The sequence below is a fragment of the Sporosarcina sp. HYO08 genome (genome assembly GCF_001563475.1).
In the GTDB taxonomy this organism is placed as follows: domain Bacteria; phylum Bacillota; class Bacilli; order Bacillales_A; family Planococcaceae; genus Sporosarcina.
In genome coordinates this window covers 1-51,059 of record NZ_LPUT01000004.1, presented here as the reverse complement: position 1 = coordinate 51,059, position 51,059 = coordinate 1, and the positions used below count along the sequence as shown (strand labels likewise).

At 42.3% G+C, this 51,059-nt stretch carries 53 protein-coding genes, 1 tRNA gene and 2 rRNA genes; 52 read left to right on the top strand and 4 right to left on the bottom strand.

Features of this window, described 5'->3' with window-relative positions; genetic code table 11:
- The 12 genes from AU377_RS03800 to rsmI form a co-directional block, all read left to right on the top strand.
- Positions 1–128: ribosomal RNA gene (locus AU377_RS03800) — 23S ribosomal RNA — on the top strand; the annotation flags it as partial.
- A 72-nt stretch (positions 129–200) separates the two neighbouring features.
- A 5S ribosomal RNA gene (gene rrf, locus AU377_RS03795) occupies positions 201–316 on the top strand.
- Between the two features lie 205 nt (positions 317–521).
- Complete coding sequence (locus AU377_RS03790) at positions 522–1,955, top strand: aminotransferase class I/II-fold pyridoxal phosphate-dependent enzyme (RefSeq protein ID WP_067404443.1); 1,434 nt, start codon at positions 522–524, stop codon at positions 1,953–1,955.
- 1 nt (position 1,956) lies between these two features.
- Positions 1,957–2,589 (top strand): dTMP kinase, encoded by a 633-nt coding sequence (tmk, locus tag AU377_RS03785; protein WP_067404440.1) that lies wholly within the window; start codon positions 1,957–1,959, stop codon positions 2,587–2,589.
- A 50-nt stretch (positions 2,590–2,639) separates the two neighbouring features.
- On the top strand, positions 2,640–2,969 hold the full coding sequence (locus AU377_RS03780; protein WP_067404437.1) for a cyclic-di-AMP receptor: 330 nt from the start codon (positions 2,640–2,642) through the stop codon (positions 2,967–2,969).
- Between the two features lie 11 nt (positions 2,970–2,980).
- Complete coding sequence (locus AU377_RS03775) at positions 2,981–3,421, top strand: YaaR family protein (protein WP_067404434.1); 441 nt, start codon at positions 2,981–2,983, stop codon at positions 3,419–3,421.
- Positions 3,422–3,479: 58 nt separating this feature from the next.
- A complete protein-coding gene (holB, locus tag AU377_RS03770; RefSeq protein ID WP_067404431.1) occupies positions 3,480–4,487 on the top strand; it encodes a DNA polymerase III subunit delta' in 1,008 nt (335 codons plus the stop codon).
- Positions 4,480–5,304, top strand: coding sequence for a stage 0 sporulation family protein (locus AU377_RS03765; RefSeq protein ID WP_067404428.1), 825 nt, complete (start codon positions 4,480–4,482; stop codon positions 5,302–5,304). Before holB ends, AU377_RS03765 begins: the two co-directional genes overlap by 8 nt.
- Positions 5,305–5,318: 14 nt before the next feature.
- Positions 5,319–5,690: a DNA replication initiation control protein YabA gene (yabA, locus tag AU377_RS03760; protein WP_067404425.1), complete on the top strand. Its 372-nt coding sequence runs from the start codon at positions 5,319–5,321 to the stop codon at positions 5,688–5,690.
- A 279-nt stretch (positions 5,691–5,969) separates the two neighbouring features.
- Positions 5,970–6,719, top strand: a complete 750-nt coding sequence (locus AU377_RS03755; protein WP_067404423.1) for a tRNA1(Val) (adenine(37)-N6)-methyltransferase — start codon at positions 5,970–5,972, stop codon at positions 6,717–6,719.
- Entirely contained in the window at positions 6,703–6,990 is a 288-nt protein-coding gene (locus tag AU377_RS03750) for a GIY-YIG nuclease family protein (RefSeq protein WP_067404420.1), read from the top strand. Before AU377_RS03755 ends, AU377_RS03750 begins: the two co-directional genes overlap by 17 nt.
- Positions 6,968–7,846, top strand: coding sequence for a 16S rRNA (cytidine(1402)-2'-O)-methyltransferase (gene rsmI / locus AU377_RS03745; protein ID WP_067404418.1), 879 nt, complete (start codon positions 6,968–6,970; stop codon positions 7,844–7,846). The genes AU377_RS03750 and rsmI overlap by 23 nt, the downstream gene beginning before the upstream one ends.
- 39 nt (positions 7,847–7,885) lie before the next feature.
- On the opposite strand, the gene AU377_RS03740 is transcribed toward rsmI, so the two are convergent.
- Positions 7,886–8,164, bottom strand: a complete 279-nt coding sequence (locus AU377_RS03740) for an AbrB/MazE/SpoVT family DNA-binding domain-containing protein (RefSeq protein WP_067404415.1) — start codon at positions 8,162–8,164, stop codon at positions 7,886–7,888.
- 265 nt (positions 8,165–8,429) lie between these two features.
- On the opposite strand from AU377_RS03740, the gene metG reads away from it, so the two are divergent.
- The 15 genes from metG (at position 8,430) to pth (ending at position 21,801) form a co-directional block, all read left to right on the top strand.
- Entirely contained in the window at positions 8,430–10,397 is a 1,968-nt protein-coding gene (gene metG, locus AU377_RS03735) for a methionine--tRNA ligase (protein WP_067404412.1), read from the top strand.
- A gap of 180 nt (positions 10,398–10,577) precedes the next feature.
- Entirely contained in the window at positions 10,578–11,348 is a 771-nt protein-coding gene (locus AU377_RS03730; protein WP_067404409.1) for a TatD family hydrolase, read from the top strand.
- Positions 11,349–11,469: 121 nt separating this feature from the next.
- Entirely contained in the window at positions 11,470–12,711 is a 1,242-nt protein-coding gene (locus AU377_RS03725) for a G5 and 3D domain-containing protein (RefSeq protein ID WP_067404406.1), read from the top strand.
- A gap of 136 nt (positions 12,712–12,847) precedes the next feature.
- Positions 12,848–13,408: a ribonuclease M5 gene (gene rnmV, locus AU377_RS03720; protein WP_067404403.1), complete on the top strand. Its 561-nt coding sequence runs from the start codon at positions 12,848–12,850 to the stop codon at positions 13,406–13,408.
- A complete protein-coding gene (gene rsmA / locus AU377_RS03715) occupies positions 13,401–14,285 on the top strand; it encodes a 16S rRNA (adenine(1518)-N(6)/adenine(1519)-N(6))-dimethyltransferase RsmA (protein WP_067404400.1) in 885 nt (294 codons plus the stop codon). Before rnmV ends, rsmA begins: the two co-directional genes overlap by 8 nt.
- Before the next feature lie 151 nt (positions 14,286–14,436).
- Complete coding sequence (gene veg / locus AU377_RS03710) at positions 14,437–14,703, top strand: biofilm formation stimulator Veg (RefSeq protein WP_067404396.1); 267 nt, start codon at positions 14,437–14,439, stop codon at positions 14,701–14,703.
- Positions 14,704–14,843: 140 nt separating this feature from the next.
- A complete protein-coding gene (locus AU377_RS03705) occupies positions 14,844–15,029 on the top strand; it encodes a small, acid-soluble spore protein, alpha/beta type (RefSeq protein ID WP_067404393.1) in 186 nt (61 codons plus the stop codon).
- A gap of 207 nt (positions 15,030–15,236) precedes the next feature.
- Positions 15,237–16,100, top strand: coding sequence for a 4-(cytidine 5'-diphospho)-2-C-methyl-D-erythritol kinase (gene ispE, locus AU377_RS03700; protein WP_067404390.1), 864 nt, complete (start codon positions 15,237–15,239; stop codon positions 16,098–16,100).
- A gap of 56 nt (positions 16,101–16,156) precedes the next feature.
- A complete protein-coding gene (gene purR, locus AU377_RS03695; RefSeq protein WP_067404387.1) occupies positions 16,157–16,990 on the top strand; it encodes a pur operon repressor in 834 nt (277 codons plus the stop codon).
- Positions 16,987–17,361 (top strand): RidA family protein, encoded by a 375-nt coding sequence (locus AU377_RS03690; RefSeq protein WP_067404384.1) that lies wholly within the window; start codon positions 16,987–16,989, stop codon positions 17,359–17,361. The genes purR and AU377_RS03690 overlap by 4 nt, the downstream gene beginning before the upstream one ends.
- Positions 17,362–17,563: 202 nt before the next feature.
- The gene (spoVG, locus tag AU377_RS03685; protein WP_067404381.1) at positions 17,564–17,848 is read left to right on the top strand and encodes a septation regulator SpoVG; all 285 of its coding nucleotides are present in this window, start codon (positions 17,564–17,566) and stop codon (positions 17,846–17,848) included.
- A 214-nt stretch (positions 17,849–18,062) separates the two neighbouring features.
- Complete coding sequence (gene glmU / locus AU377_RS03680) at positions 18,063–19,433, top strand: bifunctional UDP-N-acetylglucosamine diphosphorylase/glucosamine-1-phosphate N-acetyltransferase GlmU (protein ID WP_067404378.1); 1,371 nt, start codon at positions 18,063–18,065, stop codon at positions 19,431–19,433.
- Positions 19,434–19,446: 13 nt separating this feature from the next.
- Complete coding sequence (locus AU377_RS03675) at positions 19,447–20,403, top strand: ribose-phosphate diphosphokinase (RefSeq protein ID WP_067404376.1); 957 nt, start codon at positions 19,447–19,449, stop codon at positions 20,401–20,403.
- Positions 20,404–20,522: 119 nt separating this feature from the next.
- Positions 20,523–21,140 (top strand): 50S ribosomal protein L25/general stress protein Ctc, encoded by a 618-nt coding sequence (locus AU377_RS03670; RefSeq protein ID WP_067404373.1) that lies wholly within the window; start codon positions 20,523–20,525, stop codon positions 21,138–21,140.
- A gap of 103 nt (positions 21,141–21,243) precedes the next feature.
- Entirely contained in the window at positions 21,244–21,801 is a 558-nt protein-coding gene (gene pth / locus AU377_RS03665) for an aminoacyl-tRNA hydrolase (protein WP_067404370.1), read from the top strand.
- A 69-nt stretch (positions 21,802–21,870) separates the two neighbouring features.
- Here the strand turns inward: pth and AU377_RS15835 are convergent, their stop codons facing one another.
- The gene (locus AU377_RS15835) at positions 21,871–21,993 is read right to left on the bottom strand and encodes a hypothetical protein (RefSeq protein WP_256381692.1); all 123 of its coding nucleotides are present in this window, start codon (positions 21,991–21,993) and stop codon (positions 21,871–21,873) included.
- A gap of 319 nt (positions 21,994–22,312) precedes the next feature.
- On the opposite strand from AU377_RS15835, the gene AU377_RS03660 reads away from it, so the two are divergent.
- The 3 genes from AU377_RS03660 to spoVT all read left to right on the top strand — a co-directional run bounded on the left by AU377_RS03660 (position 22,313) and on the right by spoVT (position 26,972).
- The gene (locus tag AU377_RS03660; protein WP_067404368.1) at positions 22,313–22,543 is read left to right on the top strand and encodes an anti-sigma-F factor Fin; all 231 of its coding nucleotides are present in this window, start codon (positions 22,313–22,315) and stop codon (positions 22,541–22,543) included.
- Positions 22,544–22,779: 236 nt separating this feature from the next.
- Positions 22,780–26,316: a transcription-repair coupling factor gene (gene mfd, locus AU377_RS03655; RefSeq protein WP_067404454.1), complete on the top strand. Its 3,537-nt coding sequence runs from the start codon at positions 22,780–22,782 to the stop codon at positions 26,314–26,316.
- A 119-nt stretch (positions 26,317–26,435) separates the two neighbouring features.
- The gene (gene spoVT, locus AU377_RS03650) at positions 26,436–26,972 is read left to right on the top strand and encodes a stage V sporulation protein T (RefSeq protein ID WP_067404451.1); all 537 of its coding nucleotides are present in this window, start codon (positions 26,436–26,438) and stop codon (positions 26,970–26,972) included.
- Positions 26,973–27,160: 188 nt separating this feature from the next.
- Here the strand turns inward: spoVT and AU377_RS03645 are convergent, their stop codons facing one another.
- Complete coding sequence (locus tag AU377_RS03645) at positions 27,161–27,379, bottom strand: Spo0E family sporulation regulatory protein-aspartic acid phosphatase (RefSeq protein ID WP_368664420.1); 219 nt, start codon at positions 27,377–27,379, stop codon at positions 27,161–27,163.
- A gap of 205 nt (positions 27,380–27,584) precedes the next feature.
- Here AU377_RS03645 and AU377_RS03640 point away from each other — a divergent pair, with 205 nt between their 5' ends.
- The 7 genes from AU377_RS03640 to AU377_RS03610 all read left to right on the top strand — a co-directional run bounded on the left by AU377_RS03640 (position 27,585) and on the right by AU377_RS03610 (position 32,801).
- Positions 27,585–29,174, top strand: a complete 1,590-nt coding sequence (locus tag AU377_RS03640; RefSeq protein WP_067404366.1) for a polysaccharide biosynthesis protein — start codon at positions 27,585–27,587, stop codon at positions 29,172–29,174.
- A 5-nt stretch (positions 29,175–29,179) separates the two neighbouring features.
- The gene (gene mazG, locus AU377_RS03635; RefSeq protein ID WP_067404364.1) at positions 29,180–30,637 is read left to right on the top strand and encodes a nucleoside triphosphate pyrophosphohydrolase; all 1,458 of its coding nucleotides are present in this window, start codon (positions 29,180–29,182) and stop codon (positions 30,635–30,637) included.
- Positions 30,634–30,918 (top strand): RNA-binding S4 domain-containing protein, encoded by a 285-nt coding sequence (locus AU377_RS03630; protein ID WP_067404360.1) that lies wholly within the window; start codon positions 30,634–30,636, stop codon positions 30,916–30,918. The genes mazG and AU377_RS03630 overlap by 4 nt, the downstream gene beginning before the upstream one ends.
- A 105-nt stretch (positions 30,919–31,023) precedes the next feature.
- Positions 31,024–31,320 carry a sporulation protein YabP gene (yabP, locus tag AU377_RS03625; RefSeq protein WP_067404358.1) on the top strand — a complete coding sequence of 99 codons (297 nt, stop codon included), beginning with the start codon at positions 31,024–31,026 and terminating at the stop codon, positions 31,318–31,320.
- Complete coding sequence (gene yabQ / locus AU377_RS03620; RefSeq protein ID WP_156450370.1) at positions 31,317–31,790, top strand: spore cortex biosynthesis protein YabQ; 474 nt, start codon at positions 31,317–31,319, stop codon at positions 31,788–31,790. Before yabP ends, yabQ begins: the two co-directional genes overlap by 4 nt.
- 35 nt (positions 31,791–31,825) lie before the next feature.
- Entirely contained in the window at positions 31,826–32,242 is a 417-nt protein-coding gene (locus AU377_RS03615) for a septum formation initiator family protein (protein WP_067404352.1), read from the top strand.
- Between the two features lie 133 nt (positions 32,243–32,375).
- Complete coding sequence (locus AU377_RS03610) at positions 32,376–32,801, top strand: S1 domain-containing RNA-binding protein (protein ID WP_067404348.1); 426 nt, start codon at positions 32,376–32,378, stop codon at positions 32,799–32,801.
- 278 nt (positions 32,802–33,079) lie between these two features.
- On the opposite strand, the gene AU377_RS03605 is transcribed toward AU377_RS03610, so the two are convergent.
- Positions 33,080–33,153 (bottom strand) — tRNA-Met (locus AU377_RS03605).
- A gap of 207 nt (positions 33,154–33,360) precedes the next feature.
- Between AU377_RS03605 and AU377_RS03600 the strand changes: the two genes are divergently transcribed.
- From AU377_RS03600 to lysS, 15 genes are all read left to right on the top strand, one after another.
- Positions 33,361–35,781, top strand: a complete 2,421-nt coding sequence (locus AU377_RS03600; protein WP_067404345.1) for a SpoIIE family protein phosphatase — start codon at positions 33,361–33,363, stop codon at positions 35,779–35,781.
- A 28-nt stretch (positions 35,782–35,809) separates the two neighbouring features.
- Positions 35,810–37,219 carry a tRNA lysidine(34) synthetase TilS gene (gene tilS / locus AU377_RS03595; RefSeq protein WP_172794017.1) on the top strand — a complete coding sequence of 470 codons (1,410 nt, stop codon included), beginning with the start codon at positions 35,810–35,812 and terminating at the stop codon, positions 37,217–37,219.
- 43 nt (positions 37,220–37,262) lie between these two features.
- Positions 37,263–37,805, top strand: coding sequence for a hypoxanthine phosphoribosyltransferase (hpt, locus tag AU377_RS03590; RefSeq protein ID WP_067404340.1), 543 nt, complete (start codon positions 37,263–37,265; stop codon positions 37,803–37,805).
- Between the two features lie 118 nt (positions 37,806–37,923).
- Entirely contained in the window at positions 37,924–39,903 is a 1,980-nt protein-coding gene (ftsH, locus tag AU377_RS03585; protein ID WP_067404337.1) for an ATP-dependent zinc metalloprotease FtsH, read from the top strand.
- A gap of 98 nt (positions 39,904–40,001) precedes the next feature.
- Positions 40,002–40,766, top strand: a complete 765-nt coding sequence (locus AU377_RS03580; RefSeq protein ID WP_172794016.1) for a type III pantothenate kinase — start codon at positions 40,002–40,004, stop codon at positions 40,764–40,766.
- Between the two features lie 13 nt (positions 40,767–40,779).
- Positions 40,780–41,667, top strand: a complete 888-nt coding sequence (hslO, locus tag AU377_RS03575; protein ID WP_067404331.1) for an Hsp33 family molecular chaperone HslO — start codon at positions 40,780–40,782, stop codon at positions 41,665–41,667.
- Positions 41,645–42,574, top strand: a complete 930-nt coding sequence (locus tag AU377_RS03570) for a peptidyl-prolyl cis-trans isomerase (protein ID WP_067404328.1) — start codon at positions 41,645–41,647, stop codon at positions 42,572–42,574. Before hslO ends, AU377_RS03570 begins: the two co-directional genes overlap by 23 nt.
- Positions 42,575–42,773: 199 nt before the next feature.
- Complete coding sequence (gene cysK, locus AU377_RS03565) at positions 42,774–43,697, top strand: cysteine synthase A (protein WP_067404324.1); 924 nt, start codon at positions 42,774–42,776, stop codon at positions 43,695–43,697.
- Between the two features lie 116 nt (positions 43,698–43,813).
- The gene (locus tag AU377_RS03560; RefSeq protein WP_368664419.1) at positions 43,814–45,232 is read left to right on the top strand and encodes an anthranilate synthase component I family protein; all 1,419 of its coding nucleotides are present in this window, start codon (positions 43,814–43,816) and stop codon (positions 45,230–45,232) included.
- Between the two features lie 22 nt (positions 45,233–45,254).
- Positions 45,255–46,097: an aminodeoxychorismate lyase gene (gene pabC / locus AU377_RS03555; RefSeq protein WP_253724372.1), complete on the top strand. Its 843-nt coding sequence runs from the start codon at positions 45,255–45,257 to the stop codon at positions 46,095–46,097.
- Entirely contained in the window at positions 46,098–46,949 is an 852-nt protein-coding gene (folP, locus tag AU377_RS03550; RefSeq protein ID WP_067404318.1) for a dihydropteroate synthase, read from the top strand. It begins immediately after the preceding gene.
- Positions 46,950–46,960: 11 nt separating this feature from the next.
- Complete coding sequence (folB, locus tag AU377_RS03545) at positions 46,961–47,329, top strand: dihydroneopterin aldolase (protein WP_067404315.1); 369 nt, start codon at positions 46,961–46,963, stop codon at positions 47,327–47,329.
- Entirely contained in the window at positions 47,326–47,847 is a 522-nt protein-coding gene (gene folK / locus AU377_RS03540) for a 2-amino-4-hydroxy-6-hydroxymethyldihydropteridine diphosphokinase (RefSeq protein WP_067404312.1), read from the top strand. The genes folB and folK overlap by 4 nt, the downstream gene beginning before the upstream one ends.
- A gap of 51 nt (positions 47,848–47,898) precedes the next feature.
- Entirely contained in the window at positions 47,899–48,927 is a 1,029-nt protein-coding gene (dusB, locus tag AU377_RS03535) for a tRNA dihydrouridine synthase DusB (protein WP_067404310.1), read from the top strand.
- 134 nt (positions 48,928–49,061) lie between these two features.
- A complete protein-coding gene (gene lysS / locus AU377_RS03530) occupies positions 49,062–50,561 on the top strand; it encodes a lysine--tRNA ligase (protein ID WP_172794015.1) in 1,500 nt (499 codons plus the stop codon).
- Positions 50,562–51,059: the final 498 nt, after the last annotated feature.

Below are 51,059 nucleotides of genomic sequence, written 5' to 3'. Positions count from 1 at the left end.
CTCAAGATGAGATTTCCCATTACATTTGTAAGTAAGATCCCTCAAAGATGATGAGGTGGATAGGTCTGGGGTGGAAGCACGGCGACGTGTGGAGCTGACAGATACTAATCGATCGAGGACTTAACCTTATTTAAAAAGACATGATTACGATTATGCATCCAATGTTTGTTTTATTCAGTTTTGAGCGAACAAGCTCATAGTCTGGTGCCGATGGCGAAGAGGTCACACCCGTTCCCATACCGAACACGGAAGTTAAGCTCTTCAGCGCCGATGGTAGTTGGGGGCTTCCCCCTGCAAGAGTAGGACGTCGCCAGGCGCAAGGTCATTACCAATAGGTAATGGCTTTTTTGTGTTTAAAAATGAATACATTCTTAAGGTAGCGCTTCTTTGATTCATTTGCAGAAAATGTATGACAAACATATAGAACGGGAATTTTAGAATGTTGTTGGGTTATGGCGGCGCCCGTGGCATCAAAATTATTTCCCTTTATAATAGATTTAGGAAAAGGAAGTGGTTTTAGAATGCAACGATTTAAACGTCCACTTATTGAGGCGATGATTCAATTAAAAGAAACAAATTCAATTTCATTTCACGTGCCGGGACATAAAAATGGAATGATTTCTAATTTACCGCTGGATTTTCAATTGGCGCTTCGCTATGACTTTACCGAGCTGGAAGGATTGGACGATTTACATGAACCGGCGGGCGTCATTGCGGAGGCGGAGCAAAAACTTGCTGACCTCTACGGGGCTGAGCAAAGTTTTTTCCTCGTTAACGGTTCTACGGTCGGGAATTTGGCGATGATCTATGCGACATGCCAAAAGGGAGATACTGTCATTGTTCAGCGCAATGCGCATAAATCGATTTTCCATGCGCTAGAACTAACGGGTGCCGATCCTGTTTTTGTTTCGCCTGCTTGGGATTCCAAGAAGATGGCAGCTAGTATGGTAGCATCCACTGATATTCAACAGGCAATTGAAGAGTATCCAACCGCAAAGGCTGTTATATTAACTTATCCGACTTACTATGGACAAACGGGCACCGATTTACAAAAAATCATTAAACTAGCGCATGCAGCTAATATTCCTGTTCTTGTTGATGAAGCGCATGGTGCGCATTTTGTTGTCGGCACAGCTTTCCCGACTTCAGCATTAGCGTTGGGTGCTGATGTTGTTGTGCATTCAGCCCACAAAACATTGCCTGCGATGACACAAGCATCTTTTTTACATATCCGCTCCAAGCTCATTTCGGCGGAGAAAATTATGCATTATTTACAAATGCTGCAATCGAGCAGCCCATCGTATTTGTTAATGGCATCGCTCGATGATGCGAGAGCGTATGCCGAAGCTTATACTATAGAAGACCAGCAATACTTTATGAAGGAACGTATGCGTTTTATTGAGCAGCTACAAGGAGTTTCAAAGCTTGAAGTCGTTGAATCGGATGATCCGTTGAAGCTCCTTCTAAGGATAGAAGGGTACTCGGGTTTTAATTTACAAAAACAACTAGAGAAGACCGGCGTTTTTACAGAATTAGCGGATCCTTATCAAGTCTTGCTTGTATTGCCGCTTTTGAAATTAAATGCCGAAAACCGTTTCCATGAAGCGGGCGAAAAAATAAAGTTAGCCGTAGCTGCTATAACGAGAAACGAACGAACACAATTTGAAGTACTGCCATCGATCGATCAAGGCATATCACGCCTCACAATTGGTTTTTCACAGCTGCATGATATGGAGAAGGAATGGATTCACTATGAATCAGCTGTCGGACGTATTGCCGCCGGTTCGATCATTCCGTATCCACCGGGGATTCCGCTTGTTATTGCGGGAGAACAGGTAACAGTTGCACATGTACAAGCATTGCGCCAATACTTGCAAATGCGTGCGAAATTTCAAGGGGCTATCGAAGTGGATCAATCGAAAATTTTCGTGGTAAAAGAAAGAACGGAGGAATAGGATGAAGAAGAAAGGGATTTTTATCACTTTTGAAGGGCCGGATGGTTCTGGTAAAACGACAGTCATTGCTGAAATTTACAAGCGGTTGCAGGAAGAAGGTAAATCGGTTCTTCTAACGAGGGAACCAGGGGGAATTCGGATTGCTGAAAAAATCCGGGAAATTATTTTGAACAATGAATATCGTGAAATGGATGCGAAGACAGAAGCGCTTCTTTACGCGGCGGCCAGAAGACAGCATCTTGTAGAAAAAGTATTGCCGGCGATCGAGGAAGGCAACAATGTCCTTTGTGATCGTTTTATCGACAGCTCGCTCGCATACCAAGGCCATGCGAGAAAGCTTGGGATTGATGAGGTTCTTTCCATCAATGAGTTTGCGATTGGGAATATGATGCCCGATGCGACACTGTTTTTCGATGTTAAGCCTGAAGTTGGATTAGCACGCATTGAAAAAAATAATGAACGGGAGCAAAATCGCTTAGATAATGAAAAGATCCAGTTTCATCACAATGTTTATGAAGGTTATCAAGTGGTGAACGAAAGATATAAAGATCGGATTAGACATATCGATGCATCCCTTCCACTGTCTGAAGTGTCAGAAAATGTTTGGAGAATGATCTGCACTTTACTCAATTAATTTATAAATCCATGTTATAATGATGGGAAAGGGGAAAAGGAGAGATTACCGTGAAATTGATAGTGGCAGTTGTACAGGATCAGGATAGTAACCGATTGTCGGCAGCCTTGACGAAAAACGACTTCCGAGCGACAAAGCTTGCGAGTACGGGAGGCTTTTTAAGATCGGGCAACACGACGTTTTTAATCGGAACCGATGATAGCCTTGTACCAAAAGCACTTGAACTTATTCGTGAAAATTGCCGTTCACGGGACCAAATGGTTGCGCCTGTTTCTCCAATGGGCGGAAACGCTGATTCGTATATACCTTATCCAGTGGAAGTTGAAGTAGGCGGAGCAACCGTATTTGTGCTGCCAATAGAACACTTCCATCACTTCTGAGGACGGGGAGCATGAAAGTAAATAGTGATGCCCGGGTTGGACTTAGTCATTTACGCCACGAAGCATCGCAACCCATACAAGGTGGGGCAAAGTTTGGGCAAATGGTCATCAAACAACAACAGCGTCTTCAAAATGAACAGCTTACACGGCTATTTGGTAATATTTCAGCCGCTGGGGAACGACTGGCAAGGTCAAGGAACTTACGTGAGATGGCTAAGTACAAAATGCTCGTTCGCAGCTTTTTGAAAGAAGCGGTTGAATTGGGATTAGAGTTGAAACAATCCCATACGTGGAATCATTATGGAGAAGGGCGCCGATTGAATATTGTGCAAGCGGTAGATAAAAAGCTTGTTGAATTGGCTGATGAATTATTGAGCGATGAAAAAACCTCGATTGATTTATTGGCGAAAATTGGCGAGATTAAAGGGCTTTTAATTAATTTATATAGATGACCCGTGTCTTCTTTGAATAAGGAACACGGGTTTTTTGAAACAAAGGGGGCGTCGCGGTGTGAACAATGAAGACAGTGCCCAATTGGAAAAAAATCAGCAAGCAGTGTATAAGCGATTATCCTCCTCGTTTAAAAACAATCGGATTGGGCACGCCTACTTATTTGATGGGAGCCGAGGAACGGGAAAAATGGCTGCGGCTTTGTTTTTTGCAAAATTGCTTCTTTGTGAAAAACCTAACAATAATGTTCCATGTGAAACATGTCCTTCTTGCAGGCGTGTCCGATCCGGCAATCATCCGAACGTGACAATCATTGAGCCGGATGGACAAGATATTAAAAGAGGACAAATGTCTGATTTAATATTCAAAATGACAAAGAAGGGCTATGAATCGGGCAGGAAAATTTACATCGTTTCAAGCGCGGAGCGTATGAACGTATCGGCAGCTAATACTTTGTTAAAGTTTCTAGAAGAGCCTGAAGGTGAGGTAACGGCAATTTTATTAACCGACGCCTATCAAGCGATTTTACCGACGATTCAATCCCGCTGTCAAAGAATTTCATTTCTTCCACCATCCCGCGAGATGTTGATCGATGCACTAGTGAAAAAAGAGTTAACGGATGCCATGGCCGCAACGGTTTCTATGGTAACGGCAGACTTGGATGAAGCGTATCGATTGGCAAGTGATGAACAATTTGTACACATGCGAAAAACAGTGTTAAAATTAGTCGAGGCACTCGACCGCCACGTTCATGAAGCATTATTATTCATCCATTCAGATTGGATCCCTTTGTTTAAGGAAAAGGAAGACTTTGAACGTGGTTTGGATTTGCTGCTATACGCGTACCGAGATATCGTTTCGGTCAAAGCAGCATTACAGTCAATGCCGACTTACCCAGATCAGCAACAATTTTTCAACAATCTTTCAATAAAGATGCCATACAACCAGCTTTCGCTGATGATGGAAGCGATCTTGCAGGCAAAAAAATATTTGCATAGCAATATGAACCGGACGCTTTTAATGGAACAATTGGTGCTAAATATGCAGGAGGGGTTAAGGGTTGTATAAAGTTGTAGGTGTCCGCTTTAAAAAAGCGGGTAAAATATATTATTTTGACCCACTGGATTATGATTTAAATATAGGCGAATATGTAATCGTGGAAACGGCCCGGGGAATTGAGTACGGAAAAGTTTCTAGGCGTATTCAGGAAGTCGATGAAAATGACATTGTTCTTCCATTGAAAAAAATTATTCGTCCAGCTACTACGGAAGACTTCGAAATCGTCGAAGAGAATCAGTTAGAGGCTACACAAGCGTTTGATACATGTATAGCGAAAATAGAAGAGCATGCTTTAGACATGAAGCTTGTAGATGTGGAATACACATTTGATCGAAATAAAATTGTTTTTTACTTTACGGCGGAAGGTCGTGTAGATTTTCGTAATCTCGTCAAAGACTTAGCTTCCATTTTCCGGACACGCATCGAGCTTAGGCAAATCGGTGTTCGGGATGAGGCGAAAATGCTTGGCGGTATTGGACCTTGCGGCAGAATGCTTTGCTGTTCTACATTTCTCGGGGATTTTGAACCAGTATCTATTAAAATGGCGAAAGATCAAAACTTGTCATTGAATCCCTCTAAAATTTCAGGGCTTTGCGGGCGCCTTATGTGCTGCTTGAAGTATGAGAATGATGAGTATGAAGAAGCAAAAGCATTGATGCCAGATGTTGGTACGGTCGTCCAGACACCTGAAGGACCTGGAAAAGTCGTCGGGCTAAATTTACTGGAACGGATCCTCCAAATTACATTATTAGATTCCAACCAGGTACTGGAGTATTCATGGGAAGAAATCGAACAGTCCGATAAAATTGCTCAATTGACAAAATGATGGGGTGAAATCATTTGAAAGAAGGGAATTTTCTCGACAGAATTATGGAGTTTGAGCAACAGCTTGAATCCATGCATAAGCAATTCCGAGGATTAATGGGATTTGTTGCGCAGATGACAGAAGAGAATCATTCACTTCAACTTGAAAACCATCATCTGCGGAAGCGACTCGAAGAAATGGATGAACAGACGGAAGCAAAATCGAAATCGACGGGAAAACAACGTGGTCAGAAAAAATTGCATAAAGTCGATATTGGTGAAGGTGTAGATAATTTGGCGCGCCTTTACAATGAGGGGTTCCATGTGTGCAATGTCCATTTTGGTAGTAGCCGCAAAGGGGAAGATTGCCTATTCTGTCTTTCTTTTTTAAATAAGCAAAATGGTTAACTTGAATTAGCGAAAGCTTGTTACTTTAAGTCAAGTCTTCGGTGAATGGAAAGGATTTTGAAAGGAATTAAGGAAGGCGGTCTAAGGATGCAACATCCTGTTGCAACAACCGGCATCGTGTGCTGGCCCCAACGACGGCATACCCGCATCCTGCGGGTCCAATTTAAAATCCGAACGCAACTACTCGGGGGCGTAATTGATAGTGTGCCGATTCCTATTTATAGGTATCGGCTTTCTTTATGATCTAAATTCAATCAAATGGAAGAAAGGAATTGTTTTATGGTGGAATTGTTGAAAGGTGATGAACGGCTCGATTATTTATTGGCCGAAGATTTAAGGATTATTCAAAGTCCATCTGTTTTTTCATTTTCCCTGGATGCGGTGTTGTTAGCGAAATTTGCCTACGTTCCAGTCCGATCGGGGAAAATCGTAGATTTATGCGCGGGAAATGGAGCCATTCCCCTATTTTTAAGCGCACGAACAAAAGCAAATATTATTGGCGTGGAATTGCAAGAGCGGCTTGCAAATATGGCAGAAAGGAGTGTTCGTTACAATCGGCTTGAAAACCATATTCAGATTGTACAGGGTGACGTGAAAGGTATTGCTTCGACATTGGGATATGAAAAATACGACACGGTCACTTGTAACCCGCCTTATTTTCCCGCGCATGAAGCAAGTGATAAAAATTTACTGGAGCACGTTGCGATTGCTAGGCATGAAATAAAGCTAACATTGGAAGAAGCCGTTCGTGCTGCAAGCGAATTATTAAAGCAAGGCGGGAAAGCAGCATTTGTCCATCGCCCGGGACGTCTACTCGATATCGTCACCGCAATGCGTGCCAATCGTTTGGAGCCGAAAAGAATCCGCTTTGTTTATCCGAAAGAAGGAAAAGAAGCGAATACTTTATTAATAGAAGGAACGAAAGATGGGAAACCTGATTTAAAAATCCTTCCTCCGTTATACGTCTACGACTCGAATGGAGAATATACGGAAGAAGTGAGGAAACTTTTATATGGAAAAGAACGCTGAACATGTTTTTTATGTGCTGGAATGCAATGACGGCTCTTTTTATGCAGGGTATACGAATAACTTGGAAAAGCGTGTACGGGTCCATAACGAGGGGAAAGGTGCACGGTATACGCGAGCGAAACTGCCTGTTCGTTGTATTTACAAGGAGCAGTTTGAAACGAAGCGAGAGGCAATGCAGGCAGAATATCGATTTAAGCAGCTGAGCAGGGCATTAAAAGAACAGTATGTAGAAAGGGGGAGAAGTACAGATGAAGTCTCAAAAAAGTGCTGACATGTCGAGCAGTAAGCTATATCTTGTTGGCACACCAATAGGAAATCTAGATGATATGACGTATCGTGCGATTCAAACTTTACAGGAAGTACAAGTGATCGCAGCGGAAGATACACGAAATACGATTCGCCTTTGTAATCATTTTAATATTAAAACACCGCTCATTAGTTATCACGAACATAACATAGAAAGCGGTGGAGAAAAAATTTTGTCTTTACTTGCAGAAGGAAAGAATGTGGCGCTTGTTAGCGATGCTGGCATGCCGTGTATATCTGATCCAGGCGCAGATCTTGTCGCAAAAGCAATAGAGGCCGGGGTTGACGTTGTACCGATTCCAGGGGCGAATGCGGCAATTAGTGCAATCGTTGCTTCAGGATTGTCACCGCAACCATTTCTATTTTTCGGTTTTCTTTCGCGGCAGAAAAAGGAAAGGGATGCACAGCTAGCACAATTAAGACAACGTGAAGAAACGATTATTTTATATGAAGCGCCCCATCGATTAAAAACAACACTGCATGCCCTTTTAGAAAATTTCAGCGGTGAATGTCGAATTGTTTTGGCACGCGAATTGACAAAGCGTTTTGAAGAATTTTTGCGCGGCACGCTTGAAGAAGCCATCAATTGGGTAGAATCAAGTGAAATAAGAGGCGAATTTTGTATCGTTTTGGAAGGCGGCAGAAAAGAACTAGTAGAAACAGAAGTATGGTGGACAGATGTGGATGTCAAACGCCATGTGGAAATCGTCATGGAAGAAAAAAATGTCCGATCAAAAGAAGCGATTCGTGAAGTGGCAGTAACACGTGGAATGAGCCGGCGCGACGTTTATAAAGCATTTCATGTGGAGGAAAATAACTAATATCCAGTTCGAAAAAACACCCTGGATATTAGTTGTATTTTATTTTTTAAAATGCTCTTTAATTTCTTTGACAAGCCGATCTGCGCCTTTAGAACTTAAAATTAACTTGCCGTCCATTAAGCTTACATTATCGTTGGATACTTCACCCGTCATTGAACAAGTCATACTTGGTATATGCTTTTTCAATATAATTTTATCATCATCCACATAAATTTCGAGTGAATCTTTTTGTTCAATACCTAATGTTCTGCGTAATTCAATTGGAATGACAACACGTCCTAACTCGTCAACCTTTCTAACAATACCCGTAGATTTCACGGCAAATTCTCCTTTCAGTAAGAAGTGGGATTAAAAGTAGTTTCTTAGATAACAAAACTATTGAAGCAAAAGTAGTATTTTAAATATATCATAAAAGCTAGATTGCTGTCGATATGAGTTTTCCAAAAAGTGTTTCTATTGGTGAAAAACACCTTCTTCAGGAAAATTCCCTTTTTTCTAGTGTGTTAAACTTATATTCACATTTGTATCGACTGAAGGCTTTCGATAGAATAGAACGTATATTGATGATAATGGAGGCGTTTTTGTGGCTGAACAAAAAAATACTTTTTATATTACGACCCCGATTTATTACCCAAGCGGCAAATTCCATATCGGGACTGCTTATACAACCATTGCATCGGATGCAATGGCAAGATATAAACGACTGCGTGGCTACGATGTTCGTTTTTTGACTGGAATGGACGAGCATGGGCAAAAAATTCAAGAAAAGGCTGAAGAAGCGGGGTTGCCGCCGCAGAAATATGTCGATGACATTGCGGAAACATCGAAGAAAGTTTGGGAGCTAATGGACATTTCCTATGATGATTTTATCCGTACAACAGAAGAACGTCATAAAGTACTTGTCGATAAAATCTTCCAAAAGTTTTTAGACAACGGTGATATTTACAAAGGGGAATACGAAGGCTGGTACTGTATTCCTTGTGAAACATACTATACAGATGCACAGCTCGAAGAAGGCAACTGTCCGGACTGTGGACGATCTGTTGAGAAGGTAAAGGAAGAATCGTATTTCTTTAATATGAAAAAATATGCCGATCGTCTTTTACAGTATTACGAAGAAAACCCAACCTTCATTGAACCGGAATCCCGAAAAAATGAAATGATTAATAATTTCATTAAACCAGGTCTAGAAGATTTATCGGTATCCCGTATGTCCTTTGACTGGGGCATTAAAGTGCCTGGAGATCCGAAGCATGTGATCTACGTATGGGTAGATGCGTTAACGAATTATATTACAGCACTTGGTTACGATTCAGACGATGATTCGTTATTCCGTAAATATTGGCCGGCGGATGTTCATGTGGTTGGAAAGGATATTGTTCGTTTCCATACCATTTACTGGCCAATTTTCTTAATGGCATTAGACCTTCCGCTGCCGAAAAAAGTATTTGCACACGGGTTTATAATGATGAGAGACGGAAAAATGTCAAAATCAAAAGGAAATGTCGTTTATCCGGAAATGCTCGTTGAACGTTATGGACTCGATGCTGCGCGTTATTTCTTGCTGCGTGAATTGCCATTTGGACAAGACGGTGTCTTCTCACCGGAAGCATTTGTCGAACGGACAAACTATGATTTGGCAAATGACCTTGGAAACTTATTGAATCGGACTGTTTCCATGATCAATAAATATTTTGACGGTGAAATTCCAACGTCTGATCTTGTACCGACACAATATGACGAAGCGTTACAAAACTTTATGCGCGAAACGGTCGAAAAATATGAAACAGCAATGGAAAAAATGCAGTTCAGTGTCGTTTTGTCTGAACTATGGGCGCTCGTTTCCCGGACGAATAAATATATCGATGAAACATCCCCATGGGTGTTGGCGAAAGATGAAGCGTTGAAAGGGCAATTGGCCTCAGTCATGGCGCATCTTGCGTCGTCTCTGAGACATATCGCTATATTGCTGCAGCCGTTTTTAACAGAAGCACCGAAGAAAATGATGGAGCAGCTAGGATTGGATGAAAAATTATTGGCTTGGGATACATTAGGTCAATTGGATGTTATTCCGGCACAGACAACTGTCATTAAAAAAGGTGTTCCGATCTTCCCGCGTCTTGACCCCGAAGTAGAAGTGGTCTATATACGCGACCAAATGGCCCTAACAGCGCCAGCGGAAAATAAAGAGGAAGAGGCGAAAGAAGAAGCACCTGTCGAGGAAATAGCAGAAATTACGTTCGACCAATTCATGAATGTTGACCTACGTGTAGCAACTGTAACGGCATGTGAAAAAATGCCAAAAGCCGATAAGTTGCTGAAGCTTCAAGTGGATCTAGGGTTTGAGCAGCGTCAGGTTGTTTCAGGTATTGCGGAGCATTATGATCCTGAATCATTGATTGGTGAAAAAGTCATTATTGTGGCCAACTTAAAACCAGTAAAACTGCGCGGAGAACTTTCACAAGGGATGATTTTGGCGGGTAATTCAAACGGCGTTTTAAAAGTAACTACGGTTGATCCGGCATTGGAAAATGGTACAAAAATCAAATGATTACTTGTATTAATTTTTAATTCTTTTGACAAAAAAGCACATAAAAAGCGGCGTCTCGTGCAGAAACGCCGTTTTTCTTGTTCTTTGCAATTAAATCAGGCATGTCATGATATTGTAAACAAACTGTAATAAAATTAATTGTTCCATCGAATAGAATGGAACCATTGCGAGGCGAAAAAAATGTTCATAGACACACATGTTCACTTAAATGCAGACCAATATGAAAATGACGTAGAAGAAGTTATTCAACGTGCACTTGACGCATCTGTTGAAAAAATGGTTGTGATTGGTTTTGATCGAAAGACGATTGAAAAAGCAATTATCTTGGCCGAACAATATCCGTTTATTTACGCGGTTGTTGGATGGCATCCAGTCGATGCAATTGATTGTACGGAAGAAGACTTAGCCTGGATTGAATCACTGGCGGCTCATCCAAAAGTTGTCGGAATTGGTGAAGTTGGGCTGGATTACTACTGGGACAAATCGCCAAAAGAAGTACAGCAGCAATTGTTTCGAAAACAAATTCGTCTGGCTCAAAAAGTTAATTTACCGATCATTATCCATAATCGGGATGCGACGGCTGATGTTGTGCAAATTTTAAAAGAAGAAGAAGCCGAAATAACAGGCGGCATTATGCATTGTTTTAGCGGAAGTGTTGAAACAGCGAAAGAATGCATACACATGAATTTCATGATCTCATTGGGCGGGCCGGTGACGTTTAAAAATGCCAAGATTCCGAAGCAAGTGGCAAAAGAAGTTGCCCTCGACCATTTGTTAATTGAAACAGATGCGCCGTATCTTACACCGCACCCATACCGAGGAAAGCGAAATGAGCCGGCGTATGTCACATTGGTAGCCGAAGAAATTGCGAGATTAAAGGGTTTATCCGTTGAAGAAGTTGCAAAGCGAACGACGGAAAATGCGTTGAAAATCTTTAACATTTCACTGTGAAAAAAGAATAGATTTCCAAACTCCGGAAATCTATTTCTTTATAAAACTAAAAAACAAAGGGGTTGACACGCCGAGAGACAGCCTTTATAATTTGCCGAGTGATAAAGGAGGAGTATTTTTCATGTCAAATCGTATCATGGAAATCCTGTTCTTTAGGTCATTGAGGAGCAAACAAATAGCGGTGGGGGTACTTTCTCTTACACTATTTGTTGCGGTTATTTCACTAGCTCTCTTTGAGAATGCTAAAAAATCGGTCACGCTTGACGTGAACGGTGAACAAATGGAAATTCGAACACACGCACATACAGTTGGTCAACTTCTTTCTCATCAGGAAATACAAGTTGCACAACATGATTTAGTAGAGCCCTCAGTGAATACACCGATCGAGGATGGTTTATCGGTCAAGTGGGAACAGGCAAAGCAGGTTAAGTTAACAGTGGATGACGAGAAATCATCTATTTGGACGACGGGGAAGACAGTAGGGGAAGTGCTGGCAGCAGCGGGCATTGAAATTACCCAGGATGACGCGGTTGAACCAAGTATTAACGAGCAACTTGCAAACAACACCGGCATTACCGTTCAAAAAGCGTTTGAAGTGACGCTTAATGACGGCGGAAATGAAAGAAAGGTCTGGTCAACTTCGACTACGGTCGCTGACTTTTTAAAGAAAGAAAACATTCAATTGGATGAAGATGATCGACTTGATGGAAAAGGGGATACGAAATTACAGCCCAATTCTATCGTGAAAGTCGTAAGAGTGGAAAAGGTCACCGATGTAGTGGAAGAGCCAGCGAACTTTATCGTTGAAACACGCAATGATCCTCATTTGCTTAAAGGGCGAGAAAAAGTCGTACAAGCTGGCAAAAAAGGAAAGGTTTCACGAAAGTTCGAAGTTATCAAAGAAAATGGAAAAGAAGTTTCCCGTAAGTTAATCGAGGAAAAAACAATCACCCCGCCACAAACGAAAATCGTTGCAGTCGGTTCTAAAGTTGTCGTTGCAGCTGCCCCTACTTCTGCAAAGGGTAAAGGAGGCGTTGGCGTTTCAAGAAGCAATGCCGCAACACCTGCGGGCGGAAAAGAATTTTATGTAACAGCAACTGCCTATACGGCATACTGTAATGGCTGCTCTGGAAAAACGGCGACAGGTATTAATTTACGCGCGAATCCAAACGCCAAAGTAATCGCTGTAGATCCAAAAGTCATTCCGCTTGGCTCAAAAGTTTGGGTCGAGGGATATGGATATGCGATCGCCGGAGATACGGGCGGAGCTATTAAAGGAATGAAAATCGACCTTCACGTGCCGACAAAATCGACTGCGTATAATTTTGGCAGACGCCAAGTGAAAATTAAAGTGATTGACTAACGGCGGAAAAATAGATTAATCCGTAGGGCATTTTTCAAGCCCTACGGATATTTTTATGTTTGAAGCCTCAATTGTGTACATCATATTGAATGCGAAGTAAAATGAAGGACAGAATGGAATGGGAAAGAGGAATTTTGTGAACATCAAAGAAATCATAATTGTTGAAGGAAAATCCGATACAATCGCAGTTAAACGTGCGACAGGTGCTGATACGATTGAAACGAATGGCTCTGCCATCGATGAAGGGACACTTCGGCGAATTCGCCATGCGCAGGAGACACGGGGCGTCATCGTTTTTACAGACCCAGATTATCCTGGCAGAAGAATTCGTGCCATCATCGAAGAACACATCCCAGGTGTCAAGCACGCCTTTCTAAAAAAAGAATTAACAATTGCCAAAAATGGACAGGGTCTTGGTATTGAACACGCAAAGGATGCTGATATAAGGGAAGCGTTGCAATCGGTTTATACAGTGGATGAAAAACCGCTGATCCCGATCTCTTTGACGGATTTAATGGAGGCGCGTCTTATTGGCACCCCAGAGGCTAAAAAAAGACGTGATCTATTAAGTGAATACCTTCAAATTGGCCAAGTGAATGGAAAAGGTTTAAAAAAGCGACTGGAAATGTTCAGAATTAGCCCGGAGCGTTTACAGGAAGCATTGAAAGTTGTTGATGAGGTGGAGAAAAATGACTAAAGATATTGCGACACCCGTTCGGACAAAAGAAATTCTGGAAAAGCATGGCTTTTCATTTAAAAAAAGTTTAGGACAAAACTTTCTAATTGACCCAAATATTTTACGGAATATCGTTTCCCACGCGAATTTATCGGAAAAGACGGCTGTCATTGAAATTGGCCCTGGGATTGGTGCGTTAACAGAGCATCTTGCACGAAATGCAGGAAAAGTGGTTGCATTTGAAATTGATGGTAGATTGCTACCTGTTTTGGAGGATACGTTATCTCCTTATGACAATGTAACAATTATCCACCAAGACATTCTCGAAGTAGATTTGGGTGCTGTGATTCAAGAGCAGTTTGCGGATTATGAAGAAATTGTCGTCGTAGCCAATTTGCCGTACTACGTCACAACGCCTATCATCCTAAAATTTTTACACAGTAAAGTACCCATTTCGGCGATGGTCATTATGATGCAAAAAGAAGTGGCTGACCGTATTACAGCGCATCCAGGAACGAAGGCATATGGTTCACTCTCTATTGCAATTCAATATTATATGGATGCAGAGGTGGCGATGATTGTTCCAAAAACGGTCTTTATGCCGCAGCCAAATGTTGAATCTGCTGTGATCCGATTAACAAGAAAAGAGGAAGTTCCCGCAGAAGTAATCGACGAGGATTTCTTGTTTGAAGTATCTAAAGGTTCATTTGCGCAGCGCAGAAAAACAATTTTAAACAATTTGCAAACGGTATTGCCAGATGGGAAAGCAAAAAAGGATCTAATCTTAACAGCTCTTGAACATTGTGAAATAGACCCAAGAAGAAGGGGAGAGTCTCTTTCAATCGAAGAGTTTGCTAAGTTATCCAATGCCCTATACAATGATTTCTTTCGACAGTAAGCGCAACAATGCATAGAAATTTGTCGATAAAAAATTGGAATTCTATTAAGAAATATATTGACAAGAGTAGTAACATCTTGTTAAAATATTTCTTTTAATTGACAGAACTTTTCTAAAGTGTTATACTTACATGTAGTGAGGTGTAAGTAACATGCCAAAAACATTAGCGGATATCAAGAAGTCGTTAGATTCCCATCTCGGGAAACGTTTGCACATTCGTGCAAATGGCGGTCGCAAGAAGACAATTGAAAGGTCAGGCGTTTTGCGTGAAACCTATCGTGCTGTATTTGTCGTCGAGTTAGATCAGGACGAAAATGCGTTCGAAAGGGTGTCTTACAGCTATGCAGACATCTTAACCGAAGCGGTTGAGATTACAATTTTAGACGGTGCAGATCAAACTTCATTCGTCGTAAAATAATTACAGCAATCATGAATGATTTCATTATTTTTTTTTGAAAAACACCTTTGTATCCATTCTTTTTAGAATGAAATACAAAGGTGTTTTTTTATTTTTTCTGCACATACTGACATCGTCAGTCTAAAAGGAGGAAAAACCGAATGGCGAAAAGACGTGGTATAATGTCTGAGCACTTGAAGGAAGAAATTGCGAAAGAGCTTGGCTTTTACGATGTTGTACAGCGAGAAGGTTGGGGAGGTATCAAGGCACGTGACGCAGGTAATATGGTGAAACGCGCAATTGAAATGGCAGAACGAGGTGTTTCTGAAGATAAACGTTCGCTATAAGAACCCTACAATCCAATAATGACTGACAAAAGAAAAAGCTGCATTGGATTACATCCAATGCAGCTTTTTTGCATACATGAAAGGACGATACACCCGGCTATTTCGGTTTGTGCCAGGCACCCAGACAATTTAGACAAGCGCAATACTTTCCCGCTATGTTAAGATAGAGTGTAATTGCAATTGTAAGTGGGAATGGAGTGAGCCGGCGTGCTGTATGAGAAAGCACCAGCAAAAATTAATTTAACGCTTGACGTATTGCATAAGCGTTCGGACGGCTTTCATGAAGTCGAAATGATAATGACAACAGTGGATTTGGCAGATCGTGTTTGGATTCGACCTAGTCATCGGGGGATTACAATTCGGACATCTGAGCGCTTCGTTCCAAATGACAGAAAAAACTTAGCTTATCAAGCGGCAGAGCTGCTTCAAAAACGCTTCGGGGTTACGAGTGGTGTGGAAATTATTCTTGAAAAAAGTATTCCGGTTGCTGCCGGACTTGCCGGGGGCAGCTCTGATGCTGCCGCGACATTGCGCGGTCTGAATCGTCTTTGGAATTTACAGCTACCCGATGAAGACTTAGCTTCTTTAGGTTCTGAAATAGGCTCAGATGTATCCTTTTGTGTGCATGGCGGCACAGCTCTTGCAACAGGGCGCGGTGAGAAGATTGAAAGCTTGCCAGCACCTCCTAATTGTTGGGTTATCCTTGCGAAGCCTGCCATTTCCGTCTCAACGGCAGATATTTATCGTCATGTAGATTTGTCGAACATTGCGCATCCTTCTACACAAAATATGATTGATGCTTTACATACAGGTGATTATCAAAAAATGTGTCAATCTGTTGGAAATGCTTTAGAACCGATAACGATGAAGCTGTATCCACAAGTGTCAATCTTAAAAGAGCAGATGAAAAAGTTTGGGGCGGATGCAGTTTTAATGAGTGGCAGTGGACCGACTGTTTTTGGCATTGTCAAACATGAATCAAGGGTACCGAGAATTTACAATGGATTAAAAGGATTTTGCCGTGAAGTATATGCGGTTCGCATGATTGGTAGTCGTCATTTTCTTGCGTAAATACGTATGAATATGATAATGTACGAGTAAAATATTCGGGTTTAGGAGCTGGTGTCATGAAATGGAAAAGGAGCGAAAGGCTCGTTGATATGACTTGCCATCTATTGGAAAATCCACATAAACTCATTCCATTGACCTTTTTTTCCGAGCGATATCAAGCTGCCAAGTCATCCATTAGTGAAGACTTGACGATCGTCAAAGAGACGTTTGAAGAAAAAAATACAGGCAAGCTTATTACAGTTTCTGGAGCAGCAGGCGGTGTAAAATTCATTCCTAAAGTTGCTGAAAATGAGGTAAGGGATGTAATGAAAAGCTTAATGGCAGAACTAGGCCATTCTGACCGCCTGTTGCCGGGCGGTTATTTGTTCATGACGGATCTTTTAGGTGATCCGCGCCTTATGGATCGTGTTGGAAAAGTCTTTGCATCCGCATTTGCAGAAATAGAAATTGACGCCATTATGACAGTTGCGACGAAAGGAATACCAATTGCGCATGCAATTGCGCGTCATTTAAATGTTCCTGTCGTCGTTGTTCGCCGTGATAGTAAAGTAACAGAAGGACCAACAGTTAGTATTAATTATGTTTCAGGGTCAACGCGCCGAATCCAAACTATGGTATTATCAAAAAGAAGCATGAAAAATGGACAGAAAGTTCTGATCACGGATGATTTTATGAGAGCTGGCGGAACAATGATTGGCATGAAAAATCTTCTTGAAGAATTTAATTGCGAATTAGCCGGCGTAGCAGTCCTTGTTGAATCAGATTATCCGCATGGTGTTCTAGTTGAAGACTATCTATCCCTTATTAAGCTTCAAGCGGTAAATGAAAAAGACCGCACGATTGAATTAGCAGAAGGAAATTATTTTCAGAAAGGCGGAACTGAAACATGAACTTTGTAGCAACGAAAAATGCACCAGAAGCACTCGGACCATACGCACAAGCAGTAAAAGTAAATGGGCTCGTCTACACATCCGGTCAAATTCCAATGACGCCTGCGGGAGAACTTGTGGAAGGATCAATTGAAGAGCAAACGAATCAAGTATTTGCCAACTTGAAGGCCGTTCTTGGAGAAGCGGGTTCTTCGCTTGAAAAGGTCGTTAAAGCGACAGTATTCATTAAAGATATGAACGATTTTGCGAAATTGAATGAAGTCTATGCTCAAAACTTCGGCTCGCACACGCCAGCGCGTTCTTGTGTTGAAGTTGCACGTCTGCCAAAAGACGTAAAAGTTGAAATTGAAGTGATTGCAGTAGCAGAGTAATAGTGAAGTCCTGCCCGGGGAAACCGGTGCAGGTTTTTTATTTTCTACTGGAATATGGGCTTAACAGCGCCCCTTGCTATAGCCTTTTCAACTTCCAACTACCCGAATTATTAATTATTTATGAATAATCAGAAGGATTCCCTGCTCTTTTGTAGAATACAGTCTCCAGGCACTGTTTAAAAGATAAAGGAGTGGTAAAGGGATGGAAGTGACTGATGTTAGACTGCGTAGGGTAGATACTGATGGGAGAATGCGAGCAATTGCATCCATCACAATTGATAATGAATTTGTCGTCCATGACATTCGTGTCATTGATGGCAATGATGGGTTGTTCGTAGCAATGCCTAGCAAACGAACGCCTGACGGGGAGTTTCGGGATGTAGCGCATCCAATCAACTCGAACGCCCGTATGAAAATCCAAGGGGCCATTCTGGAAGCTTATCAATTGTCTGTTGATGAGGATATGCTTGAAGGGGTTAGCCTTTGAATTGAAGTTAAAAAGTTATACACCTAAAGAAGAAGCTGCCTGTTTGTGGAAAAATAGGCAGCTTTTTGTGTCGTAAAGTTAAAACTGTATATCTTAAGAGATCTAATTGGGCTTGTCAAGGGGGGGAAGTTGAAAAAAAGTGTATTTTCCGTTATAGTCGTTAATGAAAACATTTGGGAGAAGTCAATTCTCTAGTATCGATGGGGGCAAAAAAATGACAAATACATATGCCATTGTTCTCGCTGCAGGACAAGGCACGCGGATGAAGTCAGATCTTTATAAGGTGCTACACCCTGTCTGTGGGAAGCCAATGGTCGAGCATGTCATTGATCATATTCGCAGCCTTAATGCTAACCGCATAGTGACGATCGTTGGTTATGGTGCGGAAGCGGTCGAGGAAGTGCTTGGAGAAAAAAGTGAATATGCACTTCAAAAAGAACAGCTAGGCACTGCACATGCCGTTCAGCAAGCCGAGCAGCTCATCGGTGATCTTGAGGGAACGACAATAGTCGTATGTGGTGACACACCTTTGATCCGTCCTGAAACGATGGAGGCACTCATTGCACATCACGATAAGACCAGTGCAAAAGCAACCATTTTAACGGCCTATGCAGATGATCCTACAGGTTATGGCCGTATTATTCGTGGTGAAGATGGTCAAGTGCTGCGTAACGTAGAGCAAAAAGATGCGACAGAGGAAGAGCAAAAAGTAACTGAAATTAATACAGGAACGTATTGCTTCAATAACCGTGCTCTTTTTGAGACATTGAAAAAAGTAAAAAACGACAACGCACAAGGTGAATATTATCTTCCGGATGTTGTAGGTATATTACAGTCAGAAAATGAACGCGTATCGGCCTATGTAACGGAAGACTTTAGTGAAACGCTTGGCGTCAATGATCGCGTCGTTTTATCCGAGGCAGAAAGTGTCATGCGCCGCCGCATCGCTGAAAAACATATGCGTAATGGTGTTACGATCATTCATCCAGACGCTACTTATATAAGTGCAGATGCGACGATCGGTCGGGATACTGTGCTTCAGCCTGGAACGATGATTGAGGGACAAACGGTCATTGGAGAAAAATGTATCATTGGGCCAAATAGTCAGCTCGTAAATAGTGTGATCGGAGACAACACGACGATTTATTCTTCGGTTATTTTATCGAGTCAAATCGGTAATGATACGAATGTTGGACCGTTTGCGCATATTCGTCCTGACTCGAATGTAGGAAATCACGTCAAAATTGGAAACTTTGTTGAAGTGAAAAAATCTACACTTGGCGAAGGGAGTAAAGTATCCCATTTAAGTTATATCGGCGATTCAAATGTAGGTTCACGCGTCAATGTAGGATGCGGCACAATTACCGTCAATTACGATGGGAAAAACAAATACACAACGACGATTGAAGACGATGCATTTATCGGTTGCAACTCAAATTTAGTTGCACCTGTCACGGTTAAGCAAGGTGCATATGTAGCAGCGGGATCTACTATTACAGAAAATGTCCCAGAAAATTCACTTGCAATTGGGCGTGCACGACAGGAAAATAAAGAAGACTATGTCAAAAAACTAAATCTCAAATAACAGGGGGATCATGATGGCTAACCACTATCCAAATGATAAACTGAAGATATTTTCTTTGAATTCAAATGAAACACTTGCAAAGCAAGTTGCGGAGGAAATTGGGCTTCCACTCGGCAGATGCTCCGTAAAGCGTTTCAGCGATGGAGAAGTTCAAATTAACATCGAAGAAAGTATCCGTGGCTGCGATGTGTTTGTTATCCAGTCAACGTCAGACCCTGTCAATGAACACTTGATGGAACTTTTAATTATGATAGACGCTTTGAAGCGTGCTTCTGCACGTAATATCAATGTTGTGATGCCATATTACGGCTACGCAAGACAAGACCGTAAAGCTCGTCCACGCGAGCCGATTACAGCAAAGTTAGTTGCGAATCTAATTGAAACTGCTGGCGCAAACCGGGTCATTGGAATTGATCTTCATGCACCGCAAATTCAAGGCTTCTTTGACATTCCGATTGATCATCTCGTTGCCGAGCCAATTTTAACGGAGTATTTTAAAAACAAAGGAATTTCGAACGATGTCGTTATCGTGTCTCCGGATCATGGCGGAGTGACGCGTGCACGTAAAATGGCTGACCGCATGAAAGCGCCAATTGCGATTATCGATAAGCGCCGTCCGCGTCCAAATGTGGCGGAAGTGATGAATATCGTCGGGAACGTTGAAGGAAAAACAGCCATTTTGATCGACGATATTATTGACACGGCAGGCACAATTACGATTGCAGCGAGCGCTTTAGTCGAAAGTGGTGCGAAAGAAGTGTATGCTTGTTGTACACACCCTGTATTGTCAGGTCCAGCGATTGAGCGAATTGACAATTCGATTATTAAAGAATTGGTCATAACGAATTCTATTGAGTTGTCTGAACAGAAGAAGTCTGCGAAAATTCAACAACTTTCCATTGCAAAACTTCTTTCGGATGCGATCATCCGGGTGTTTGAGAATAAGTCTGTAAGTACTTTATTTGACTAAAAAATACGTATTGAAGAAAGAGGTTTTTACATTCCTTAATTGAATATGTTTCTTATCGTCTGCCTTGGGTATTTTTTATGCGTAGGATTACTTTTTCAAAAGAAAGGTGACTATATAATATGAGTACAACAATCCAGTCGAAAGTAAGAGAAGTATCAAGCAAGTCTACATTAACACAACTAAGGAATGAAGGATTTGTTCCTGCGATCGTTTACGGTTATCAGGTCGACCCTACGCCTGTATCCGTAAATGAGGGTGAATTGATCAAGACATTGCGTGTAACAGGACGTAACGGCGTTTTAAAGTTAGATATCGAGGGTAAGTCTATTAACGTTGTGTTAAATGATTACCAGACAGATGCCATTAAAGGAGATATCCGTCACGCAGATTTCCTAGCGATTAATATGAAGGACGAACTTGAGGTTGAAGTTGTCGTAAACTTAATCGGTGAATCAGAAGGCGAGAAAGAAGGCGGCATCGTGCAACAGCCAAACCGTGAAATTACGGTGAAGGTGAAGCCTTCGGATATTCCAGAGACATTTGATATTGATATCTCAGCAATGCAAATTGGTGACACACTCATGATCGCGGACATCCGTGAAAAATCTACTTTTGAAATCTTAAACGAAGACGATTTTCCTCTCGTCACCATCTCTGCTCCACGTTCAGAAGAGGACTTAGATGGAGAAGCAACAACTGCCGAAGTGCCTGAAGAACCAGTAGGGCAAGAAGCATAAAAATAGTAAAGTGACGCACGGTAATCCCGTGCGTCTTTCTTTCCGTTGAATGATGAAAGCCCCTTCATTTAACGTGAATATAGGTAAAAGGAAGAGAACTGCCATGAAAATGATTATCGGCCTTGGAAATCCAGGGAAGCAGTATGAGGCTACACGCCACAATATAGGTTTTCGTGTCATCGACGAGCTTGTCGATCGATTAGATGCACCGGCCATGGTATCAAAGTTTAACGGAATCTATACGATTGTTCATCAGCCTGAAGGTAAGGTAATGCTGGTGAAGCCGCTTACTTACATGAACCTATCTGGCGAATGTATTCGCCCATTAATGGACTATTTTAATATTGACGTGCAAGACATTGTTGTATTATACGATGACCTAGACCTTGCCCCCGGGACAATCAGACTTCGGCAAAAAGGAAGCGCGGGGGGGCAAAATGGTATGAAATCAGTGATTGCACATTTAGGAACAAATGAATTTAACCGCATTCGAATTGGCATTGGCCGTCCTACTCCAGGGGTGAAAGTACCGGATTATGTTCTCTCACCTTTTAGTAAGGATGAAAAGCCGGTCATGGAAGAGATCATTGAAAAAAGTGCGTCTGCGTGCGTTGCATGGCTCACGAAGCCTTTCCTTGAAGTGATGAATGACTTCAACTAGTTAATCAATTACGCCTCGGCGTAATTGCGTCCAGATTTTGAATCGAGCTTGAGGCCTACATGATGTAGGTCATGCAACCGTTGCCAATCGAACCGCGAAGAGTTCGATTTGCCGTGTTTCTGCGTACTTTGCAGAAATTAAGGCACTTTCAGGACGCGGCGAACTTAGGTTGCCTTCTTTAACTCCTTTCAAAATCTGTGACATCCAGTTGCAAGCGCCAGCCTCTCGGGTCGTTTCGGTCTTGCCAAAAAGGTGCAAAGTGCACACCTTTTGTGACAAGCCCCCCAACGCCTGCCGAGGCTAGACGGCGCTTTCCACTTTTGACAATTCCGCCGGAGGCTATCTTTATTCAGCAGGCACTTCGCTTTCAGTACAAAAGCAATTGCTGAATAAAGATAACGAATGAATAACAAATGAACTTCTAGCCTATACTTTGTTACGACGAAAGTTTCTTCCCTACGATGATGGAAGACTGATTTTCCAATTAATGGGGAAAAGGGGCGAAATGTATATGGCGATTCGTTATACTTGTCGACATTGTGACACTGAAATCGGATCACTCCCTTTCGAGTCAGCAAAAGAATTGATCGTTGAAATTCAGCAGTTAGACGAGGGGAAAGGAGAACGATTCCTAACATTTGAGAATGATGGAGAAGTTACTGTACGTTGTATTTGCGAGCAATGTGAGCAGTCGCTTCGTACATTTCCGGATTACTACACGCTGGCGAAATGGCTTCAATAAGGTGGTTGCTTTGGCGCTTTCCAGCGTCCAAAGCTTTTTCTGTTTTCTTCTTATTGCAATAGGCGGCTCAAGGTTATTTTAAACATCGCTGTCGGCTTTAATTTTTAGATTAATCAGATAGAATATAAGTATCTATTTATAAAAGGCCTGCTATAGCCTCATTCCTAGGAAACCTGTGAATGAAGGCTTTGTCTGGCATTCGATCACATGTATTACACGGGAAAGGTTGTGTATTTTTGGAAGTGCTCGTTGATTTGTTTTTACAAGAAAAGGAGATTGGGAAACTAGCAAAAGAATTGAAGACCGGACAGGATCGTCAGTTAGTTACAGGATTATCTGGCGGAGCGAAGCCGATCTTTTATAAAGCGCTATTCCAGTTAGTTGAACAGCCCATTTTAATCGTATCTCCCAATTTGTTGCAGGCGCAACGAACCTATGAAGATCTGGTCAAGTTATTAGGCGATTCGCTTGTCCATTTGTATCCGGCGGAAGAACTCATTGCTGCTGACTTTTCCTTTTCAAGCCATGAACTTCGTGCACAGCGGATTGAGACACTCGATCATATGGCACGCGTTGGGAAAGGAATTTACATCACACCCATCGCAGGTATGAAAAAAATGCTCCCTTCAAAAGAACGATGGACGTCGAACTTTCTTTCAACGAAAGTGACAGATGAAATTGACATAGAAGAGTGGCTTATGAGGCTCGTTCGAATGGGATATATCCGGCAGGACATGGTTACAGCGCCGGGCGAATTTGCTTTGCGCGGTGGTATTTTGGATATTTATCCAATTACGATGGAAGAGCCGATCCGTATTGAATTATTTGATACTGAGGTAGATTCAATTCGAACATTTTCAGCAGAAGATCAACGTTCAACCGGTAAATTAGATGATGTCCATATTTTACCGGCTGCGGAGTTTATTTGGACAGAAAATGATTTGATAGAAATTGCAGAAAATGCAGAGGCAGCGCTAGGCCTTAGTTTGAAAAAAATGAAAGACACAGAAGCAAAAGAAAAACTGTTGCAGAATGTCACCCACGATATTGATCTTTTAAGGGACGGCATCGCGCCGGAAAATATGTTGAAATATGTGTCGTTCTCAGAAAATGCCACAACTTATTTAGGTAATTACTTTTCTAACAATGGTCTTGTTATTTTGGATGAAATTGGACGGATTGTAGAAGTGATTGCCGCTTTAGAAAAGGAAGAAGAGGAATGGAAAATCGCACTTTTAGAGGACGGTAAAATTGTCCATGATGCGAAAATTTCCCATACCTTTGATGAAGTCAAGGATATGTTGCAACAGCAAACAATGTATCTGTCTTTGTTTGTTCGATCCATTCCGGGAATTGTCGTCAAAAATTCCATTACATTTTCATGTAAGCCGATGCAACAGTTCCATGGCCAAATGAATTTGTTGAAAAATGAAATGGAAAGATGGAAAAATGGTAACTTCAACGTTTTCATCGTCGCAGACCGCACGGATCGTATGGAAAAAGTGCAAGCAATTTTACAAGACTATGGGATGCAGGCAAATTTAAATGGCAAGCCGTCCTCTGAAGGAACTGTTTCTATACGAAATGGAGACTTGTCGGCTGGGTTTGAACTGCCATTCCAACAGATTGCCGTCATTACAGACGCGGAATTGTTCCAAGGGAAACCAAAGCGAAAGGCCCGTCCGCAGAAGATGACAAATGCCGAGCGGATTAAAAGCTACTCGGAAATTAAGCCTGGCGATCATATTGTTCATGTACATCATGGGATTGGTAAGTATTATGGCGTTGTGACACTTGAAGTGGGCGGGATTCATAAAGATTATTTAGACATTCGTTATAGAGGAGAAGACAAACTTTTCGTACCCGCAGACCAAATAGACTTAATCCAAAAGTACGTCGCTTCTGGTGAGAAAGAGCCAAAGCTTCATAAGTTGGGCGGTACAGATTGGAAAAAGACAAAAAGTAAAGTATCGGCTGCGGTTAAAGATATTGCGGATGATCTTATTAAGCTTTACGCAAAAAGGGAATCCGAAAAAGGATTTGCATTTTCAGCGGATGATGATTTGCAGCGAGCATTTGAAAATGCATTCCCTTATGACGAAACCGAAGATCAGTTACGTTCTATAAGGGAAATTAAGCAAGACATGGAAAAAATACGCCCAATGGATCGCTTATTATGTGCGGATGTGGGCTATGGTAAGACTGAGGTTGCCATTCGCGCCGCATTTAAAGCAGTCGCGGACGGTAAACAAGTCGCTTTTCTCGTTCCAACAACGATCTTGGCGCAGCAACATTATGAAACGATGAAAGAGCGCTTTTCTGGATTTCCTGTTGAAGTGTCGTTATTAAATCGTTTTCGAACAAGGAAAGAACAGACGCAAACACTAAAAGGATTGAAGGATGGAACAATTGATATTGTTGTTGGAACGCACCGTCTATTATCCAAAGACGTTGTTTACCAAGAACTGGGGTTACTAGTTGTTGACGAAGAACAGCGATTTGGCGTTACACATAAAGAAAAACTAAAGCAACTAAAAACGAATGTGGATGTTCTTACATTGACGGCCACACCAATTCCGAGAACGCTTCATATGTCGATGCTCGGTGTTCGGGACTTGTCGGTCATTGAAACGCCTCCTGCTAACCGTTATCCGGTTCAAACGTATGTCATGGAGAATAATATGGCACTTGTTCGAGAAGCAATTGAACGGGAACTGAGCCGGGGTGGTCAAGTATTTTACTTATACAATCGAGTAGAAGACATGACAAAGAAGGTCGATGAGATTAGGCAGCTCGTTCCTGATGCCAAAGTAGGTTTTGCGCATGGACAAATGGGAGAGTCAGCACTGGAAGCGATCATTTTAAGCTTCTTAGAGGGAGAATACGACGTGCTTGTCACGACGACCATTATTGAAACGGGTATTGATATTCCAAACGTCAATACGCTCATCGTACATGACGCGGATCGAATGGGACTATCACAGCTTTACCAGCTCCGGGGACGTGTTGGTCGTTCTAACCGCGTAGCTTATGCGTATTTTCTTTACCAGCGGGATAAAGTATTGACAGAAGTTGCTGAAAACCGACTGCAGGCCATTAAAGAGTTTACGGAACTTGGTTCAGGTTTTAAAATTGCCATGAGAGACTTATCGATCCGAGGCGCTGGAAATTTACTAGGCGCTCAGCAGCATGGCTTCATCGATTCAGTCGGCTTTGATCTTTACTCGCAAATGTTGCAAGATGCGATCGAAGAAAAGCAAACGGGCATCTCGAAAGAAGACGTTCAAGATATTGAAATTTCCCTTCAAATCGATGCTTATTTGCCGGATGAGTATATACGTGATGGCTTCCAAAAGATTCAAATGTATAAACGTGTTAAAGCGATTCAAAATGACACGGATTATTCAGAGCTTGTTGATGAAATGACGGATCGTTTTGGCGATATGCCGTTTGAGGCAGATCAGCTTCTTCGTGTTGCTCGCATTAAAGCGTGGGGGCGAGAAGCCGGCGTAGAATCGATTAAAAAACAACGCGCTCAAATCGAGATCCGTTTACTACCGGAAGGAACAGCGAAAACGGACGGTGCAAAGATCGTATCTGAGTCGATGAAGTTTGGCCGCGCTGTTGGATTTACAATGGAAGATGGTCGACTCATTTTATCAATTGATGAACGGCATACGGGTAAAATGACGGCATTTGATGTTTTAGAGGAAATGATGCAGTTACTTCTCACTTGTACGAAAGAAAATGTGACAAGCGATACAGTTTCTTGACAGTTATTTTTAGCGGAAAATGAAAAAAAAGTGTGAGAAGGATAAAATGTCCAAATATGATGCATACTAAAACAAAATTGAAATCGATTTTTAATTTTGTGGAAAGTGAGGCATCATGCATGAAAGCAACGGGAATCGTCCGCAGAATCGACGATTTGGGAAGAGTGGTTATTCCGAAGGAAATTAGAAGAACGCTTCGTATTCGAGAAGGAGATCCACTTGAAATATTTACCGATCGTGAAGGAGAGGTTATTTTAAAGAAATACTCTCCGATCTCTGAACTGGGACATTTTGCAACCGAATATGCAGAAACGTTATATGAAACACTAGGTACACCAACGCTTATTAGCGATCGTGATGAAATGATTGCTGTTTCTGGTCTTTCTAAAAAGGACTATTTAAATCGACAATTATCATCTGACGCCGAGGAAATGATGGCTGGACGAAAAATTGTGATAGAAAAACTTGAAAAATCAATTGAGTGGGTTCCGGGACAAGTCGAACAAGTCAAATCTTTTTGTATGGCTCCGATTATTCTTGGAGGCGACACGATTGGTGCTGTGTATTTATTGTCAAAAGTCCATTTCATGGGTGAAACGGAACAGAAGGCAGCAGAAACAGCTGCACATTTCTTAGCCAAACAAATGGAACAGTGAAAAGGTAGTAACATTATCCTCTTTAAGAAGAACCTTTACTTGTTAATACAAGTCAAAAGCCCGCAATCATTGTGATTGCGGGCTATTATTTGGAGTGAAGGTAATTTTACTTAGTATTGAACACTATTCCACTCTTAAAGTATGGAAGAAAGGAGGAATAGAAAACCTTTTATTTAATTAACATTGTTTTAAAAATTAGAGACCGATTGACCATGAAATTTGTATACTTGGTCAAGTGCCTTGATCTTATCGTATTGATTTAGCAAATGATCCAACTCTTGGCTACAGGCTATTACTTGTGGATGTGTAAATCCAAGGCGGTCAGCCATCACATACATTTTATTTCGTTTCATTTTGATTTGTGCCAACAAGATGCGTGTTTTTGAAATAATTCTCATACGCTTCATAGTCCTCCCTCCAATAGTCTAGCTGTATATCTTTCCTACCCTTTATTTATCAAATATAAACTTAAAGTCATATATAATTTACTAAGAGTGGCCCAATTGCTAGGAAAATGTCGTCTTTAGGTAATCATGCTATAATTGCCCTAGTCGCTGCGCTTCGGCACAGCGAAAGCCAAAGTGTTTTTGTTGGAAAGAGGGGACCCCCTGTATGACACAACAGTGGAATATGAAGACGTTCATGAAAGGCGCTTCAATTTTAACGATATCGGCAATTGTTGTGAAGATTCTTAGTGCCGTTTATCGGGTTCCTTTTCAAAATCTCGTCGGGGACAAAGGGTTTTATATTTATCAGCAAGTTTATCCGATTATCGGTATTTTTGTCGTTTGGACTTCTTATGGATTTTCAGCGGCTGTTTCAAAGGTAATGGCAAGTAGCAGTAATCGTGATGAGGCGAATGCTAAAATGGCCATTGCTTTTTATGTCCTTACATTCGTATCATTAGCTGTTTTTATTTTTTTATTGGTCTTTGCACAGTTTTTGGCAAATGCTATGGGGGATCCGGAACTTGCTCCTTTGATCAGAGTGTGTGCGGCCATTATCCTCATGATGCCAGCACTTGGCACATTAAAAGGTGTATTTCAATCTGAAGGAAGAATGGTCCCGGTAGCCGTATCAAATGTTGGTGAGCAAGCGTTTCGGGTTATTGTGATTTTATGTGGAACTTGGTTGGCAGTTCGGTCTAGTGCATCTCTTTATAAAACAGGGGAAGTTGCGATTTGGGGAACAGTTGTCGGACAAGCGGCAGGTGTCATCATTCTCGTTCTTTATTTTAGAAACAGGTTCAAAGGGGAACAGGGAAAAGTTAATCGTTGGGCAGTCGTCAAAGATTTGGCTGTCATTAGTGTAAGTGTAAGTGCCAGCGCTTTAATTTTGCTTTTGTTTCAGCTAATTGACTCATTCACAGTATATAAGCTTCTTCTAGCATCTGGTTATAGTTCAAATGATGCAATGGTATTAAAGGGCATATATGACCGGGGGCAACCACTCGTTCAAATGGGTATTCTCGTCGCATCTACCCTAGCATTAGCCATTGTACCTCTTATTTCACACCAGGCTTCGAAAAAGCAAGGACGCGGGGCAGAACCATACATACGGTTAACGTTTCGCACCGCTCTTTTATTTGGCTGGGCTGCGACGATTGGGCTCATGCTTATTTTACCAGCGGCGAATGAAATGCTGTTTGAAACGAAAGATGGCTCAGAAGCTTTGATGATTTTCGTTATGCAAATTTTTTGGTGTTCTTTATTGCTCCCTTTGACGGCAATTTTACAAGGAGCTGGGAAAGTAAAAGTTCCTATCCTGTTATTTTTAGCAGGAATGAGCTGTAAGGTCATCGCAAATTATTTGTTGGTCCCCCATTTTTCGATAACAGGAGCTGCGATTGCAGGAAATTTTGGGTTTGTTGTCATCGCTCTTGGGATTATTTTCTACTTTAAAAAAATTTGGGCGCTTCAACTGGCTTCGCGTCACTTTTACAGAAGTGTGCTCGTGGCAACTGCACTAATGTCTGTTGTTGTTCTGTCATGGCAGTTGTTGGCAGACGGATTTATATTCGATAATTTCCCTAGTCGAGTTGGGGCTATGTTGATAGCTATGACATCAATTGCTATTGGGGCAATTACTTTTTTATTTATGACAATGAAACTTCGTGTATTAGCTGAAAGGGAATGGTATTTACTTCCATTCGGCAAAAGGCTGGCAATTGTTCAGTTAAAACTTCACAAGAAGAAAAGGTGACTAATGTGCATGTAATTACAATTATTGGTCTAGGGGCCGGCAGCTTAGACCAGTTGTCGATTGGGGTTTATCGAAAATTAAAAGACGCTCCTAAAATCGTCGCAAGGACGGATCAGCATCCAGTCGTGGCAGAGTTGCGGGCTGAAGGAATTGAAATGTCCGGTTTCGATTATATTTACGAAAAACACGATGCTTTTCAAGATGTTTACGCAGAAATTGTGGATGAACTCGTAAAAATGAGTCAAAAGAAGCCGATCACTTATGTGGTGCCGGGGCATCCGCTCGTGGCAGAAATGACCGTTCAAAAATTGATTGAAAAAGAGCGGGAAGGAGCGGTTAAACTCGACATCGTCGGGGGGAACAGTTTCTTGGATCCTATATTTAATGCGTTGCGGATCGATCCGATTGAAGGGTTCCAGCTGCTTGACGGAACAGATTTAAAACGAGATGAATTGCAAATGACGGAGCATATTCTTATTGGGCAAGTGTACGATGCCTTCATCGCCTCTGATGTAAAGTTAACATTGATGGAAAAATATGCGTATGATTATCCGGTAACGGTTGTGACCGCGGCTGGATCGGCAGATGAAAAGCTGACAACGGTACCGTTATTTGAGTTGGATCGGGCAACTGAAGTAAATAATTTGACGACTGTGTACGTTCCACCGACGGTCGACAGAGAACAGCGATTCAAAGATTGGTCAACGTTTAGGGAGATCATCGCAATATTACGTTCCGATGAAGGATGCCCTTGGGATCGCGAACAAACACATGAATCATTGAAGCGGTATTTAATTGAAGAAGCACATGAATTACTTGAAGCGATCGACGACGAGGATGATGAAGGAATCATTGAAGAACTAGGAGATGTGTTGCTACAAGTATTCCTGCATGCTCAAATAGGCGAAGACAATGGTTATTTCACAATGGAAGATGTATTGGAATCGGTTAGTGATAAAATGGTTCGTCGCCATCCCCATGTTTTTGGTGATCAAAGTGTTGAAAATGCAAATGAAGTGCTACAAAATTGGCAAGCGATTAAGCAATCGGAAAAACAACAACTAGCATCACTTTTAAAGGGACAAGAACGACACACCTCATCTTTGCTTACATCGTTTAATTTTCAAAAAGAGGCGGCAAAAGTCGGATTTGACTGGCCGTCAATTGAAGGTGCATTTGAAAAGTTGCAAGAAGAATGGAAAGAGTTTCAAGAAGAAGTGGAAAGTGGATCAAAGGAAGCCCAGCTCAATGAATTGGGAGATGTTTTGTTTACAATTGTTAATGTTGCGCGCTTTTTGAAACTGTCGCCGGAGGAAGCCATGATTCATGCAAATCAGAAATTCAAACGTCGCTTCGGATTTGTGGAGAGAAGTGTAAAAGAGGGACGCGGTTCATTCCAAGATTATACGCTTGACGAACTCGAAGCATTTTGGCAGCAAGCGAAAGGAAGGGAAAGAGAATGAGACTCGATAAATTTTTAAAAGTATCCCGTCTGATCAAAAGACGCACACTTGCCAAGCAAGTTGCGGATCAAGGCCGGATACAGATCAATGGAAAAATAGCAAAAGCATCTTCGGTCATTAAAGAGGGTGATGAGTTGATAATCCGCTTCGGCCAAAAGATCGTTACGGCAAAAATTGAACTGTTGAAAGATTCGACGAAGAAAGAAGATGCTGCGTCGATGTATACGATTATAAAAGAAGAGAAACTTGAAAAAGTCGAACCGGAGTTTATTGATGATTAATAGATGACCACACTCGCTTTTACGTAACATGGCAGGGCTCCCCTGTCATGTTTTTTATTTGACTGGCATAAGATGTTTTGAACGTACAAGCAAAGGAGGAAGCATATGCAATTTCAAACGGACAGTCCTACGTATACAATTCCATCAGGTGATCATGTAGTCACAATGCGAAATCGAAAGAGAATGGATCTTACGTCGGTAAAATCAATCGATCGGTTCGACCAAGAAGAGTTTATGGTTCGAACTTCTCAAGGATTATTGCAAATACGAGGAGAGGAACTGCGCATCGTTCATCTAGATGTCGATAAAGGGCTTCTCACATTGGAAGGGGAGGTTAATGCCCTCCATTACGATGAAGAAGATTCGGGTTCCCGCAATTTCCTCCATAAATTATTTGGATGAGCCTCTCTGTCCAGTTTCTGAGTCTACTCGCAATGATTGGGACAGGCGTTGTAGCCGGAGCAATGATGGATATGATTGGAACCGGAATTGCTTATTCGGGTAAAAAGTCAATTATTCGAAGATATGCGATTTCAATTGAAACCATTGGATGGGTTGTTGTTGGATGCGCCACGTTCTATGTCCTCTATCTCGTTCGGGACGGGGCATGGCGCATGTACGATCCGTTTGCACAAATATGTGGCATGCTGCTATACATTAATCTTTTTTATCGCCCGTTTCGTTTTATCGGAAGGACAATAAATCTAATTTTAATCAAACCTTTACTTTGGATTCTATTCAGCATTTTTGCTGTTATTCGACAAATGATCCGCATCGTATTGAAAATTTTGTACTTCCTCCTTAGACCATTCATCAAACTATTCGGTAGTAAGATCAAAAATACTTTTAAGAAGAAGAAAAATGATCTATAATATAGTTTGATAGTTTGGGAGAGGATGTGCTAGGCATGGAAAAGAAGCAACAAAGAAAATCGGTATCCGTTGCATCGATTGAAACCGACTATGTCCGCTCTATGCAAAAGAAAGAAAATTGGAGGCAAACACAAAAGAAACGCCTTCGCAAAAAACTCATTATTTACACAGTCATCCTGATCATAACTTTTGGTGGTCTCATACAGACGTATATCTCACAAAAAAAAGACATCGCCGCCAAAGAGGCACAAAAAATTGAAATGCTTGCTGAACTAGAGCAAGTGCAAGAACAGCAAAAGCAGTTAAAAAGACAGCTAATTAAATTAGACGATGATGATTATATTGCCAAACTCGCGCGGAAGGAATATTTTTTGTCAAATCAACACGAGATTATTTTTTCAATTCCGGAATTTAAGAAGGAAAAGGACAAAAAAAGCGACGGAAAAGAGTAGTCATATTGACACTCTTTTTTTGTTGGCTATAATTAGAATAAGAATCTTGTGTTTACAGGACTCGTGAAAACAGTTGCAAGGTTTCCCAATTAGTAGGAAACCCGCTTAAATATTAAGGAGGAGCATTTTTTTTATGTCAATTGAAGTAGGCAGCAAGTTACAGGGGAAAGTTACGGGGATCACAAATTTTGGGGCATTTGTTGAGCTACCCAATGGTTCGACGGGCTTGGTGCATATTAGCGAAGTCGCAGACAACTATGTAAAGGACATCAACGATCATTTAAAAGTGGGCGACATGGTAGAAGTAAAAGTGATGAACGTCGGAACAGACGGCAAAATTGGATTATCGATCCGTAAAGCAAAGCCTGAGTCAGAACGTCCGCAGCGCCCACAACGTCCACAGCGTTCACGTGTAGGCGGTCGCTCGAATCAGAACGATCGACCAGAAAATTTTGAACAAAAGATGGCAAAGTTTATGAAAGACAGCGAAGAGCGTCTCTCTACGTTGAAAAGAGCAACAGAATCGAAGCGCGGCGGACGTGGCGCTAGAAGAGGGTAACTTGCTAAACTGTTTCAATGCTAGAAAAAATGTACGATTATAGAGAAACGGCGATCTTTTTCGGTCGCCGTTTTGTCATAGCATTATCGTATCTATTCGCTAAAAAAACCTGATGGTCGGCAAAAATGCCAATCATCAGGTTTTTTTGTTTGTTACGTCTAGCTCTGGGTGCCAGAAGCTCGGGTCATAAGTCAAAGCCGCTATGTGGCAAAAAGCGCCACGTCGTGTCTTCGTCTTATGCCTATCGCTTTTGAGCAGGCTTCCTGCACTTTTGGTTATGGCGGCGGAGGGAGTCGAACCCCCGACCTTACGGGTATGAACCGGACGCTCTAGCCAGCTGAGCTACGCCGCCTCGTTTAATTTGTCCCACAAAAATGTGCGCTCAGAACAACAAAGTTTATATTACATGCAAATGTGAACGGTGTCAACCTGTTGAAGGAAAAAAGAAATAAGTTCGGAAATAGTCGAAATATTTTGTTCACTCCTTACCACGAACAGACAAAATCTTTTGAATGACCTATGTATACTCAATAGAAAGCGGACATAGGGGGAATGTGAAATGAAACTGATCGGAAACGTAGAACGTCCATCAGCTCGCCAAACGTTACGACTCTATATCGACATGATCAATAAGAAGAGAATGAACATTTTACTTGCAGTTCTCTTTTTATTAGGTTCTTTTTTCTTGTCCCAATCTGTTCTATTTGACGCGGCGGTGCCATTTTTTCTACCTGTTTGGGCTTTAGCGCATATGCGCTTTCGAAAGCATCGGATTTGGGTATTTGTAGGTGGAATGGCAGGCAGTGCCTTGCTTGGGTTTGGACAAGCAATCATTCATCTTCTGCAATTTGTTTTGTTTAATATGGTAATGAAACATCCACTGTTTCGAAAGTCCGTTCCTTTAACAGTTGCGGGATGTATGATCGTGGTACAAGTATTGTGGCAATTTATAATGTATGCTGGGCAACCTCCTATGAACGTTCAATTTTACATTGGTTTTGAAGCAGTGCTTGCTTTGTTTATGACATTCTTTCTTTTTCTTGCATTTCCGTCGACAGAAAAGCTTTTCTTTGGTCAATGGACACCCGAACGACTAGGCGCTGCCTGTATCGTCGGTGTGATGGTGACAACGGGAATGGGCGGCATTATGCTAGGCTATTTATCTGTTTCAGGTGCACTGATCCATTTAACGATTTTACTTGCAGCCTTAGCTGGCGGGCTGCCATTTGCTACTACTGTTGCCATGATTATTGCGGTGATAACGGGCGTAGCTGAACTTTCTTTCACAGGAATGATGGCCGTTTATGGAATGACTGGCTTTTTTGCAGGTGCACTACGCCGCTTTGGAAAGCTTGGAATAGCTGTTGGGGGAATTTCAGTCTCCTGTTTTTTCTTGTTATACGATTTAACACTCCCAATGGATCTGGGGCATTTTGTCACGATTGGTACTGCGACATTTCTTTTTCTTCTCATTCCAGCAAAGAAAATGGAGCCTATTCGGCAAGTTTTTTTCCCGGAGAGGTCTGAGGTTACAGAGCACCGTCAAAAATGGCTTGCTGAACGCCTAGACGAACAATTAGCTGATTTTCAGCAGTTTGCAGAATTTATGTCTACCTTAGTGAATGATCGATTTTCAACACAAAAGGAAGAAGCGGCCGCAATGACACGGGAAATTCCATCTATTTGTGAATCTTGCTACCGTTTTTCAAAATGCTGGGAAAGTGATGATAAAGATATGTCGCGGCTTTTATTTGAGTGGGAAAATAATTATTCTACAACAAGGAAAGCAACCCGCCATCGTGTAGAGCAAAGAATAAAATACAAATGCATTCGCTTTAAGGGGATGATTGAAGAGTTGGAAGAACATGTAGCCGGCCGTATTTTAAAAGGCCAGCTGCAACATGGACGGAAAATGCTCGCTTTACAGTTAAGAGACATGAGTACACATCTTGACAAAATTATGAATGAGGTGAAGGAAGATTTATCGGTATATCGGCCGGCAGAGGAGGAAATTACAAAACGATTTGAGGAAAAAAATATCGAGTACTTCCAAATTGATATTTTGTCTGGAGAGCGAGGTGCGCGTAGGATCGTTTGCTGCCTGCCTGAAAAGCGTTCGGATTTTGAAACGGACACAACGATGGCGGAGCGAATGATCTTGCCAATTTTTGAAGAAATGTACAATGAACCTTTCCAAGTAGCCAAATCGAAAAGAAAAGAGGACCCATTCTCACATATTCAGCTAACTTTTGAATCGGCTGTTCGCTTTTCATTTGACTATGGAATTGTCTCTACTTCTGGAAACGGTACTTTTGCGACAGGCGATGCCTATGAAGTCTTTTCTTTGCATGACGGATTGAAAGCGGTTTTATTATCCGATGGAATGGGACAAGATTTAAATGCATACCACGAAAGCAGAAAAGTGATTCGGCTTATGCGTGAATGCCTGGATCGAAAGATGGATCCGGAAACTGCCATGCATACACTGAACTATATGATGTCTTTAAACGGCTTAGATGATATGTATGCTACGGTTGATCTTGCACTGGTTGACTTGCAGGATGGTCGGCTGTGGTCTTGGAAAGCGGGCTCAATGAGTACGTATATTAAAAGGGGGCAAGAATTTTTAAGAATGGATAGCAAGTCCGTACCAGTTGGCTTTTTACCGTCATTTTCAATTGAGGCAAAAAATGAGGAGTTAAAATCCGGTGATATCATTGTCATGTTGACAGATGGTATGTTTAACGGGGACTTGATGTTAGAAAAACAGGAAAGTGCATTGTTTAACGTACTGGACAAGTATGCGGATAGTAATTGTGAAGAAATTGCAGAACGTGCGATGTCAGAAATGGAGCGCAGGTTCCATGCAAATGTCGATGATCGAACAGTCCTTGTGATGAAAGTCGATCATGTATTACCTGAATGGTCTAGTTTTTCTCCACGTTCGCAAGATATTTCCCGGGAAAAGATGATAGGATAGATGGAAAATGGGAAAAGGGGATTTGGCAATGAGACATTTTACAGCGACGATTGACCAGTTTATCGATAAATGGGCATTACTCAAACGGGGAGATCGTCTGCTCATTGCTTGTTCGGGTGGTGTTGACTCTGTTGCGTTGCTGCATTTTTTGGCCAGTCACCAAAAAGACCGAAGTATTGAAGTGGCTGCTGTTCACGTTGACCATATGTTAAGGGGGGAGGAATCAGCCTTAGACGGGATACTTGTGCAGGCGTTATGTGAACAATTGAAAATACCGTTTTTTGCAGGGCGTATACCCGTTCCTGAATTGATCGAACAGCGCGGCGGTAATGTACAGGCAGTGTGCCGAGCTGAAAGATACACATATTTTTCCGAAGTAATGAAAAAAAATAACTTTACAACGCTAGTAACAGGCCATCATGCGGAAGACCAGCTAGAAACGGTACTCATGCAAGTGACAAAAGGGCGGATGCCAATTGGGATGCCGATAAAACGAATGGTTGACGGTGGTCTACTCATCCGCCCATTTCTACCTTGTAAAAAAGCAGATCTATATGCGTATGCAGAAACACATCAATTACAGTACCGAGAAGACCCAAGCAATCAAAGTGATGTGTATATGCGCAATCGTTTTCGTCATCACATACTACCGGTTATTTTAACCGAAAATGATGCGGCAGCAGAAAAATTGGTTGAAAATGCAGGGCGTCTGCAAGAAGATCTTGAGTTGTTGGAAAGGTTTGCAAAAGAGCAATTTGAACGAATTGTGCAATTTACGAATGAGGGCTTCCCAACCCTTTATAATAATGAGATTGCATCTATGCACCCTGCTTTACAAAGGCGGCTGATTACACTACTATTAAATTATCTTTATACAGATCAAAATGAACCAATTGAAACGACTGCTGCCCTAATTGAACAACTTCTTCATCATCTATCCAACCAACAAGGAAATGTATCCATCGATTTGCCGCAAGGTTACAAATTAATCCGAGAATACGATAAGTTAACGTTCACAAAGTCATCAGAAAAACCGCTATATGAACAACAGGGAATTCCAAAAGGTGTTCCCATCCGGTGGGGGGAAATGTGGCTTTTCTGGACAGAGGTAGATGATCCTAATGGAATGGAATGGTTAGAAGGGGCGGATGAAAGTATGTATTTCAATATGCCGGACAACGCGCTGCCTTTAACTGTCAGACATAGAAAAAATGGAGACCGTATACTGCTCTCTGGTATGTCACAGTCCAAACGCTTGTCACGTTTGTTCATTGATGAAAAGATCGGCGCGATTGAGCGTGATCATTTGCCGGTGATCTTAACTGCGGAAGGGGAAGTTTGCGCAGTACCGAGTGTACGGTATGGTATGTCATTTTCTCGCAACCGAACTAAGAGGGAAAAGTACATATTTATAGTGAAAAAGATGGGAATTAGTTAGTTGCATTGAATACTAAAACAACTAGAAAAGAGGAGGGCTTTCAATGTTAGCAAAGGATATTGAAGAGGTACTAATTACGGAAGAGCAGTTACAGGAGAAAGTACATGCGCTCGGCGAAATTTTAACAAAAGAATATCAAGAGAAGTTTCCGCTGGCGATCGGCGTATTAAAAGGTGCAATGCCTTTTATGAGCGATTTGTTAAAACGTCTAGACGCATACGTCGAGCTCGATTTTATGGATGTTTCAAGCTATGGAAACGCAACAGTTTCATCCGGAGAGGTTAAAATCGTCAAGGACTTAAATACAAGTGTTGAAGGACGCGACGTTCTCATTGTCGAGGACATCATTGACAGTGGGAAAACATTAAGTTACCTTGTGGAACTTTTGAAATACCGTAAAGCAAACTCAGTTAAAATTGTCACACTTCTCGATAAGCCGACAGGACGAAAAGTGGATTTAGAAGCAGATTACGTTGGTTTCATTGTCCCGGACGCATTTGTCGTCGGATACGGACTTGATTACGCAGAAAAGTATAGAAATCTGCCTTATATTGGTGTGTTGAAAAAGGAAATCTACTCTTTTTGAAGGCTTTCCGGATAAGTACTGGAAGGCTTTTTCCAATAAGGCTTTTTCTTTGTAGGTTCGGTCCTACATATGATAAGATTTACAATAGTTTTCTGTTTAACGAGTGAGGAGGCTTGGGATGAACCGTATATTTCGATATTTTCTATTATATGGACTGATTTTCCTAGCAATAATGGGGATTTTTAGTTCACTCAACAATACAAATCCGAAGATGGAACCAATTCGGTATGACGAATTTATCACTGCACTAGAAGGCGGTAAAGTTAAAAATGCAACTTTCCAACCCGTGAATCTCGTATTTGAAGTAAGAGGGACAATGGAAGGTGCGGAAAAAGGCGAGACGTTTATAACAAATGTTCCGATGAACGATGAGACGTTGATGAATGACATCCGTTCCATTGCGAAGACAACAAATACGGAGATCGATATTTTGCCAGCACCTGAAACAAGTGCGTGGGTATCATTCTTCACGGGACTCGTTCCTTTTATCATTATTTTCATCCTGTTTTTCTTCCTACTAAACCAAGCACAAGGCGGCGGTGGCGGCCGTGTGATGAACTTCGGTAAAAGTAAGGCGAAACTTCATACAGACGATAAAAAGAAAGTCCGCTTTAATGATGTCGCGGGAGCGGATGAGGAAAAAGCAGAGCTTGTAGAAGTTGTTGATTTCCTGAAAGATTCACGTAAGTTTGCAGAAGTAGGTGCGCGTATTCCGAAAGGGATTTTGCTAGTCGGTCCTCCAGGTACGGGGAAAACTTTATTAGCACGTGCGGTTGCTGGAGAAGCGGGTGTTCCTTTCTTCTCAATTTCTGGTTCTGACTTCGTTGAAATGTTTGTTGGAGTGGGGGCATCGCGTGTTCGAGACTTATTCGAAAATGCGAAGAAGAACGCACCTTGTATTATCTTCATTGATGAGATCGACGCAGTTGGTCGTCAGCGTGGAGCGGGACTTGGCGGCGGACATGACGAGCGTGAGCAAACGTTGAACCAACTTCTCGTTGAAATGGATGGTTTCGGTGAAAATGAGGGAATCATTATTGTAGCTGCAACAAACCGTCCGGATATTCTTGACCCGGCACTTCTGCGTCCGGGACGTTTTGACCGTCAAATTACAGTAGGTCGTCCGGATGTCAAAGGAAGAGAAGCTGTTCTAAAAGTGCATGCGCGTAATAAGCCGCTTGACGAATCCGTTAACCTAAAGGCATTGGCACAGCGTACGCCTGGATTCTCAGGGGCAGACCTTGAAAACTTGTTAAACGAAGCGGCACTCGTTGCGGCAAGACGCAGCAAGGCGAAGATTGACATGGCGGATATCGATGAAGCGACAGACCGTGTCATTGCAGGTCCTGCTAAAACGAGCCGTGTCATTTCGGACAAAGAACGTAATATCGTTGCCAACCACGAAGCTGGTCACGTTGTTGTAGGTTTAATGTTGGACGATGCGGAAATTGTTCACAAGGTAACGATTGTACCGCGTGGGCAAGCAGGTGGTTACGCAGTAATGTTACCAAAAGAAGACCGCTACTTTATGACGAAGCCAGAGCTTCTTGATAAAATTGCCGGGCTGCTTGGTGGCCGCGTTGCGGAAGAAATCGTTCTTGGTGAAGTTTCCACTGGGGCACATAACGACTTCCAACGTGCGACAGGCATTGCGCGTTCGATGGTAACTGAGTATGGAATGAGTGAAAAGCTTGGTCCAATGCAATTCGGTCAGTCGCAAGGGCAAGTTTTTCTAGGGCGCGATTTTAACTCGGAGCAAAACTACTCCGAATCAATTGCTTACGAGATTGATTTAGAAATTCAGCGCATTATTAAAGAGCAGTATGAACGTACGAAAAAAATTCTTACAGAAAAACGTGATTTACTTGATCTGATCGCTTCGACTTTATTGAAAGTAGAAACGCTTGATGCAGAACAAATTAATCACTTAAAAGACCATGGTAAGTTGCCAGATCGTCCATATGAGCGAAATGGAAAAGAAGAATCGGATATTCCTGATACAACGGGAGCTCCAGCAGATCCTTCGGTTGCAGATTTACCAAAGGAAACGAAAACAGATACACCGCCAAAATCGCTCGATGAACATCGTAACGAGTAAAAGATTAACAGCTGACTGTAAATTTAAACAGTCAGCTGTTTTCTATTAGGCAGTCTATGGTATGATGTTTCTAAAATTAGCTTAGTGAGGTAACGATTATGCTTTTAGTGTTAGATACAGGAAATACAAATATTGTTCTTGGTATCTATGACGAGGGACAATTAAAATATCACTGGCGTATGGAAACGTATAGACAAAAGACGGAAGATGAATATGCGATGCAAGTGAAAGCATTTTTCACACATGTAGGCATTGCGTTTGAAGATATTACTGGCATTATTATTTCATCCGTTGTTCCGACTGTTATTTTTCCGTTAGAACAAATGTGTGCAAAATATTTTCAACAGAAGCCGCTAATTGTCGGCCCAGGCCTTAAAACAGGTTTAAACATAAAATACGAAAATCCACGTGAAGTAGGGGCGGATCGAATTGTGAATGCGGTCGCTGCAATTCATGAATATGGGAATCCGCTCATTATCGTCGATTTTGGAACTGCGACAACATATTGTTATGTCAACGAAAAGGCAGAATACATGGGCGGCGCCATTGCGCCGGGGATTGGGATTTCAATGGAAGCGTTATTCGATCGGGCCTCTAAATTGCCGCGTGTTGAATTAACACGCCCTGAACATATTGTTGGGAAAAATACAGTGTCCGCTATGCAAGCTGGAATTGTTTACGGATATGTTGGGCAAGTTGAAGGAATCGTATCTCGCATGAAAGCACAAAGTAAGAAAGAACCGACTGTCATTGCAACAGGGGGTCTTGCGAGGTTAATTGCAAATGAAACGAATGCCATTGATGTTGTTGATCAATTCCTAACACTGAAAGGCCTGCATTTAATTTACGAACGAAATATGTAAAAGGAGAATTTCAATGAGTGATTATTTAGTAAAAGCATTAGCATACGAAGGGACGATTCGCGTTTATGCGGTTCGTTCTACGGATACAGTATCAGAGGTGCAGCGCAGACACGGTATGTGGCCGACTGCAACAGCTGCATTAGGACGTGCCATGACGGCTGCGGTTATGATGGGGGCAATGGTCAAGGGTGATGACAAATTGACCGTGAAAGTTGAAGGCGGCGGTCCGATTGGGTCGATGGTTATCGATGCCAATGCTCACGGGGAAGTGCGTGGATATGCTTCGAATCCTCACGTTCATTTCGATTTAAATGAGCACGGGAAATTAGACGTGAGAAGAGCGGTTGGAACGGATGGGATGTTAACGATCGTAAAAGACCTTGGATTGAAAGAATTTTTCACAGGGCAAGTACCCATTGTTTCTGGAGAAATTGCGGAGGACTTTACGGAGTATTTTACGGTTTCTGAACAGGTGCCGTCCGCTGTCGGGTTAGGTGTTTTAGTAAACCCAGATAATACAGTTAAAGCTGCGGGCGGTTTCATTCTTCAAGTAATGCCAGGCGCAACAGAAGAAACGATTACCAAATTGGAAAAGCAAATTGCTAACATTGAACCGATTTCCAAGATGATCGAGAGAGGGTTAACGCCGGAACAAATTATTCAAGAAGTACTAGGTGATGATCAAGTTGAAATACTTGGAGAAATGGACGTTGCGTTTACATGTAATTGTTCAAAAGAACGATTCGGCAATGCGATTATCGGTCTAGGTGAGGAAGAGGTTCGGGATATGATTCAGACAGATGGTAAAGCTGAGGCACATTGTCATTTCTGTCTAGAAACGTATGTGTATCCAAAGGAAGAATTGGAAGGTTTTATCGATGAAATACGGTCGCGCTCCTAAAGCCGAGGCCCAAGAACCTCCGAAGCGCAGGTTAAAAACAAAGCCGCTTCTTATACTCATTGCAATTCTTCTTGTGACAAACCTTCTTTGGTTCATAGGCTGGTTGATTCCTGACCCGCCAAAGATTGCTGCAACTAATGAAGAAGTTGCTTCCGTCGCGGGTGTTCCGATTACACGAGAAGAATGGATGTCCGCGATGGAAAAAGAAGTAGGGCGGGAAGTCCTTTTAGATCTTGTGAACGATAAGGTGATGGAAGCTGCCGCGAAGCAGTATGGTATAGACGTTTCCGACAAGGAAATAGACTTGGAGCTTGCGCTCATCCGATCGATGGACGGACAATCTTATTCTGGAATCGACGCCGAAAAAATGCGCCAGAACATTCGTGCCAACCTTATCCTTGAAAAAGTATTAACAAAAGATGTCGTCATTAAAGATAAGGCCGTTAAAGACTATTATAAAGAAAATGCTTCTTTGTATAATACGTTGACGGCCTATCGAATTTCTATGATCATCGTACCGACAAAAAAAGAGGCTGAACAAGCGATGGAAGAATTGGCAAAAGGCTCGAGCTTTGATGCCTTGGCGAAAGAGCGTTCTGTCGATTTTGCATCAGCTAGCTTAGGCGGCGATATCGGTTATGTAAATGAAGCGACCAAATTTGTAGATTCGGCAATTTTCCAAGCCGCTGCTAATACTAAAAAAGGGGATCATACCGATGCCGTCAAGCTATCTAATGGTACTTATGCGATTGTGCAAGTGAATGATATGATCGAAGGACAATCTTTTACTTATCAAGAAGTGAAAGACCATGTCAGAAGAGAAATTGCGTTGGAACAACTTTCGCAATCGGTCACACCAGAAGCTTTTTGGCAGGAATTTAATGCAACATGGTTTTATGGGAAATAACGTATTGGATACTATTTGGGGTGCCAGACACAGACACAATTCGCGTCCTTTTGCGAATTGGGGCTATGCCTGGCACCCCTTTTTAGACATAATTACGCTATGGTATAATTGGTTCTTTTGCTTGACAGTTGGCACAAAACGGATGTATGATCAATACAATAAAACATATTAAATTAGTAGGGATTGGGAGTGGGTATAGATGACGGTAGTTGGAAATTCTATTGCGGATCTAGTAGGAAGAACACCCCTTGTAAAATTGAACAGATTGACGGGAGAAAACGACGCAGAAGTGTATGCGAAACTGGAATATTTTAACCCGGGCTCGAGTGTGAAAGATCGGATTGCCTTGGCGATGATTGAAGCGGCTGAAAAGTCCGGAGATCTAAAAGAAGGCAGTACAATTATTGAGCCGACGAGCGGCAATACGGGTATTGGCCTTGCAATGATTGCGGCGGCAAAAGGCTATCAAGCCGTTTTAGTTATGCCTGATACGATGAGTTCTGAACGTCGTAACCTGCTGCGTGCTTATGGTGCTGAATTGATCTTGACGCCGGGTGCAGAAGGCATGAAAGGTGCGATCGGCAAAGCTGAAAAACTAGCTGAACAAAATGGTTGGTTTATGCCTCAACAGTTTAACAATGAATCGAACCCTGAAATTCACCGTTTGACGACAGGGCCTGAAATTGCAGACGCGCTAGATCGCGTAGATGCATTTATTTCTGGAATTGGAACAGGTGGAACGATTACGGGCGCGGGGCAAGTATTAAAAGAACGCTTCCCTGCTGTACAGATCGTGGCGGTTGAGCCGACAGATTCACCAGTCCTTTCCGGCGGCAGCCCTGGCCCCCATAAAATTCAAGGAATCGGCGCTGGTTTTGTTCCCGAAGTATTGGACACGGCTATTTACGATGAAATTATTCGAGTATCGAATGATGAAGCGTATGAAACAGCGAGACGTGTGGCGCGGGAGGAAGGAATTTTAGGCGGCGTATCGTCTGGTGCGGCATTATTTGCAGCATTGCAAGTAGCGAAGGAACTTGGAAAAGGTAAAAAAGTTGTCGCAATTCTTCCGTCTAACGGCGAACGTTACTTAAGTACGCCACTTTATCAATTCGACGAATAATCATTTACGTAAAAGAAGGGATTTTGATAATCCCTTCTTTTTTTGCGTTTAATTCTAGCGTTCGAACGCTTTTTCGCGGTAAGATGAATGCATGAATGATTATCGGGAGGACATTGATGATGCAAGGAAAACAGCCAGTCTATACGGCAATGAACATGACAAAAGAACAATTTTTTTATGGATACAAACAATTGGCAGTAGGAAGCGAACAACACGTATTACTTGAAAGTGGGCGTGGCGGCAACTTATGCATTGCGGGCATCGATCCTCTTGTGACGCTAGAAAATGTAAAAGAAAATGTATTGCGTTTCACATGGCGTGATGGCAAAGAAGAAGTGCAAGAAGGAGATCCCCTTGAGCTATTAACAAATTTTGCGCAGTCATTTGGGATTGCAACCAATCCAGCATTGCCTGATTTTCAAGGCGGTCTTGTTGGATTTATAAGCTATGATTATATGCGTCAATATGAGCAATTGAACAGTCTCGCGAAAGATGATCTGCATACACCTGATTTGTTCTTTTATGTATTTGACCGATGGGCCGTACATGACATTGAAAATGAACAAACGTATTTTATGACACTTCCAGAGCGAGAACTTGATCCAAATGCTTTTGCGTCGGAGTGGATGGCGGCGGCTGCCGAAGGATTGCAAAATAGACGTTTTTCTCCTGGGGATGCAGTGGATGTTCTTGTAGACGCGGAAGATTTGCAAGTATCCGTTACAAAAGAGCAATTTGTTCAAATGGTCCAAGATGTCCAAAACTATATAGAAAATGAAGAAGTGCAACAAGTAAACTTGACCATTCGGCAATCCAAAAAGCTTCATGCAGATCCGCTGGATATGTACGAAGCGCTTCGCTCTTTTAATCCATCACCTTATATGGCATCAATCGGTGCGAAAGAATTCACGGTCGTGTCGGGTTCGCCCGAATTATTATTGAAGAAGCGTGGAAGCGAATTAAGCACAAGGCCAATCGGCGGAACGCGGCCTAGGGGTAAAAATGAAGTGGAAGACGCGGCTTTTGCATCGGATTTATTGTCGGACGAGAAAGAAACAGCGGAGCACAAGATGCTTGTCGATATTGAAGTAGAGGATTTTAAGCGTGTTTGCATGTCTGAAACAGTCGAGACGGATGAATTTATGGTGATTGAAAAGTATTCACACGTCATGCATCTTGTGTCGAATGTGCGGGGAACAGCCGCTCCAGGCTTTTCTAATGCAGCGATATTGAAAGGTGTTTTTCCCGGTGGCTCTATAACAGGTGCTCCGAAACTACGCACGATGGAAATTATTGAAGAGTTGGAGCCGACGAGACGCGGATTATATACAGGATCCATCGGTTGGCTTGGCTTTAATGGGGACATGGAATGGAATATCGTCATCCGCACCGCTTTTATCAACCAAGGAATTGCGCATATTCAGGCTGGGGCCGGCCTTGTAGCGGATTCGATCCCAGAAGCGGAATACATCGAATCGTTAAATAAAGGAAAAGCCCTATGGCAAGCAAAAGCGATGGCAGAAAGCAGAAAGTGAGTCGATTTTCATGTGGTGTTGGATGAATGGCGAGTATCTAAAAGCAGAGCATTTAACAATATCTCCATTCGATCACGGTTTTTTGTATGGTATTGGTTTTTTTGAAACTTTTCGGACGTACGATGGGCATGTTTTATTGTTGGATAAACATTTGGAGCGTCTGAAATTCGCTTTATCGGAATTCAATATTTCATTGCCTTATGAGGCGGATGACTTCTTTCAAGCTATTCGTACGCTGAATGAGCGCGCGGGCGGTACGGATGGCTATTTCCGACTTAATGTATCGGGTGGCGTTCATGACATCGGATTAGCACCGACCGTCTACGCAGAACCGAATGTGATTTTATTTCGAAAAGAATTGGGGCCAACTGTTCGGGGCGCGGAAAAGAAAGCGGTTTGGCTAAAGACATTTCGCAATCGTCCAGAAAGTGCAGTGCGCCATAAATCGCATAACTTTTTAAATAATGTACGAGGCCGTTTGGAGTTGCCTTCTTTGAAAGAATGGGAAGGGCTCTTCCTAACAGCTGAAGGTCATGTCGCGGAAGGTGTAACATCGAATGTTTTTTGGTTGAAAGATGACGTGCTTTATACACCGACGATTGGAACGGGGATTTTACCGGGAACGACGCGTACGCTCGTTTTGACGCTCGCCAAAGAGATGGGTATCGAGTGTCAAGAAGGTTATTTTACAAAAGAAGCTGTAGAACATGCCGATGAGTTGTTTGTGACGAATGCGATTCAAGAACTGGTGCCGATGAAATCGATCGAGGATATTTCATTGCCAGGGGCTGCGGGTGTTTATTATCAAAAGCTACATCGGCTGTATGTAGAAAAGATTCATGAGTTAAAGGATGGTGGCCAGTAAATGGAGCTGACTAATGCTCGAGAGAAGTATCAGTTTGGTCGGACTGAACTGGATTTTACAAAAGAAACGATCATTATGGGTATTTTAAATGTGACACCGGATTCATTTTCTGATGGTGGGAAATACAATGCGATCGATGGAGCGCTCAAACATGCCGAAACAATGTTGCGGGATGGCGCAAAAATTATCGACGTCGGCGGCGAGTCGACTCGACCAGGCCATGTCCAAATCTCGGATGAAGAGGAAATCGACCGCACAGCGCCAGTTATTGAAGCGTTGGTGAAAGAACTAGGGTGTGTAATTTCCATCGATACATATAAATCGAAAGTTGCTGAAGCAGCTGTAAAGGCGGGTGCCCATATTATCAACGATATTTGGGGAGCTAAATATGACCCGGCCATTGCTAACGTAGCAGCGGCACATGATGTGCCAATTATCCTCATGCATAACCGAGAGCAAGCAGTATATGAGGGCATCTTCATGGATGAAGTTGTATCTGACTTAGAGGGAAGTATTGCAATTGCTAGGACGGCGGGTGTTCTAACAGAAAATATTTGGCTTGACCCTGGCATCGGATTTGCAAGAAATACAGCACAAAATCTTTTAACGATGCAAGGCTTGCGCCGAATTTCTGATATGGGCTATCCAGTTCTGCTTGGCACATCGCGCAAGTCTTTTATCGGCAATGTGTTAGATCTGCCGGTAGAAGAGAGGATGGAAGGAACGGGTGCGACAGTTTGTTATGGTATTGAACATGGCTGTCATATGATGCGTGTCCATGATGTAAAGGCGATTGCTCGAATGGCAAGAATGATGGATGTGCTCACAGGAAAGTCTGGGCTTGGGCAATAGGAGGATCGAAATTGGATTATATTCATGTGAATGATATGGCGTTTTATGGGTACCATGGTGTGCTACCCGAAGAAACAAAGCTTGGGCAACGTTTTCGTGTGACTGTATCCCTTGCGGTGGATTTATCTGAAGCGGGAAAAACCGATGATTTGCAGTTTACGGTAAATTATGCGGAAGTTTATCAAATCTGCCAATCGATTGTAGAAGGAGAGCCGGTAAAGCTTATTGAAACACTGGCAGAATCTATTGCGCAAAGGATTCTCCAGGCGTTTGAGGACAAAGTGATTGGCGTTCGAGTCGTGCTCATCAAGCCAGATCCACCGATTCCAGGTCATTACGCATCTGTTTCAGTAGACATCACGAGGGGGTGTTTTGTGTGAATGTCGCATTTCTATCGATCGGTTCAAATATCGGTGATCGACTGGATCATTTAACGGAGGCGGTAAGAGCCCTTCATCAAAACGAAAAAACAACTGTCACTGTGATTTCTTCTATTTATGAAACAGCCCCTGTTGGCTATACAGACCAAGCAGACTTTTTAAACTTGGTTGTTAAGATCGAAACGGAACTGGATCCATTTGCTTTACTGGAACTGTGTCAGCAGATTGAGCAGGAACTCGGGCGTGAGCGAATTATTCGATGGGGTCCGCGAACAGTAGATCTTGACATTTTGCTCTATAATAACGACAATATTGAAGCGGAAAATTTAACGATCCCGCATCCTAGAATGTATGAGCGGGCTTTTGTTCTCGTGCCGCTTATTGACGTTGCGTCTGATTTTATCCACCCAAAAACAGGGCGGCAGTTGTTGGATGAAGTTGCCGATCAAGCGGATGGCAGCGTCAGACTTTGGAAAACAATCGAAGGGGTGCAGGCATTTCTTCGAAAGGAGAAATAAATGCCTCCGTCTATATACATGAAAGAAATATTGAGAAAGGAGGAAATTTGGATGAACGATAGAAAAGAAAAACCGTTTAAAATTGGTAATATTACAATGGATAATCGCGTAGTGCTTGCGCCGATGGCTGGTATCAGTAACTCTGCTTTCCGTCTTACGGTGAAGGAATTCGGTGCTGGTCTCATCTACGCAGAAATGATTAGCGACAAAGGTATCGTCTTTAAAAATGATAGAACGATGAGTATGCTTTATATTGATGAACGCGAGAATCCGCTTTCTCTTCAAATTTTTGGAGGAGAAAAAGAAACGCTTGTAGAAGCTGCTCGTTATGTCGATCAGCATACGACAGCTGACATTATTGATATTAATATGGGCTGTCCGGTGAATAAAATCATCAAATGCGAGGCGGGTGCCAAATGGCTGCTCGATCCGAACAAAATTTACGAAATGGTTTCCGCGGTCGTTGACAATGTTAAAAAACCAGTAAGTATTAAAATGCGCATCGGCTGGGACGATGATCATATTTTCGCAGTAGAAAATGCACGGGCAATTGAACGTGCGGGCGGCGCAGCGGTAGCCGTTCATGGACGCACGCGTTTACAAATGTATGAAGGCAAAGCGAATTGGGATATCATTCGACAGGTAAAGGAAAGTGTTTCCATACCAGTCATTGGTAACGGAGATGTCGCGACGCCGCAAGACGCCAAAAATATGCTTGAGCAAACGGGTGTTGACGGCGTAATGATCGGACGTGCTGCACTAGGAGATCCGTGGATGATTTACCGCACCGTTCAGTATTTGGAAACTGGTGAATTGATGGATGAGCCAAATGTGCGTGAAAAGATTGATGTTTGCTTGCTGCATTTCCACCGATTAATGGCGCTGAAAGGCGAGAACGTTGCAGTTCGTGAAATGCGAAAGCATGCCGCTTGGTATATGAAAGGCGTGCGCGGGAATGCCGAGGTCCGTAATGCCATTAACTCAATGGAAACGGCAGATGAACTCACGGCACTTCTTAACGGCTTCGCCGATGAAATGATGAAACATGAAAAAGTTGCTATGGACGTAAATGCTGGTTGATACAATGACAGGGGCTGCCATACAAGATGGCGGCTTTTTCTTTGTACATAATGATTAAAACGTGTTTCAACTATACAAATTGTGTACAATAGGTGCATGTGATACATTGTAGACTTCTACATAAACAACGAGGAGTGAAAGAATTGTCCCATTTGGATGAATTAAATGATCAGCTGCTGGTAAGACGCCAGAAGATGGAAGATATACGGGAGGGTGGATTAGATCCATTCGGTTCAAGATTTGAACGAACACACTTATCGAATGAAATTCGTGAACAATACGAAAGTCTTTCTAAAGAGGAATTAGAGGAAACATCGCACGAGGTGAAAATCGCGGGGCGTATTATGACGAAGCGCGGCAAGGGAAAAGCGGGATTTGCACATCTTCAAGACCTTGGTGGACAAATCCAAATTTATGTTCGGCAAGATGCAATTGGTGAAGAAGCATACGATCTATTCACGCACGCCGACCTTGGAGATATTATTGGCATTTCCGGAACAGTGTTTAAAACGAAGGTCGGGGAACTATCCATTAAAGCAACGGAGTTTACATTCTTAACAAAAGCGCTTCGTCCTTTACCTGAAAAATTCCACGGATTGAAAGATATTGAACAACGATATCGTCAACGTTACTTAGACTTGATCACAACGGAAGGAAGTAAAGAAACGTTTATCCTGCGCAGCCGAATCATCCAGTCCATGCGCCGTTACTTAGATGGCCAAGGATTCCTGGAAGTAGAAACACCAATGCTTCATGCAATTGCTGGTGGTGCATCTGCTCGTCCTTTCATTACCCACCATAATGCACTAGACATGACGCTGTATATGCGAATTGCGATCGAACTTCACTTAAAACGCCTCATTGTTGGGGGATTAGAGAAAGTGTATGAAATCGGGCGTGTATTTAGGAACGAAGGGATTTCAACACGTCACAATCCTGAATTTACAATGATCGAACTGTATCAAGCATACGCAGACTATAGAGATATTATGGCATTGACGGAAAATCTCGTTGCTCATATCGCACAGGACGTACTTGGAACGACACAAGTACAATACGGTGACGACGTCATCGATTTAGCTCCGGGTTGGAAACGACTTCATATGGTCGATGCGATTAAGGAATATACAGGTGTGGACTTCTGGAGTGAAATGACAAAAGAAGAGGCACATGCTTTGGCGAAAGAGCATGGTGTTGAAGTAACAGCTATGATGGAAGTCGGACATGTCTTAAATGAATTCTTCGAACAGAAGGTAGAAGAGCAACTTGTGCAACCAACGTTCATCTACGGCCATCCAGTTGAAATTTCACCGCTTGCGAAAAAGAATCCGGAGGACGAGCGATTCACGGATCGATTTGAATTGTTCATTGTACGTCGTGAGCATGCAAATGCATTCACAGAGTTAAACGATCCAATTGACCAGCGTCAGCGATTCGAAGCGCAGCTTGTTGAAAAGGAACAAGGAAATGATGAAGCGCATGAAATGGATGATGACTTCATTGAGGCGTTGGAATATGGATTGCCGCCAACAGGTGGACTAGGAATTGGTGTGGATCGTCTTGTAATGCTATTAACGAATGCACAATCGATTCGAGACGTATTACTGTTCCCGCAAATGCGTTCAAAAGAATAAAGACATAGAACCGTTAAATGAAGCATTTCAGCTCATTTAACGGTTCTTTTTTTGCAGTATAATTAATTTGAAATAAATGTTGCAATTGAAATGTGGAGGTGATATAGTAATAAACGTTGCGCTTGAGATATGCAGCGAACGAGAAAAAAGACCTTGAAAAAAGTTGTTGACACGGATTAACGAAAAGTGTTAAGATGAAGAGGTCGCTTCAAGAGTGTAAAAAACTTCTTGAAAAAATAGCTTCAAAAAGTTGTTGACAAGATAAGCGTTAAGATGATATGATATAAAAGTTGTCGCGAATAACACGATGGCGATATGAACCTTGAAAACTGAACAGCAAAACGTTAACAAATACGTTTGCGGATCCGACCCCGTCGGTGAAGTAAACAAAACAAGAATCTTCGGATTCAAAGTCAGCAAGAATTGAGCAAATCAATTTCTTCTATTATGGAGAGTTTGATCCTGGCTCAGGACGAACGCTGGCGGCGTGCCTAATAC

Excerpts from the sequence above, each read along its gene's own strand:
- AU377_RS03790 (WP_067404443.1), top strand. The coding sequence starts at position 522 with ATGCAACGATTTAAACGTCCACTTATTGAGGCGATGATTCAATTAAAA.
- tmk (WP_067404440.1), top strand. The coding sequence starts at position 1,957 with ATGAAGAAGAAAGGGATTTTTATCACTTTTGAAGGGCCGGATGGTTCT.
- AU377_RS03775 (WP_067404434.1), top strand. The coding sequence starts at position 2,981 with ATGAAAGTAAATAGTGATGCCCGGGTTGGACTTAGTCATTTACGCCAC.
- AU377_RS03755 (WP_067404423.1), top strand. The coding sequence starts at position 5,970 with ATGGTGGAATTGTTGAAAGGTGATGAACGGCTCGATTATTTATTGGCC.
- AU377_RS03750 (WP_067404420.1), top strand. The coding sequence starts at position 6,703 with ATGGAAAAGAACGCTGAACATGTTTTTTATGTGCTGGAATGCAATGAC.
- rsmI (WP_067404418.1), top strand. The coding sequence starts at position 6,968 with ATGAAGTCTCAAAAAAGTGCTGACATGTCGAGCAGTAAGCTATATCTT.
- AU377_RS03730 (WP_067404409.1), top strand. The coding sequence starts at position 10,578 with ATGTTCATAGACACACATGTTCACTTAAATGCAGACCAATATGAAAAT.
- AU377_RS03725 (WP_067404406.1), top strand. The coding sequence starts at position 11,470 with ATGTCAAATCGTATCATGGAAATCCTGTTCTTTAGGTCATTGAGGAGC.
- rsmA (WP_067404400.1), top strand. The coding sequence starts at position 13,401 with ATGACTAAAGATATTGCGACACCCGTTCGGACAAAAGAAATTCTGGAA.
- veg (WP_067404396.1), top strand. The coding sequence starts at position 14,437 with ATGCCAAAAACATTAGCGGATATCAAGAAGTCGTTAGATTCCCATCTC.
- AU377_RS03705 (WP_067404393.1), top strand. The coding sequence starts at position 14,844 with ATGGCGAAAAGACGTGGTATAATGTCTGAGCACTTGAAGGAAGAAATT.
- purR (WP_067404387.1), top strand. The coding sequence starts at position 16,157 with ATGAAATGGAAAAGGAGCGAAAGGCTCGTTGATATGACTTGCCATCTA.
- AU377_RS03690 (WP_067404384.1), top strand. The coding sequence starts at position 16,987 with ATGAACTTTGTAGCAACGAAAAATGCACCAGAAGCACTCGGACCATAC.
- spoVG (WP_067404381.1), top strand. The coding sequence starts at position 17,564 with ATGGAAGTGACTGATGTTAGACTGCGTAGGGTAGATACTGATGGGAGA.
- glmU (WP_067404378.1), top strand. The coding sequence starts at position 18,063 with ATGACAAATACATATGCCATTGTTCTCGCTGCAGGACAAGGCACGCGG.
- AU377_RS03675 (WP_067404376.1), top strand. The coding sequence starts at position 19,447 with ATGGCTAACCACTATCCAAATGATAAACTGAAGATATTTTCTTTGAAT.
- AU377_RS03670 (WP_067404373.1), top strand. The coding sequence starts at position 20,523 with ATGAGTACAACAATCCAGTCGAAAGTAAGAGAAGTATCAAGCAAGTCT.
- pth (WP_067404370.1), top strand. The coding sequence starts at position 21,244 with ATGAAAATGATTATCGGCCTTGGAAATCCAGGGAAGCAGTATGAGGCT.
- AU377_RS03660 (WP_067404368.1), top strand. The coding sequence starts at position 22,313 with ATGGCGATTCGTTATACTTGTCGACATTGTGACACTGAAATCGGATCA.
- spoVT (WP_067404451.1), top strand. The coding sequence starts at position 26,436 with ATGAAAGCAACGGGAATCGTCCGCAGAATCGACGATTTGGGAAGAGTG.
- AU377_RS03645 (WP_368664420.1), bottom strand. The coding sequence starts at position 27,379 with ATGAAGCGTATGAGAATTATTTCAAAAACACGCATCTTGTTGGCACAA.
- AU377_RS03640 (WP_067404366.1), top strand. The coding sequence starts at position 27,585 with ATGACACAACAGTGGAATATGAAGACGTTCATGAAAGGCGCTTCAATT.
- AU377_RS03630 (WP_067404360.1), top strand. The coding sequence starts at position 30,634 with ATGAGACTCGATAAATTTTTAAAAGTATCCCGTCTGATCAAAAGACGC.
- yabP (WP_067404358.1), top strand. The coding sequence starts at position 31,024 with ATGCAATTTCAAACGGACAGTCCTACGTATACAATTCCATCAGGTGAT.
- yabQ (WP_156450370.1), top strand. The coding sequence starts at position 31,317 with ATGAGCCTCTCTGTCCAGTTTCTGAGTCTACTCGCAATGATTGGGACA.
- AU377_RS03615 (WP_067404352.1), top strand. The coding sequence starts at position 31,826 with ATGGAAAAGAAGCAACAAAGAAAATCGGTATCCGTTGCATCGATTGAA.
- AU377_RS03610 (WP_067404348.1), top strand. The coding sequence starts at position 32,376 with ATGTCAATTGAAGTAGGCAGCAAGTTACAGGGGAAAGTTACGGGGATC.
- AU377_RS03600 (WP_067404345.1), top strand. The coding sequence starts at position 33,361 with ATGAAACTGATCGGAAACGTAGAACGTCCATCAGCTCGCCAAACGTTA.
- tilS (WP_172794017.1), top strand. The coding sequence starts at position 35,810 with ATGAGACATTTTACAGCGACGATTGACCAGTTTATCGATAAATGGGCA.
- hpt (WP_067404340.1), top strand. The coding sequence starts at position 37,263 with ATGTTAGCAAAGGATATTGAAGAGGTACTAATTACGGAAGAGCAGTTA.
- ftsH (WP_067404337.1), top strand. The coding sequence starts at position 37,924 with ATGAACCGTATATTTCGATATTTTCTATTATATGGACTGATTTTCCTA.
- AU377_RS03580 (WP_172794016.1), top strand. The coding sequence starts at position 40,002 with ATGCTTTTAGTGTTAGATACAGGAAATACAAATATTGTTCTTGGTATC.
- hslO (WP_067404331.1), top strand. The coding sequence starts at position 40,780 with ATGAGTGATTATTTAGTAAAAGCATTAGCATACGAAGGGACGATTCGC.
- AU377_RS03570 (WP_067404328.1), top strand. The coding sequence starts at position 41,645 with ATGAAATACGGTCGCGCTCCTAAAGCCGAGGCCCAAGAACCTCCGAAG.
- cysK (WP_067404324.1), top strand. The coding sequence starts at position 42,774 with ATGACGGTAGTTGGAAATTCTATTGCGGATCTAGTAGGAAGAACACCC.
- AU377_RS03560 (WP_368664419.1), top strand. The coding sequence starts at position 43,814 with ATGATGCAAGGAAAACAGCCAGTCTATACGGCAATGAACATGACAAAA.
- pabC (WP_253724372.1), top strand. The coding sequence starts at position 45,255 with ATGAATGGCGAGTATCTAAAAGCAGAGCATTTAACAATATCTCCATTC.
- folP (WP_067404318.1), top strand. The coding sequence starts at position 46,098 with ATGGAGCTGACTAATGCTCGAGAGAAGTATCAGTTTGGTCGGACTGAA.
- dusB (WP_067404310.1), top strand. The coding sequence starts at position 47,899 with ATGAACGATAGAAAAGAAAAACCGTTTAAAATTGGTAATATTACAATG.